General features: G+C 69.6%; 53 protein-coding genes and 1 pseudogene (2 of these 54 cut by a window edge). 33 read left to right on the forward strand and 21 right to left on the reverse strand.

What is annotated here, in order from left to right:
• A protein-coding gene (locus ACIBGM_RS20515) for an SCO7613 C-terminal domain-containing membrane protein (protein ID WP_396386442.1) crosses the window boundary here: on the reverse strand, positions 1 to 1014 show its 5' portion. 810 nt of this gene lie to the left of the window's left edge; only the first 1014 of its 1824 coding nucleotides appear in the window; its start codon is at positions 1012 to 1014; its stop codon lies off the left edge, out of view.
• Positions 1015 to 1419: 405 nt separating this feature from the next.
• Between ACIBGM_RS20515 and ACIBGM_RS20520 the strand changes: the two genes are divergently transcribed.
• Positions 1420 to 2088, forward strand: a complete 669-nt coding sequence (locus ACIBGM_RS20520; RefSeq protein WP_396386443.1) for a class I SAM-dependent methyltransferase — start codon at positions 1420 to 1422, stop codon at positions 2086 to 2088.
• Positions 2089 to 2276: 188 nt separating this feature from the next.
• Positions 2277 to 2693, forward strand: a complete 417-nt coding sequence (locus tag ACIBGM_RS20525) for a DUF805 domain-containing protein (RefSeq protein WP_396386444.1) — start codon at positions 2277 to 2279, stop codon at positions 2691 to 2693.
• A gap of 90 nt (positions 2694 to 2783) precedes the next feature.
• Here ACIBGM_RS20525 and ACIBGM_RS20530 read toward each other — a convergent pair whose 3' ends face one another.
• Together ACIBGM_RS20530 and ACIBGM_RS20535 are read right to left on the reverse strand one after the other, a co-directional pair.
• The gene (locus tag ACIBGM_RS20530) at positions 2784 to 4193 is read right to left on the reverse strand and encodes a metallopeptidase TldD-related protein (RefSeq protein ID WP_396386445.1); all 1410 of its coding nucleotides are present in this window, start codon (positions 4191 to 4193) and stop codon (positions 2784 to 2786) included.
• Positions 4190 to 5707 (reverse strand): TldD/PmbA family protein, encoded by a 1518-nt coding sequence (locus ACIBGM_RS20535; RefSeq protein WP_396386446.1) that lies wholly within the window; start codon positions 5705 to 5707, stop codon positions 4190 to 4192. The genes ACIBGM_RS20530 and ACIBGM_RS20535 overlap by 4 nt, the downstream gene beginning before the upstream one ends.
• A gap of 112 nt (positions 5708 to 5819) precedes the next feature.
• On the opposite strand from ACIBGM_RS20535, the gene ACIBGM_RS20540 reads away from it, so the two are divergent.
• Genes ACIBGM_RS20540 through ACIBGM_RS20550 form a run of 3 tightly spaced genes read left to right on the forward strand, consistent with a single transcriptional unit; the run spans position 5820 to position 7685 of the window.
• Positions 5820 to 6329, forward strand: coding sequence for an RNA polymerase sigma factor (locus tag ACIBGM_RS20540; RefSeq protein ID WP_396386447.1), 510 nt, complete (start codon positions 5820 to 5822; stop codon positions 6327 to 6329).
• Positions 6326 to 6997, forward strand: coding sequence for a hypothetical protein (locus ACIBGM_RS20545; RefSeq protein ID WP_360529215.1), 672 nt, complete (start codon positions 6326 to 6328; stop codon positions 6995 to 6997). Before ACIBGM_RS20540 ends, ACIBGM_RS20545 begins: the two co-directional genes overlap by 4 nt.
• Before the next feature lie 49 nt (positions 6998 to 7046).
• The gene (locus ACIBGM_RS20550) at positions 7047 to 7685 is read left to right on the forward strand and encodes a hypothetical protein (protein ID WP_396386448.1); all 639 of its coding nucleotides are present in this window, start codon (positions 7047 to 7049) and stop codon (positions 7683 to 7685) included.
• A 4-nt stretch (positions 7686 to 7689) separates the two neighbouring features.
• On the opposite strand, the gene ACIBGM_RS20555 is transcribed toward ACIBGM_RS20550, so the two are convergent.
• From ACIBGM_RS20555 to ACIBGM_RS20565, 3 genes are read right to left on the reverse strand one after another with little or no spacing between them, the layout of a single operon-like run.
• Positions 7690 to 8400: a nucleotidyltransferase domain-containing protein gene (locus tag ACIBGM_RS20555; protein WP_396386449.1), complete on the reverse strand. Its 711-nt coding sequence runs from the start codon at positions 8398 to 8400 to the stop codon at positions 7690 to 7692.
• A 42-nt stretch (positions 8401 to 8442) separates the two neighbouring features.
• Positions 8443 to 9000: an XRE family transcriptional regulator gene (locus ACIBGM_RS20560; protein ID WP_360529206.1), complete on the reverse strand. Its 558-nt coding sequence runs from the start codon at positions 8998 to 9000 to the stop codon at positions 8443 to 8445.
• Positions 8997 to 9665, reverse strand: coding sequence for a hypothetical protein (locus ACIBGM_RS20565; protein WP_396386450.1), 669 nt, complete (start codon positions 9663 to 9665; stop codon positions 8997 to 8999). The genes ACIBGM_RS20560 and ACIBGM_RS20565 overlap by 4 nt, the downstream gene beginning before the upstream one ends.
• Before the next feature lie 36 nt (positions 9666 to 9701).
• On the opposite strand from ACIBGM_RS20565, the gene ACIBGM_RS20570 reads away from it, so the two are divergent.
• The 6 genes from ACIBGM_RS20570 to ACIBGM_RS20595 all read left to right on the forward strand — a co-directional run bounded on the left by ACIBGM_RS20570 (position 9702) and on the right by ACIBGM_RS20595 (position 15868).
• The gene (locus ACIBGM_RS20570; protein WP_360529200.1) at positions 9702 to 10187 is read left to right on the forward strand and encodes a GNAT family N-acetyltransferase; all 486 of its coding nucleotides are present in this window, start codon (positions 9702 to 9704) and stop codon (positions 10185 to 10187) included.
• Positions 10188 to 10306: 119 nt separating this feature from the next.
• Positions 10307 to 11236 (forward strand): ABC transporter permease, encoded by a 930-nt coding sequence (locus tag ACIBGM_RS20575; RefSeq protein WP_396386451.1) that lies wholly within the window; start codon positions 10307 to 10309, stop codon positions 11234 to 11236.
• Positions 11236 to 12234, forward strand: a complete 999-nt coding sequence (locus ACIBGM_RS20580; RefSeq protein ID WP_396386452.1) for an ABC transporter permease — start codon at positions 11236 to 11238, stop codon at positions 12232 to 12234. Before ACIBGM_RS20575 ends, ACIBGM_RS20580 begins: the two co-directional genes overlap by 1 nt.
• Entirely contained in the window at positions 12227 to 13225 is a 999-nt protein-coding gene (locus ACIBGM_RS20585) for an ABC transporter ATP-binding protein (protein WP_396386453.1), read from the forward strand. The genes ACIBGM_RS20580 and ACIBGM_RS20585 overlap by 8 nt, the downstream gene beginning before the upstream one ends.
• Positions 13218 to 14231 carry an ABC transporter ATP-binding protein gene (locus ACIBGM_RS20590; protein ID WP_396386454.1) on the forward strand — a complete coding sequence of 338 codons (1014 nt, stop codon included), beginning with the start codon at positions 13218 to 13220 and terminating at the stop codon, positions 14229 to 14231. Before ACIBGM_RS20585 ends, ACIBGM_RS20590 begins: the two co-directional genes overlap by 8 nt.
• Positions 14201 to 15868, forward strand: a complete 1668-nt coding sequence (locus tag ACIBGM_RS20595; RefSeq protein WP_396386455.1) for an ABC transporter substrate-binding protein — start codon at positions 14201 to 14203, stop codon at positions 15866 to 15868. Before ACIBGM_RS20590 ends, ACIBGM_RS20595 begins: the two co-directional genes overlap by 31 nt.
• A 4-nt stretch (positions 15869 to 15872) precedes the next feature.
• Here the strand turns inward: ACIBGM_RS20595 and ACIBGM_RS20600 are convergent, their stop codons facing one another.
• Positions 15873 to 16370, reverse strand: a complete 498-nt coding sequence (locus tag ACIBGM_RS20600) for an HAD family acid phosphatase (RefSeq protein ID WP_396386456.1) — start codon at positions 16368 to 16370, stop codon at positions 15873 to 15875.
• Positions 16363 to 16920, reverse strand: coding sequence for a GNAT family N-acetyltransferase (locus ACIBGM_RS20605; protein ID WP_396386457.1), 558 nt, complete (start codon positions 16918 to 16920; stop codon positions 16363 to 16365). The genes ACIBGM_RS20600 and ACIBGM_RS20605 overlap by 8 nt, the downstream gene beginning before the upstream one ends.
• 204 nt (positions 16921 to 17124) lie before the next feature.
• Here ACIBGM_RS20605 and ACIBGM_RS20610 point away from each other — a divergent pair, with 204 nt between their 5' ends.
• Together ACIBGM_RS20610 and ACIBGM_RS20615 are read left to right on the forward strand one after the other, a co-directional pair.
• Positions 17125 to 18255 carry an exonuclease SbcCD subunit D gene (locus tag ACIBGM_RS20610; protein ID WP_396386458.1) on the forward strand — a complete coding sequence of 377 codons (1131 nt, stop codon included), beginning with the start codon at positions 17125 to 17127 and terminating at the stop codon, positions 18253 to 18255.
• Entirely contained in the window at positions 18252 to 21008 is a 2757-nt protein-coding gene (locus tag ACIBGM_RS20615; protein WP_396386459.1) for an AAA family ATPase, read from the forward strand. The genes ACIBGM_RS20610 and ACIBGM_RS20615 overlap by 4 nt, the downstream gene beginning before the upstream one ends.
• On the opposite strand, the gene fdhD is transcribed toward ACIBGM_RS20615, so the two are convergent.
• The gene (gene fdhD, locus ACIBGM_RS20620) at positions 20992 to 21825 is read right to left on the reverse strand and encodes a formate dehydrogenase accessory sulfurtransferase FdhD (RefSeq protein WP_396386460.1); all 834 of its coding nucleotides are present in this window, start codon (positions 21823 to 21825) and stop codon (positions 20992 to 20994) included. The two genes, ACIBGM_RS20615 and fdhD, sit on opposite strands and share 17 nt — an antisense overlap.
• 4 nt (positions 21826 to 21829) lie before the next feature.
• Positions 21830 to 22822 (reverse strand): phosphotransferase, encoded by a 993-nt coding sequence (locus tag ACIBGM_RS20625; protein WP_360529171.1) that lies wholly within the window; start codon positions 22820 to 22822, stop codon positions 21830 to 21832.
• Between the two features lie 56 nt (positions 22823 to 22878).
• Between ACIBGM_RS20625 and ACIBGM_RS20630 the strand changes: the two genes are divergently transcribed.
• Positions 22879 to 23484: a trimeric intracellular cation channel family protein gene (locus tag ACIBGM_RS20630; RefSeq protein WP_360529168.1), complete on the forward strand. Its 606-nt coding sequence runs from the start codon at positions 22879 to 22881 to the stop codon at positions 23482 to 23484.
• Here ACIBGM_RS20630 and ACIBGM_RS20635 read toward each other — a convergent pair.
• Positions 23467 to 24186 carry a MerR family transcriptional regulator gene (locus tag ACIBGM_RS20635; protein WP_360529165.1) on the reverse strand — a complete coding sequence of 240 codons (720 nt, stop codon included), beginning with the start codon at positions 24184 to 24186 and terminating at the stop codon, positions 23467 to 23469. The two genes, ACIBGM_RS20630 and ACIBGM_RS20635, sit on opposite strands and share 18 nt — an antisense overlap.
• Positions 24187 to 24225: 39 nt before the next feature.
• Positions 24226 to 25425 (reverse strand): MFS transporter, encoded by a 1200-nt coding sequence (locus tag ACIBGM_RS20640; protein ID WP_360529162.1) that lies wholly within the window; start codon positions 25423 to 25425, stop codon positions 24226 to 24228.
• Between the two features lie 148 nt (positions 25426 to 25573).
• Between ACIBGM_RS20640 and ACIBGM_RS20645 the strand changes: the two genes are divergently transcribed.
• From ACIBGM_RS20645 to ACIBGM_RS20655, 3 genes are all read left to right on the forward strand, one after another.
• On the forward strand, positions 25574 to 26641 hold the full coding sequence (locus tag ACIBGM_RS20645) for a ferrochelatase (protein WP_360529159.1): 1068 nt from the start codon (positions 25574 to 25576) through the stop codon (positions 26639 to 26641).
• Positions 26638 to 27432, forward strand: coding sequence for an inositol monophosphatase family protein (locus ACIBGM_RS20650; protein ID WP_360529156.1), 795 nt, complete (start codon positions 26638 to 26640; stop codon positions 27430 to 27432). Before ACIBGM_RS20645 ends, ACIBGM_RS20650 begins: the two co-directional genes overlap by 4 nt.
• Positions 27433 to 27728: 296 nt before the next feature.
• Complete coding sequence (locus tag ACIBGM_RS20655; protein ID WP_130379292.1) at positions 27729 to 28028, forward strand: DUF4193 domain-containing protein; 300 nt, start codon at positions 27729 to 27731, stop codon at positions 28026 to 28028.
• A 123-nt stretch (positions 28029 to 28151) separates the two neighbouring features.
• Here the strand turns inward: ACIBGM_RS20655 and ACIBGM_RS20660 are convergent, their stop codons facing one another.
• Both ACIBGM_RS20660 and ACIBGM_RS20665 read right to left on the reverse strand, forming a co-directional pair.
• On the reverse strand, positions 28152 to 28484 hold the full coding sequence (locus ACIBGM_RS20660) for a DUF4235 domain-containing protein (RefSeq protein WP_360529153.1): 333 nt from the start codon (positions 28482 to 28484) through the stop codon (positions 28152 to 28154).
• Between the two features lie 29 nt (positions 28485 to 28513).
• Positions 28514 to 28969, reverse strand: coding sequence for a DUF3093 domain-containing protein (locus ACIBGM_RS20665; RefSeq protein ID WP_396386461.1), 456 nt, complete (start codon positions 28967 to 28969; stop codon positions 28514 to 28516).
• A gap of 53 nt (positions 28970 to 29022) precedes the next feature.
• Between ACIBGM_RS20665 and dut the strand changes: the two genes are divergently transcribed.
• The 4 genes from dut (at position 29023) to ACIBGM_RS20685 (ending at position 31423) form a co-directional block, all read left to right on the forward strand.
• On the forward strand, positions 29023 to 29475 hold the full coding sequence (gene dut, locus ACIBGM_RS20670; protein ID WP_396386462.1) for a dUTP diphosphatase: 453 nt from the start codon (positions 29023 to 29025) through the stop codon (positions 29473 to 29475).
• 82 nt (positions 29476 to 29557) lie between these two features.
• Positions 29558 to 30205, forward strand: a complete 648-nt coding sequence (locus ACIBGM_RS20675; protein ID WP_360529144.1) for a DUF3710 domain-containing protein — start codon at positions 29558 to 29560, stop codon at positions 30203 to 30205.
• Between the two features lie 17 nt (positions 30206 to 30222).
• Positions 30223 to 30612 carry an OB-fold nucleic acid binding domain-containing protein gene (locus ACIBGM_RS20680; RefSeq protein WP_360529141.1) on the forward strand — a complete coding sequence of 130 codons (390 nt, stop codon included), beginning with the start codon at positions 30223 to 30225 and terminating at the stop codon, positions 30610 to 30612.
• Positions 30605 to 31423: a DUF3159 domain-containing protein gene (locus ACIBGM_RS20685; protein ID WP_360529138.1), complete on the forward strand. Its 819-nt coding sequence runs from the start codon at positions 30605 to 30607 to the stop codon at positions 31421 to 31423. Before ACIBGM_RS20680 ends, ACIBGM_RS20685 begins: the two co-directional genes overlap by 8 nt.
• Before the next feature lie 31 nt (positions 31424 to 31454).
• Here ACIBGM_RS20685 and ACIBGM_RS20690 read toward each other — a convergent pair whose 3' ends face one another.
• Together ACIBGM_RS20690 and ACIBGM_RS20695 are read right to left on the reverse strand one after the other, a co-directional pair.
• Entirely contained in the window at positions 31455 to 32129 is a 675-nt protein-coding gene (locus ACIBGM_RS20690) for a TrkA family potassium uptake protein (protein WP_360529135.1), read from the reverse strand.
• A complete protein-coding gene (locus tag ACIBGM_RS20695; RefSeq protein ID WP_360529132.1) occupies positions 32129 to 32791 on the reverse strand; it encodes a TrkA family potassium uptake protein in 663 nt (220 codons plus the stop codon). The genes ACIBGM_RS20690 and ACIBGM_RS20695 overlap by 1 nt, the downstream gene beginning before the upstream one ends.
• Before the next feature lie 119 nt (positions 32792 to 32910).
• Between ACIBGM_RS20695 and ACIBGM_RS20700 the strand changes: the two genes are divergently transcribed.
• From ACIBGM_RS20700 to ACIBGM_RS20740, 9 genes are all read left to right on the forward strand, one after another.
• Positions 32911 to 34941, forward strand: a complete 2031-nt coding sequence (locus ACIBGM_RS20700; protein WP_360529129.1) for an APC family permease — start codon at positions 32911 to 32913, stop codon at positions 34939 to 34941.
• Complete coding sequence (locus tag ACIBGM_RS20705) at positions 34938 to 36107, forward strand: TRAM domain-containing protein (RefSeq protein ID WP_360529126.1); 1170 nt, start codon at positions 34938 to 34940, stop codon at positions 36105 to 36107. The genes ACIBGM_RS20700 and ACIBGM_RS20705 overlap by 4 nt, the downstream gene beginning before the upstream one ends.
• A 64-nt stretch (positions 36108 to 36171) precedes the next feature.
• Positions 36172 to 41019, forward strand: coding sequence for a hypothetical protein (locus ACIBGM_RS20710; RefSeq protein ID WP_396386463.1), 4848 nt, complete (start codon positions 36172 to 36174; stop codon positions 41017 to 41019).
• Between the two features lie 10 nt (positions 41020 to 41029).
• The gene (locus ACIBGM_RS20715) at positions 41030 to 41962 is read left to right on the forward strand and encodes an LLM class F420-dependent oxidoreductase (RefSeq protein WP_396386464.1); all 933 of its coding nucleotides are present in this window, start codon (positions 41030 to 41032) and stop codon (positions 41960 to 41962) included.
• A gap of 89 nt (positions 41963 to 42051) precedes the next feature.
• Complete coding sequence (locus ACIBGM_RS20720; protein WP_396386465.1) at positions 42052 to 43287, forward strand: Fic family protein; 1236 nt, start codon at positions 42052 to 42054, stop codon at positions 43285 to 43287.
• A 181-nt stretch (positions 43288 to 43468) separates the two neighbouring features.
• Positions 43469 to 46246, forward strand: coding sequence for an aconitate hydratase AcnA (acnA, locus tag ACIBGM_RS20725; protein ID WP_396386466.1), 2778 nt, complete (start codon positions 43469 to 43471; stop codon positions 46244 to 46246).
• Positions 46247 to 46327: 81 nt separating this feature from the next.
• Positions 46328 to 46879, forward strand: coding sequence for a HEAT repeat domain-containing protein (locus ACIBGM_RS20730; RefSeq protein ID WP_360529111.1), 552 nt, complete (start codon positions 46328 to 46330; stop codon positions 46877 to 46879).
• Positions 46880 to 46913: 34 nt separating this feature from the next.
• Entirely contained in the window at positions 46914 to 47162 is a 249-nt protein-coding gene (locus ACIBGM_RS20735; protein ID WP_360529108.1) for a hypothetical protein, read from the forward strand.
• Between the two features lie 57 nt (positions 47163 to 47219).
• Positions 47220 to 48866: an alkaline phosphatase D family protein gene (locus tag ACIBGM_RS20740; protein WP_360529105.1), complete on the forward strand. Its 1647-nt coding sequence runs from the start codon at positions 47220 to 47222 to the stop codon at positions 48864 to 48866.
• A 57-nt stretch (positions 48867 to 48923) separates the two neighbouring features.
• On the opposite strand, the gene ACIBGM_RS20745 is transcribed toward ACIBGM_RS20740, so the two are convergent.
• Positions 48924 to 49340 carry an HIT family protein gene (locus tag ACIBGM_RS20745; RefSeq protein WP_360536153.1) on the reverse strand — a complete coding sequence of 139 codons (417 nt, stop codon included), beginning with the start codon at positions 49338 to 49340 and terminating at the stop codon, positions 48924 to 48926.
• A complete protein-coding gene (locus tag ACIBGM_RS20750) occupies positions 49340 to 51241 on the reverse strand; it encodes a Na+/H+ antiporter (protein WP_360536151.1) in 1902 nt (633 codons plus the stop codon). Before ACIBGM_RS20750 ends, ACIBGM_RS20745 begins: the two co-directional genes overlap by 1 nt.
• Before the next feature lie 120 nt (positions 51242 to 51361).
• Here ACIBGM_RS20750 and ACIBGM_RS20755 point away from each other — a divergent pair, with 120 nt between their 5' ends.
• Together ACIBGM_RS20755 and ACIBGM_RS20760 are read left to right on the forward strand one after the other, a co-directional pair.
• Positions 51362 to 52519 (forward strand): CocE/NonD family hydrolase, encoded by a 1158-nt coding sequence (locus ACIBGM_RS20755; RefSeq protein WP_396386467.1) that lies wholly within the window; start codon positions 51362 to 51364, stop codon positions 52517 to 52519.
• Positions 52516 to 52875: a hypothetical protein gene (locus ACIBGM_RS20760; protein ID WP_396386468.1), complete on the forward strand. Its 360-nt coding sequence runs from the start codon at positions 52516 to 52518 to the stop codon at positions 52873 to 52875. The genes ACIBGM_RS20755 and ACIBGM_RS20760 overlap by 4 nt, the downstream gene beginning before the upstream one ends.
• On the opposite strand, the gene ACIBGM_RS20765 is transcribed toward ACIBGM_RS20760, so the two are convergent.
• A complete protein-coding gene (locus ACIBGM_RS20765; RefSeq protein WP_360536148.1) occupies positions 52854 to 53348 on the reverse strand; it encodes a DUF402 domain-containing protein in 495 nt (164 codons plus the stop codon). The genes ACIBGM_RS20760 and ACIBGM_RS20765 overlap by 22 nt on opposite strands.
• 174 nt (positions 53349 to 53522) lie before the next feature.
• Here ACIBGM_RS20765 and ACIBGM_RS20770 point away from each other — a divergent pair.
• Positions 53523 to 55086 (forward strand): annotated as a pseudogene (locus ACIBGM_RS20770) (IS1634 family transposase).
• Positions 55087 to 55330: 244 nt separating this feature from the next.
• Here the strand turns inward: ACIBGM_RS20770 and ACIBGM_RS20775 are convergent.
• Together ACIBGM_RS20775 and ACIBGM_RS20780 are read right to left on the reverse strand one after the other, a co-directional pair.
• The gene (locus ACIBGM_RS20775) at positions 55331 to 55822 is read right to left on the reverse strand and encodes a hypothetical protein (protein WP_396386469.1); all 492 of its coding nucleotides are present in this window, start codon (positions 55820 to 55822) and stop codon (positions 55331 to 55333) included.
• A gap of 102 nt (positions 55823 to 55924) precedes the next feature.
• Positions 55925 to 56357 carry the 3' portion of a polymorphic toxin-type HINT domain-containing protein gene (locus ACIBGM_RS20780; protein ID WP_396386470.1) on the reverse strand. Its footprint extends 107 nt past the window's final position, so 433 of the gene's 540 nt are visible here — the last part of the coding sequence; the start codon falls outside the window, past its right edge; it ends in the stop codon at positions 55925 to 55927.

Genomic DNA, 56357 nt, shown 5'->3' on the forward strand with positions numbered 1-56357 from the left:
CGCGGCGAAGACGGCCAGTACGGCGACGATACCGGCGATGAACCCGAGTTGCCGGACGTCCGCCTGCCACAGGCAGAACATGAGGTTGGCCGAGGCAACGGTGATGGCCGCCGTGTGCAGGACCAACGAGATCGTTCCGGTACGGCGACCTCGCAGGACCACCGCGATCCCGAGCGCCGCGAAGAGGCCGGTGGTCAGCCAGCGACCCGGCCCGGGGACCTGCGGTAGGCACGTCGCGACGACGAACCCGGCGGCCACAGCGCAGACTGCCTCGCCGAGCCCCTGGGTGATGGATGCCGGGAGCGGCCGCTTCCGCAGGATGAGAACGCCGGTGGCTGCGGCGACGCAAACCACCACGGTGGTGGCGACGACTGTCGCGAGCCCCGTCGTGAACCAGGTGGTGTCGAAGGTGACGGAGTAGGTGACCATCAGGCCAAGGAAGGTCCGGGCCATCCCGGTGACCAGGATGCCGCAGAAGACGACGGCCGAGGTGATCTCCCCGGTACGCCGGACGATCGCCGTACCCTTCGAAGACAGGACCAGTGTGGCGACCACCTGGGCGAGCAGAGCGGCGAGCAGCCACGGCAGGCTGACCCGGTCGGCGAGGACCAGCGGAAGTGGGAGCTGGCCGGCAATAACCGTGGTGACGCCGAAGGTGACGACCTTCGGCGCGAACCGAGTCATCAGCAGGTTGACCAGGGCAACGGCCGCGAAGACGATCGCGCTGTAGGTCAGGTCGTCGACGGTCTCGGCGGCGAACAGTCCGAGGGCGCGGGCGCCGTACAGGTCGAGGATGAGGAGGCCGGAGCCGAGGATGCCGAGGGCTTCGGCGGACGAGGCCAGGGAGGTGCGGCTCGCGGGGACGGCGCCGACGAAGGCGAGAGCGGCGAGGGTGCCGATGATGCCGGCTTGCGCGGCGACGGGGAGGCTGTCCCAGTTGACGGCGAGGAAGGTGACGCCTGCCGCGAGAAGCAGGAGTACGCCGAGGCTGAGCAGGGTGGCCTGTGGACTCAACCGGCGGCGCGGAGGTGCGGGACGCCGTGCCGGCTCAGGTGGTGGTGGGAGCGGCTGCTGGAAGCTGGTCGCCGGCCGTCGGATCGGGGGAGGGGACTGAACCGGCGCCGAGACTCCACGCGGCGGAGGCGGTGGGTAGTAAGGAGCAGGTGGGTAGGCAGGAGCCGGGGGCGGGACGGACGGCGCGGGGCGTGGGGGCGCTTCCACCGTGAGGTGTAGCAGTGTGTGACAAGCCGGGCACTCCAGCGGGGCGGAAACCTGCGTGTTCATGGCATTCCTCCTGAGTCTCACCTCACTATGTCGACGCGGAACGGGTGGCCGCGTGAGTACGTCTACTCAATTCGTGACGTAGGCTGCTGCGGTCTGCCGGTCGTCCAGATTGGCGTGACGAACACGGGGAGCACCATGAACACTGGACATGTCGAGCTCGCAAGGGCTCAGCAGGAACGCTGGCAGACGGCGTACGAGCAGCAGCCGCACCTGCACGGGACGGAACCGTCCGCGGCCGCGCGCTGGGCCGCCGGGGCATTCGGTGCCGCAGGCATCGATGACGTCCTGGAGCTGGGCGCCGGGCAGGGGCGCGACGCGCTCTTCCTGGCGCGGCAGGGATTCAGCGTGCACGCCACGGACTTCTCCGAGTCCGCGCTCGACCAGCTCCGGCTGGACGCGCAGCGTGAGGGACTCGACGACCGCGTCACGGCGGCGCTGCACGACGTCCGCGACCCGCTGCCGCCGGCCGACGCGACCGTCAACGCGGTGTTCGCGAACATCTTGCTCAACATGGCGTTCTCGCGCGCCGAGCTGCGCTCACTGGTCGGCGAGATCCACCGCGTCCTGCGGCCGGGCGGGATCTTCGTGTACGCCGTCTGGTCGGCCGACGACCCGGGCTCGGGCCACTGGCAGGAGCTCGAGGACGGGTTGTCGGAGCACGACGGGTTCGCGGGCCGGTTCTTCGACGCGACGTTGATCCACGAGCTGGCCGAGCGCTGGCGGGTCGACGACATCACGACGTACGCCGAGAGCGCCCGCCGGCTCTGGCGCGTCGCACTCGCGAAACCCAACCCAGCAAGCTGATTCGGCACTCTCCAGCAGGAAGCTGAAGCCGGCTCTAGCAGTACCCGGTTCCGAAAAGGTGAAGTTCACTCTAGCTGCGGCGCACCAGGTTGCGGTGTGGTCACCAAAGCGAAAAGTTGCATTGACGAACCCGACCGGTTCCGACAAGCTCTGTCCGCGTCTCACATTCGACCATCGGAGAATCAGCAATGCAGTGGTACATCGACGTCATCAAGAAGTACGCCGTGTTCGACGGGCGGGCCCGGCGCAAAGAGTTCTGGATGTTCACGCTGTTCAGCTTCATCGTCTCCCTGATCCTGGTCATCATCGACCGGATCATCGGGACGACGTACGGCCCCGGGAACAACGGCGTCCTCCAGTCGATCTACAGCCTGGCCGTGCTGCTGCCGACGATCGGCGTCTCCATCCGTCGGCTGCACGACACGAACCGCAGCGGTTGGTGGCTCCTGCTGTGGCTGACCTGCATCGGCTTGATCGTGCTGATCATCTTCTGGGCGTTGGAGGGCAACGCCGGGGACAACAAGCACGGCCCTGACCCGAAGGCCGCCGAGCGCTTCGGCCAGCCGGGCGCGGGTCCGGCCGAGCCGGGCTACCCGACGGTCTGAGCTGCCCGTTCAGAGCTGACAGAACGCCCCGCGAACTCGTCGAGTTCGCGGGGCGTTGTGCTGTCTGTGGATTTCCCTGTGGAGAAGATGTCAGCTGGCCTGGCTGACCGTCGACATGTTGAAGTCCGGCACGAGCAGCGGCGGGGTCGCGGTCCGGGAGAAGTAGTCGCCCCACTCGCGCGAGAACGACGGCACGGTGGCGCCGGCCTGGGTGAAACGAGCCAGCAGGTCGACCGGGCTCTCGTTGAACCGGAAGTTGTTCACGGCACCGGTCACCTCGCCGTTCTCGACCAGGTAGACGCCGTCCCGGGTCAGCCCGGTGAGCAGCAGGGTCTGCGGATCCACCATTCGGATGTACCAGAGGCAGGTCAGCAGCAGCCCGTGGTCGAGCCCGGCGACCAGGTCGTCGGTGGACCCGCTCGCGCCGTCGACGGTCAGCACGTAGTTGTCGATGTCCGGTGTCGCGGTCTGCGCACCGATCAGGTCGGCCGTGTGCCGGCTGGTCATCAGGGTCTCGAGCTTGCCGCTGCGAATCCAGTCCGTCGCGCTCAGTGTCAGCCCGTTGTCGAACACGCTGGACGAGCCGCCGGACGACCGTGCCACCGCGAACGGAAACGTCTCCAACCCGGGGAACTGCGGGTCCGACCGCAGGTGTACCGGCTGCGGCGACAGCACGTCGCCGACCCGCGTTCCACCTGACGGTTTGGCGAACACGCTGCGCCCCTCGAACGCTTCCCGCCCGTCCAGGCACCAGTAGAGGTACGTCGTGAGGTCCGCAACGGCAGCCGGTGGCAGCACGGTCGCGTGCCGGCCGGCGTCCACCGACACGGTCCGGCGGGCCCAGCCGAGGCGGCGAGTCAGCTCGGTGTCGATCGCATGCGCGTCGATGTCGGTGAAGTCGCGGGTGGCGGCGCCGACCCAGGCGGACTGGCTGAGGTCGCCCGACTTGCCGGTCGCGGTGACGAACCCGCGGGGGAGTGCCTGCCGCAACCGCAGTCCGGCGGACGAGCCGACGTACAGGGTGATGACCTGGTGGTCGGCGAAGCCGTAGAGCCAGCGGTTCTCGTGGCCGGCCCGCTTGAGCGTGTCGCCGAGGGCGGGCGCGAACTTCTCGTAGACGCTGACCGAGGTCTCCTCGGGCTCGGCGTCCCAGTCCGTGCCGGCCGTGCCGTCGATCAGCGGACGGGCGTCGTCGGCCGGGCTCGACGACCGTGCGGTCGCCACCGCGGCCGACACGATGTCCCGCAACGACGCGTCGGTGACCGAGGAGCGGCCGACCACTCCGGCCGCCGTACCCTCGCCGGCTCCGACGGTCGCGATCACGGTCACGCTGGAGCCGCGCATGGCGCCGTTGGTGGTCAGGGTGTTGTTGGCCCAGCGCAGGTTCGTGCTCGAGGTCTCGGTGACGATGACGACGCAACCGTCGGCGCCCTCGGCCGCAGCCAGGGCGAGGCCCCGCTCGATCGTGTCCTGCGGGGTGAGCTGAATGGCGGTCGTCACCGGCCGGCCTCCTGCGTGGTGTTGAGGATGTTGACGCCGCGGAACAGGGCGGACGGGCAGCCGTGGCTGACGGCGCCGCTCTGGCCGGGCTGGGCCTTGCCGCAGTTCAGCGCGCCGCCGAGGACGTACGTCTGCGGGCCGCCGATCGCCTCCATCGAGCCCCAGAAGTCGGTCGTGGTGGCCTGGTACGCGACGTCGCGGACCTGGCCGTCCAGCTTGCCGTCCGTGATCTTGTAGAACCGCTGGCCGGTGAACTGGAAGTTGTACCGCTGCATGTCGATCGACCAGGACTTGTCGCCGACGATGTAGATGCCGTTCTGCACCCGGGAGATGAGCTCCTCGGTGGACGGGCCGTCGGGCGCGGGTTGCAGCGAGACGTTGGCCATCCGCTGGATCGGGATGTGGCCGGACGAGTCGGCGTACGCGCAGCCGTTGGAGCGCGGGGTGCCGAGCAGGTCCTCGTTGACCTTCGCCATCCGGCGGTCGACCTGGTAGCCGACCAGGACGCCGTCCTTGACCAGGTCCCACTGCTGGCCGGCCACGCCCTCGTCGTCGTACCCGACGGTGGACAGGCCGTGCTCGGCGGTGCGGTCGCCGATGACCTGCATGATCGGCGAGCCGTACTGCAGCGTGCCGAGCTTGTCGGTGGTGGCGAAGCTGGTGCCGGCGTAGTTGGCCTCGTAGCCGAGCGCGCGGTCGAGCTCGGTGGCGTGGCCGATCGACTCGTGGATGGTGAGCCAGAGGTTGGTCGGGTCGACCACGAGGTCGTAGGTGCCGGCCTCGACGGTCGGCGCGGCCATCTTCTCGGCCAGCCAGCCGGGCAGCTGGGCCAGCTCCTCGTCCCAGTTCCAGCCGGTGCCGGTGAGGTACTCCCAGCCGCGGCCGGCCGGCGGCGCGCAGGTGCTCATCGAGTCGAACCGGCCACTCTCCGCGTCGACGGCGAACGCGGTGATCTTCGGGCCGATCCGGACCCGCTGCTGCGTGTACGACGTACCCGCGGAGTTCGCGTAGTACTTGCACTCGTGGACCGAGGCGACGCCGACGGTCACGTGGGCGACGCCGTCGGCATTGAGCAACCGGTCGCTGTAGTCGGTCAGCAGCGCGACCTTCTCGGCACGCGGCAGGCTGAGCGGGTCGATCTCGTACGACGACACCCAGCTGACGTCGGTGTAGACGGGCTCGTCGGCCAGCTCGATCGTCTCGGCGTTGATCGGCCGGGACACCTGGGCCATGTTCACCGCCTGCTCGGCGACCTGGACGGCCTCGTCCTTGGTCAGCGCGACCCCGGCGGCGAAACCCCAGGTGCCGTCGTGGATCACCCGGACCGCGAGGCCGAGGTCCTCGTCGTCCTGGGCGTTCTCCAGCTGGCTGTCGCGCAGGGAGATCGACTCCGACCGGATCCGCTCCAGCCGGAACTCGGCGAACGTTGCGCCGAGGTCCTTGGCCCGTTGCAGGGCGGCCTCGGCAAGCTCATGACGGGGAAGGGCGAGAAAACTCGCATCGACTTCTGGCACATCACGACCCTATACACGGAACCTGGCCTGCGGCTGCGGTGTACTCACATTGTCAACAGGTTGACCAGGAGGGGCGATCAGCGGAGGCGGCGAGGCGGAGATCGTTGCTCGGGTGCGGGGCGGGGAGTCTGCCGCGTACGGCGAGCTGGTGGTGCTGCACGCCCAGGTGGCGAAGCGTACGGCGGTGTTCCTCGGAGCCGGTGCGGATGCGGACGACGTCGTGCAGGAGGCGTTCGTCAAGGCGTACCGGGCGCTCGGGAGCTTCCGGACCGGCGCCGCCTTCCGGCCCTGGTTGCTGCGGATCGTGGCCAACGAGACGCGGAACGTACTGCGGTCGCGCAGCCGCCGGTCCCACCGCGAGGAGCTGGCCGCGCCGCTGGACGTCGTACTGGACCCTGCCGAGGAGGCGGTGTCGCTGGAGCGGCGGCGCGAGCTGCAGGCTGCAGTGCGGTCGCTGCCCGAGCCGTTCCGCCTGGTGGTGACCTGCCGCTACCTGCTGGACCTGGACGAGCAGGAGACGGCAGTGGTGCTCGGCTGGCCGCGCGGGACGGTCAAGTCCCGCCTGCACCGAGCACTGGGACGCCTACGGGACTCACTACCTGACAAGGAGGTGCAGCGATGAACATGGACGACGAGCTGAGGGCTCTCGGCCGTTCCACCGTCGTACCTCCGGTGGACGAGGGCTTGACGGCTGCCGTGCTGACACGTGTGGCCGACGTACCGATCCGGCGCTCGCTGCGGGACCGGTGGCGCACGTTCCTGGCCCTCTTCCTCGTGCTGGTCGCAGGTGCGGTCGCGACGCCACCAGTCCGGGCGACCGTGGCGGAGTGGCTCAATATCGGGGGAGTGCAGGCCCAGCCCGTCGCGAGTGCACCGACCAGTCCGCCGACCCTGCCCGCGGTCACCGGTGAGCTGTCGCTGGCGGAAGCGCAACGCATCGCGGGGTTCAAGCCCGGCGTGCCTGCTGAGCTGGGCGTACCTGCGGGGGTCGAGGCCTCACCGGGCTTCGTAGCGGTCGGCTGGGCCGGCGTACGGCTGGAGCAGTTCCGGGCCGAGGTGTCGCCGCTGTACGTGAAGAAGTACTACAGCAGCCTGCAGCATGTGCCGGAGCTCAACGGCTACTGGTTCGACGGTCCGCACGAGCTGGTGCTGGAAGAGGCAACCGGAACCGAGCGGCGCGTCCGCGTGGCCGGTCCGACGCTGGTCTGGGTGGACAGCGGCGTCACATTCCGCCTGGAAGGGGTCGCGGACAAGGCACGCGCGATCCGGCTCGCCCAGGGAACCTCGTAGCCGTCGGCGGTGTACCAGAGGTAGTCATCGTTCCCAGGGGAGGGCTGCCATGGTCCGCCGTACTCTTGCGTTCTGCATCGCGCTGTTAGCTGTCGCCGCCTTCGGAGCCGCGCCCGCCCAGGCCGGCGGGCCGACCAGCGTGGTGCTCAGCAGCCCGCCCAAGGTGGTTGCCATCGGCTACGAGGACAGCCAGTACGACGAGCTCCAGCGACTGACCGACGTCAGCGGATCACGCGACCCGGTCGGCAAGGAGCAGCACGAGGTCGGCCGGTTCGTCCGTGCCACCTGGCTGATCCACGACATGTCGGTCTGGCGGATCGACATCATCTACCCGGACGCGCCCGGCGGCCCCTGGATCGCGACCAGGGCGTCGCTGGACGGCAGCACGCTGCCGGAGAAGCCCGCCTGGCACACCGCCACCGACCGCGTGGCCCTGCTGAAGCTCCTGGGCTCCATGAAGCTGCTCGACGGCAACGCCTGGGGCGGTCCGACCGAGTCCTACGGGCAGGTCGACTCGGCTCCCGCTGCCGAGGAGCCGCCGGCTGCGGCGGCTGCAGCCGAGACCACGGGCTTCTTCACCGGCTGGCGCTGGACCATCCCGGGCTTCCTGCTCGGTGCAGTGGCGGCGGTGGTCGCCGTACGGATGTTGCCCAAGCGCCGCGACTGGCAGCTGGTCGACGCCGAGTGACCGCTCAGACCGGCTGAGCGGCGAGCGAGAACCCCGCGAACAGCCTCCCACCGTGCTGGTCGAGGATGCGGTCCACGTCCTCGACCAGCGCAGCGTTGTCTCGTACGCCGGCCAGCAACAGACGAGCGTGGTCCGTCCCGTGTGCTTCGTCGTACGACTTGAGCTCCCGCAGCAGACCCTTGCCAGTGCCCGACCAATGCTGCGAGCCGGTGAGCAGCAGTCGAGCCGCGTCCTGCCACAGCACCGACGCAATGGCCGTGCGTACGTCGTCGGTCGCAGCATCCGTCAGGTCGTCCAGGAGACAAGTGATCCCGTAGCGGAGCAGCTCGAGCTCGGCGGTCGTCAGCGGCCGCGGACCGGCCGCGACCTCGTCGAGACAGGCCTGCTGCAGCCGTGCTCCGGACCCGTCGGTGTCGAGCAGCACAATCGACTCGCCGACGAGCCGCATCATGGTCGGCTGCCGCCGCTGCCGGTCCTTCTCGCTGAAGTGTTCGAGCGAGGCCTCCGTGTGCACGAACAGCTCAACCGGCCAGTCGCCGTACTCGAGCGACCGCCGCATCGGCGCCGGCGGACCGCTCAGCAGCACGGTGATGTCCAGGTCGGACGTCGAGGAGGCATCGCCGCGTACGACGCTGCCGCCGAGCCACGCTGCCCGCGCGTCCGGATACTCCTCGTCCACCAGTTGCCGTGCGACCTCCGCCGCGTCGATTGCCATTGCACCAGTGTCCGCTCGCCCGCTGCGCTGCTCCACCGAGTTTCAGGCCTGCACAGGGGAGGCGATGACGACGGTGACGTCGGCTGAGCTGTCGTTGGTGTGGTAGCCGTGCGGAGCGTCGCCTGCGAAGGCCAGCAGGTCGCCCTGGGCGAGCTGGCGGAGGTCTCCGGACGGTCCGGCTGCCAGGTGACCCGAGGCGACCAGCAGGTGCTCGTTGGTGCCCGGAGCGTGCGGTACGCCTTCCACTGAGGTGTTCGGCGGCAGGCGGAGTCGCCAGATCTCCAAGCTGTTGCCTCCACTGATCCGCCTGAGCAGTTCTCTGGTCGGTCCGTCGGCATCGGCCTTGGTCGCATGCAGGTGCAGCGTCCCGGTGTCGGTCGGACGCGTCAGCAGGTCAGTGAGGGGGAGTGCCAAGGCGACAGCGATCGCGTCGAGCGTGTCGATCGTCGGATTGCTGGCACCGGCCTCGAGCTGGGACAGCGTCGCCTTGCTGAGACCGGTCCGCCGCGCCAGCTCTGCCTGACTCATCCCGCGCTGCTGGCGCCGCCGCAGTACCTGCAGACCGGCCGCCGCGGCCGCACTGCTGACCGACCGCGTCACCGCAGCGGCCGATGCGTCGCCGTATAGGAGACGCGGATGCGCCCCTTCTTCACCTTCACACCGGAGACGGTGACTGCCGCCAGGTCCGCAAGGCTGCGTACGTGCGTCCCACCACACGGCGCCTCGTGCAGCTCTCCGATCCGGACAACCCGCAGCCCGTCTCGCTCGGTCGCACTGACGGCGAGGTCCGCAGCAATCGCCGTGTCCACACCTGCCTGGATCCGCTCGGCCGAGTCGGTCAGGTCGACACCGTCCTGCGCCGTGAACTCGATGCGTGCCTGCCCGGGGAAGTGGTTGTTGCCCGCCCACGTCCAGCCCAGACCACGAGCAACTCCGTCCACCACATGCCCCGCAGTGTGCAGAGCCGCATGCAGCAGCCGAGCCTCGGCATCCACCCGCGCCCGTACGACGTCGCCCGCGCCCAACCCGGTCGGCGCAGCAGTCGCCAGGTACACCAGCCCGTCCGCACCCCGCACAGGCACACCTTCGAAATCGCCGACCCAGCCGCGGTCCGCCGGCTGCCCGCCACCCTGCGGATGGAACAGGTTCTCCCGCACGGCAACTCCGGTGTCCCCGGCGGCGAAAACCCGCGTCACCACCTCGGTCAGGTAGCTGTCCTCGAGGTAGATCGGATGCTGGACGACCGGGGCAATCTGCTGAACCATACGTTCACTATATCAAACGCGGTTATGCTGGCGTTCGTGCAGAAGAAGCTGACCCTTCAACCCGCGGCGCCGGATGAGCTCGTCGACGTGCTCGCCGTACTGGACGAAGCCGCCGCCTGGTTGCGGGAGTCGGGGATCGAGCAGTGGCCCGACAGCTTCAAGGCCCGGTGGGTCGAGCCGGCCATCGAACGCGGCGAGACCTGGCTGGCGCGGATCGACGGCGAGGTCGCCGGGACGATCACGCTCGACTGGGACGATCCGCTGTGGGAAGACGCTCCCGGGTTGTCGGGCTACGTGCACCGGATGGCGGTCCGGCGCTCGGCGAGCGGCTTGGGCGCCGCGCTGCTCGACTGGGCGGCGGCGACCAGCAGCTCACTCGGCTGTCGCTATCTGCGGCTCGACTGCGTCCGGTCGAACAGCCGGCTCAGGTCGTACTACGAGGCCCGCGGCTTCCAGCACCACGGCGACGCCGAGGTCGGCGTCCCGCTGACCTGGGTGAGCCGGTACCAGCTCGCGCTCTGAAGCGAGCACAAACTCGAGTTGTCGAGTCGACATTCTCGCAATTCGAGATGGCACTCGGCTGGTGCAAGGATGCGGCCTAACGTTTGTCGGCTGCATGCATCGATCTGTCGGGAGTGCTTGTGAGTTCGTCGGTCGCGGGGACCGTTTCGCCGACCCGGCAGGCGTTGCGCCGGCTACGGCGTGATCGCAGCGCGCGCCTCGGGGTGGTGCTCGTCGCGGTGCTGATCCTGGTCGCGGCCGCGGCGCCGTTGCTGGTCAAGCTGGCCGGGCAGGACCCGTACACGTACCACATCGATCTGCTCGACCCGGCCCGCGGCAACGCGCCGAAGGGCCCGATGGGTGGCGTGAGCAACGAGCATTGGTTCGGTGTGGAGCCGTTGACCGGTCGCGACCTGTTCTCGATTGTGATGCTCGGCCTGCGCACCTCGCTGGCCATCGCGATCGTGGTCACCGTCGTCACCACCGTGATCGGCACTCTGGTCGGCATCAGCGCGGCGTACTTCGGCGGCTGGTACGACGCGATCGTCTCGCGCCTGCTCGACTTCCTGTTCGGCTTCCCGCAACTGGTCTTCATGATTTCCCTGGGCATCGTTGTGCCGGCCGGCGTGCCGCGGGCGCTGCTGCTGTGCGGGGTGCTCAGCGTCTTCGGCTGGGCGACCCTGGCCCGGTTGATCCGCAACCAGGCGCGGTCGCTGGTGAACCGCGAGTTCGTCGAAGCCGCCCGCAGTGTGGGTTCGAGCGGCTGGCACGTGATCGCCCGCGAGTTGCTGCCGAACCTGCTCGGCCCGGTCCTGGTCATCGCGACGCTGGCGATCCCGGGCTACATCGGCGCCGAGGCCGCGCTGTCCTTCCTGGGCGTCGGCGTGCCACCACCGACACCAAGCCTCGGCCGGTCCATCTCCGACTCGATCGCCTGGGTCTACACCGGCGCGGATCCGTGGTTCCTGGTCTTCCCGGGGGCCGCGCTGTTCGTCGCCGTCCTCGGGTTCACCTTGCTCGGTGACGGCGTCCGGGACGCCTTCGACGTCCGGCTGAGGAGGACGCACTGATGCCCGACCTCGGCTGGTTCGTCGTACGGCGGCTCGCTGCCACCGTCCTGGTGATGCTCGTGCTGAGCCTCGCCGTCTACCTGATCTTCTACGCGATCCCGGCCGACCCGGCGCACCTGGCCTGCGGCAAGCCGTGTACGCCGGAGCGGCTCGAGCAGGCGCGGCACTTCATGCAGCTGGACCAGAGCATCATCCAGCAGTACCTGAACTTCCTCAGAGGCATCTTCGCCGGCCGCACCTTCGGCGAGGGCGCGGCGGCGGTGCACTGCGAAGCGCCCTGCTTCGGCTACTCGTTCCCACTCGCCCGTCCGGTCACCACGCTGATCCTCGAACGGCTGCCCGTGACCGCCTCGATCGCGATCGGCGCCGCCGTACTCTGGCTGCTCGCCGGTGTCTCGCTCGGTGTCGTCGCCGCGCTGAAGCGAGGGAAGCTCGCCGACCGGCTGGCCGTCGGGTTCGCGCTGATCGGGGTCGCGTCACCCTCGTTCCTGGTCGGGCTGCTGGCCATCCTGGTGTTCGGGTTCTGGCTCAACATGGTCCCGGTCAACGGCTACGTCCCGTTCACCGAGAGCCCGGTCGACTGGGCCTGGCACCTGATCACGCCCTGGCTGGTGCTCGCGTTGCTGCAGGCGGCGTCGTACATCAGGCTGACCCGGGCGCAGATGCTCGAGGAGCTGAACCTCGACCACATCACCACCGCTCGGGCCAAGGGCGCGGGGGAGGCGCGGGTCGTCCTGACCCATGGGCTGCGCGGTGCGCTGGTTCCGATCGTGACGCTGTTCGGCCTCGACCTCGGCGGTCTACTCGGCGGCGCCATCCTGACCGAGAAGGTGTTCTCCATGCAGGGCCTGGGCGAGTTGCTGATAAGCGCGGTCGGCCAGCTGGACGTCGCCGTGGTGGTAGGTACGACGCTGTTCTCGGCCTTCCTGATCATCCTCGCGAACCTGGTGGTGGACATCGTGCACGGTGCGCTCGACCCGAGGGTCAGCCATGCCTGACCGGCCGGCGCTGGAGGTCCACGACCTGCACGTGACGTTCCGGACCGAGGGCGGCCTGGTCCCTGCCGTTGACGGCATCGACTTCGCGGTCGCGCCCGGCAAGACGCTGGCCATCGTCGGCGAGTCCGGCTCGGGCAAGAGCGTCAGCTCGGCCGCCGTGATGGGTCTGCTGCCGGCGAACGCCGACGTCAAGGGCGAAGTGCTGCTCGACGGCCGTGAGCTCGTCGGCCTGTCCAACGAGGAGCTTCGCAGCGTCCGCGGCAACGACATCGCCGTGGTCTTCCAGGACGCGCTGTCCGCGCTCAACCCGTACTACAGCGTCGGCTGGCAGGTCGCTGAGGCGTACCGCCTGCACCACGACGTGCCGAAGAAGGAGGCTCGCCGGCGGGCGGTCGAGATGCTCGACCAGGTCGGCATCCCGGACGCGGCCCGGCGGGCGAACAACTACCCGCACGAGTTCTCCGGGGGAATGCGGCAGCGGGTCGTGATTGCTATGGCTCTGGTGAACAGCCCGAAGGTGCTGATCGCGGACGAGCCGACCACCGCGCTCGACGTCACCGTGCAGGCGCAGATCATGCGGCTGCTGGAGGACGTGCAGGCGGAGTTCGGTACGGCGCTGGTCCTGATCTCGCACGATCTCGGGGTGGTCGCGGAGGCGGCCGACGACGTCCTGGTGATGTACGCCGGACGCGCGGCCGAGCGCGGAACGGTCCGCGACCTGTTCCAGCGCGCGGCGCATCCGTACAGCCTCGGGCTGCTCGGTGCGATGCCGCGGGTCGACGTACCGCCGAAGCCGCGGCTGACCACGATCCAGGGCAGTCCGCCGTCGCCCGGATCCATCACGACCGGTTGCCCGTTCCAGCCGCGGTGCGCTTACACGACGCAGGTGGGTGAGCGCTGCATCACCGAGCGACCCGAGCTGACGCCGCGACCGGGCGAAGGCGATCACGAGGCCGCCTGCCATCTGGGGCGGAGGCCGGCCGTTGTCTGACGAACTGCTTCGCCTCGACGGAGTCCGCAAGCACTTCGGGGTGCGCGGCGCACCGTGGCGGTCGGGCAAGTCGGTGAAGGCTGTCGACGGAGTGGACTTCGTCGTCCGCAAGGGCGAGACGGTCGGCCTGGTCGGCGAGTCCGGCTCCGGCAAGTCGACGCTCGCCCGGGTCGCCACGCGACTGCTCGACCCGACCGCCGGCCGGGTCGCGATCGCCGGCGACGACGTCACGAAGGTGAACGGACGCAAGCTGCGGCCGGTGCGCCGCAAGGTCCAGATGGTGTTCCAGGATCCGCAGGCATCCCTGAACCCGCGGCAGTCGGTCGGCGCGATCCTGACCACGCCGTTCCTCGCGCAGGGCATCCGGCCGACCCGAGCACAGCTCGCTGAGCTGCTCCAGCAGGTGGGGCTGTCCGAGGAACACCTTGAGCGCTACCCGCACGAGTTCTCCGGCGGCCAACGCCAGCGCATCGGCATCGCGCGGGCCCTGTCGGTGAAGCCCGAGCTGCTCATCTGCGACGAGCCGGTCTCCGCGCTCGACGTGTCGGTGCAGGCGCAGGTGCTGAATCTGCTCGCCGACCTCCGCGACGAGCTCGGCCTGTCGTACGTGCTGGTCGCTCACGACCTGGCCGTCGTACGGCAGGTGGCGAGCCGGGTGGCCGTCATGTACCTCGGCACGATCGTGGAGGAGGGACCGGCTGCCCAGGTGTACTCGGCGCCGGCGCACCCGTACACGAAGGCCCTGCTGTCCGCCGTACCCGTGCCTGTGCCCGGGATCGAGCGGGATCGGATCGTGCTGTCCGGCGACGTGCCGACGCCGATCGACCCGCCGTCCGGCTGTCCGTTCCGGACCCGCTGCTACAAGGCCGAGGACGTCTGCGCGACGCAACGGCCGGTGCTCGAGCCCGTCGAGGACAGCACCGAGCACCGGGCCGCCTGCTACTTCCCTGAGCCCCCCACCTCTGAGAGGACACTATGGAGCGCACCACCCGAGCGGTCGCGGTAGCGGCCGCACTGGCGTTGGCTGTCGCCGCCTGCAACGCCAATAATCAGTCGACGAGCGGCGGCGCCGTCAGTACGGCGGCGGCCGAGGCAGGCGGCACGTTCCACGCCCTCAGCACCAGCAAGGAGATCAGCCTCGACCCGGCCAAGAGCCAGAACCTGGGCACGAGCACGATCCACCTGGTGCTGCGCGGCCTGACCTCGTGGAAGACCGCGCCGGACAAGGCGGCCGAACTGGTCCCGGACCTGGCCACCGACACCGGCAAGGTCAGCGACGGCGGCAAGACCTGGACCTACAAGCTGAAGCCGGGTCTCAAGTACGCCGACGGGTCGCCGATCGTTGCCGCCGACATCAAGTACGGCATCGAGCGGTCGTTCGCGCCGGAGCTGTCCGGCGGCCTCGGCTACCACAAGTCACTGCTGGTCGGCGGCGACAAGTACACCGGCCCGTACAAGGGCGCCCAGCTGGCGTCGGTCGAGACGCCGGACGACTCCACGATCGTGTTCAAGCTGAACAAGCCGTTCGGCGACTGGCCGTGGGTGGTCAGCATGCCGGCCTTCTCGCCGGTGCCGAAAGCGGCCGACAAGGACCCGGCGCACTACGGCGAGGACCCGGTCGCGAGCGGCCCGTACCAGGTGAAGGCGTACACGCCCGGCTCGAAGCTGGAGCTGGAGCGGAACCCGAACTGGGACAAGACGACCGACCAGGCCCGGACCGGCCTGCCGGACGCGATCGTGATCGACATGGGCCTGCAGGCCGACGTGGTCAACCAGCGGCTGATCGCGGACGCGGGTGACGACAAGTTCGCCGCCGCCACCGGTGTCTCGGTGCCGGCCGCGCTGATCCCGACCGTCTCGGGCAACCCGGCGGTCAAGTCCCGGGTCGCGACGTCGCCGTCCGGCGCGCTGCAGTACCTGGCGATGAACACAAAGCGCCCGGCGCTGGCCAACCCCGAGGTCCGCAAGGCGATCCAGTACGCCGTCGACAAGCAGGCCGTCCAGGTCGCCGAGGGTGGACCGGAGTACGGCGGTGAGATCGCCACCACCCTGATCACGCCGGGCATCGAGGGCTACCAGAAGTACGACCTGTACCAGGCGCCGCCGCAGGGCGACCCGGAGAAGGCCAAGTCGATGCTCGCGGCAGCCGGGGTGAGCAACCTCAACCTGGTCCTGGCGGCCGACAACGCGTCCGGCCTCGGCGTCGCGCAGGCGATCCAGCAGGGTCTGAAGCGGGCCGGGATCACCGTCACCATCAAGCCGCTGGAGAGCGAGCCGCTGACCGACCTGATCACCGGCAACAAGCCCGACTTCGACCTGACCGTGTCGAGCTGGCTGCCCGACTACCCGAGCGCGCTCGGCAACATCCAGCCGCTGTTCGCGTCCTCGGAGGCCGGCAACGGCGGGTACAACATCTCGCGCTACTCCAACCCGGCGGTGGACACCGCGATCAACGCGGCGACGGCCGAGTCCGACCCGGCCAAGGCGGCCTCGGCATGGAGCGCAGTGGACCAGCAGATCATGAAGGACGCCCCGATCGTCCCGCTGATCTACGCCCGCAACGCGTTCCTGCACGGCTCCAAGGTGCAGAACTTCTACCTGCCGCCGTACCCGAACGTGCTGATCGTCGGGCTGAGCAAGTAGTGGCTCAGGTCCGTCCTTCGGTCTCCTGAGCTTCGAAGAGGGTCGGCTGGGTCTCGGCGTCGAGTCCCCAGTCGGCCCTCAGCACTGTGTAGCCGGCCTTCTCGGCGGCCGCGCACACCTTGACGTCGTCGTCGACCAGGACGGCGACCGGCCGCTCGCCGGCCAGCCGCTGCAGCCGGCCGAGCTTCATCGTCACCGACGGGCGGCGGTCGGTGTTGCCGCGCATGTAGACCTTGCCGTCCGGGAACCCGTTGTCCTTCAGCCACTTGAGCGTGTCCCGGCGCAGCCGCTCGGGCCGGCCGGTCAGGTAGACGATCTCGTGGTCGGCGGCCAGTGTGGTCGCGACCGCGAGACCTTCGTCGAGGACGGCGTCCTCCTTCGCGTGCGCGAAGAACGAGTCCCAGTCCTTCGGCCGCTTCTCGATGAAGTGGATCCGCCGGCTGGTGTCGGACAACGTGGCGTCGATGTCCAGTACGGCGTACGGGCGTTGATGGTCAGGCACGTCGTCCAGCTTCCCAGGTACGGCGGTCGACGGCGTACTCGACCTCGCCGAACTCGGTGCCGGGCAGTGGGTCGTCGAAGTGCTCGTGGAAGATCCGCACGAACCGCAGCCCGGACCGCCGCATCACCGCCCGGGACCGGTGGTTGACCGCCATCGTGTCGGCGACCACCAGCTCCATCCCGAGCTCGCCGAGCGCCTTGTCGATCAGCGCCTTGGTGCCTTCGGTCGCGAACCCCTTGCCCCAGGCGACCCGGTTCAGCCGGTAACCGACGTCCACCGTCTGCGGTTCCTTGGTCGGCTGCAGCCCGAACCACCCGACGAACGCGCCGTCCGACTTCTGCTGCGCCGCGAACGTGCCGAGCTGCGGGTGCTCGTCGTACAGCTTCAGGATTCCCGGCAGCACGACGCGCTCGATCTCCGCACGCGGGGTCGGCTGCCCGGTCAGGAACCGCATCACCTCCGGATCCGAGTCCAACTCGACCAGCAGGTCGGCGTCCGCACTGGTGAACCGACGTAGTCTCAGCCGCCCGGTTTCGAGGTACACATCCACGCCGCCCATCATCCACCGCGCCCCCCACCCCGCCGCGCCGCCCGACGCCGTCGCACCTTGAGAAGCCACCGACCATCGCGGGCCCGCGAAAGTGGTTGGTGGCTTCTCAAGGTCGGTCGGAGCGTCCGGAGTGTGGGCGGTGTGAGGGTTGGGGTGTGTTGGGTTGGGTGGTTGTCGGTGGGTCGGGTTAGCGTTCTCAGCGCGATGGAAGAGTCGATCACGTTTCTGCACAGCTCGGACTGGCAGCTGGGGATGATGCGCCGGTTCCTGGGGCCGGACGGTCAGGCCCGGTGGGGTCAGGCCCGGCTGGATGCTGTCGCGCGGATCGGTGACGTCGCAACCAGTACCGGGGCGGCCTTCGTGGTCGTGACAGGCGACGTTTTCGAGCACAACCAGGTCGAGCGGCAGACCATCCTGCGAGCCTGTGAGGCGCTCAAGCGGATCCCGGTCCCGGTCGTCCTGCTGCCCGGCAACCACGACGCCCTCGAGCCGGGCTCGCTGTGGACGTCGGCACAGTGGCAGGCGCACGCGCCCGAGCACGTGACGGTCCTGACCGACACCAAGCCGCTGGAGATCCTGCCCGGTGTCGAAATCGTCGGCGCGCCTTGGCGTTCCCGCCGCCCGCTGTCGGACCCGGCAGTTCCCGGGTACGGCGACCTGAAGCCCACTCCGGCCGGGACGGCGCGGATCCTCCTCGCGCACGGCCAGCTGACCAGTCTCAGCGGCGGCATGTCCGACGTACCGACCATCGACCAGGCGGCCCTCGAAGCGGCCGTCGCGGACGGCCGGGTGCAGTACGTCGGTCTGGGCGACCGGCACTCCACGACCCAGGTGACCGACCGGATCTGGTTCTCCGGGACGCAGGAAGTGACGACTCCGGAGGAGACCGATCCGGGCAACGTGCTCAAGGTGACGATCGGCAAGGGTGCGATCGATGTCGAGCCGGTTCGCGTCGGTGCGTGGCACATGGTCGACCACCGGGTCGAGCTGTTCGACGAGGAGTCGCTGGACGCGCTCGAGGACTGGTTCGCCGAGCTTCCGGACAAGGAGCGCACCTACGTGCGGCTCGCCGGTGACGGGTCGCTGCCGCTGCCCTTGCACAGCCGGCTCGACATGCTCATCGACGCGCAGGGCGAGGTGTTCGCCAGCGTGGAGCGGTGGGCGAAGTTCTGGACCGTCCGGCCGGCGCCGGACGCGGCCGACCTGGACGTGTTGCAGTTGAGCGGACCGGCGCGGGCCGCGATGGAAGAGCTCCGGCAGGCGCTGGCCGCCGGTGACGAGAGCGCCGGTGCGGCGCTGTCGCTGATGCACCGCCTGGCCCGGGACGCGGGATGAGGCTGCACGCTCTGACGCTGCGGGACTTCCGCGGCGTCAAGGACCGTACCGTTCGGCTGCCCGCGCTCGGCACCACCGTCGTGGTCGGCGACAACGAGGTCGGCAAGTCCAGCCTGGTCGAGGCGTTCGCGCTGATCTTCGACCTCCCCGACGACTCGAAGTCGACCCGGATCCGCGACATCCAGCCGGTCGGCCAGGACGTCGGCCCGGAGGTGACGGCCGAGCTCACGCTGGGCGGGCGCGAGCTGACCTACACCAAGCGCTGGCTGAAGAACCGCGCCACCGAGCTCACGATCGTCGACAGCGATGGCCGCCGTACCTCATGGACCGGGCGCGAGGCGCACAACGAGGCCGAGCGGCTGTTCCACGAGCATGTCGACCCGGTCCTGTGGCAGACGTTGATGGTCAGCCAGGGGCAGTCGCTGGTGCTGCCGACGCCGGCCGATGCGGAGCCGTTGATCACCGCGGTGACCGCGGAGTCCGGGACGCCGATCGACGGTGCGTCGATGCCTCTGGTCTCGGCGGTCGAGCACGAGTACCTGCGCTACTGGACGCCGCGCGGCCGGCCGACCGGCGACCTCGCGCGGTCCGAGAAGGCCGTGGCCGCTGCCGAGCTGACCGCGGCGCAGGCGTTGAAGGCGATGGAAGAGGTCCTGCAGGACATTCGCCGGGCCGAACGGCTCGCTCTCGACCTCGAGGACGTGACGGCTCGCCGTACCGATCACCTCACGTCGGTCGAGGAGTTGCGCGAACGCAAGAAGGCGACCGATGAGATCCTGCTCCGTCGCGACTCGGTGCGGGCGCGCGCCGAGACGGCCCGGGCGCGGTTGGAGAACCACACCCGGACCAGGGTCGAGCGGGAGCGGCTGCTCGACGAGGTCGAGCGGTTCACCAAGGCCGACTCCGAGCTGACCGAACGCCGTACCGATGCCGAGACGGTCGCCAGGACCGCGGCCGAGACCGTGCACGCGGCCGAGGCGGCGCTGGCCGAGGTGGTCGAGCTCAAGGACGCCCGCCGTACCGACGTCCAGGAGGCCGAGCGGCGGGTCGCGGAGTTGATGGATCGCGCGGAGCTGGACCGGCTGCTCGGGCAGGAGGCCGAGCTCGTCGACGTACGGGCCCGGATCGCCGCGGCCGGGACGATCCTGGACCGGATCAAGGTCGACGACGCGAAGGTCGCCGCGCTCGAGGACGCGCACGCCGCGGTCGTCGAGGCCCGCGCCGCGCTCGCCGCCGGCGTCCCGGAAGTCTCGGTACGGCGACTTGGCGCCGAGCCGGTCGAGTTGTCGGGGACCGGACTGGACGTGACCGCCGGCGCGCTGCCGTCCGAGTTGGGCTTCGACGAGTCGGCCGAGGTGCTCGTCTCGGGTGAGCTGGTGGTCGGCGTACCGGGGCAGGTCGAGGTGACCGTCCGGGCCGGTGGCGAAGCGGCGACGCTGCGGTCGCGCGTGGACGAGGCGGTCCGGCGCGAGAAGGACCTCCTGAAGAAGGCCGGGGTGAAGGACGTCGCCGCCGCGCGGGAGCTGTTGCGGAAGGCGGACACGGCCGCGGCCGAGCTGAACGAGGCGCGGCGGACCGAGCGATCGTTGACCGCCGGCGGCGATCCGGGGGAGCGGATCGCGGTGCTGACCGCGCGGCTCGGGACGGACGAACCCGAGGAGGCCGCGGACAAGCAGGCTGCGGTCGAGGGCGTCCCGGGACAGATGTCGCTGTTCGAGGAGTTCGCCTCGCCACTCGACACGTTGTTCGAGGGTTTCGAGCCGCCGGCCGCCGAGCCTGGCGATCTGGCCGGTGCGCAGGCCTTCCTCGAGGAGGCCCGGGCCGGGCTGGCCGAGGCGGAGCGGTTGCTGGGCGACGCGGAGTTCGCGGCGGCGCAGGCCCGGAAGGCGGCGGACGAGGATCGGTCCGAGGCACAGAACGCGCGGGCCCGGTCGGAGATCGCGGCCGAGCGACTGGCCGCGGCGGTGGACGCGTTGGAGTCGGCTCGGGGTGTCCTCGATGACGACGCCGTGGCCTTGGCTGAGACCGAGGCGACTGCTGAGGTCGAGGCGGTGCTCGAGGAGCTGACCGCCGTACAGGAGCAGGCCGACGCGGCCGGGGCCGACGAAGTCGCCGGTGAGCTGGCGGACGCGTTGTCTGTCGCTGAGCGGTTGCAGGGGGAGCGGGACACGCTGCGCGATGCGTTGCGTACGACGGAGGGCCGGCTGGAGCAGTCGGGTCGGGACGGGCTGGCAACGCGGCGCGATGTGGCCGAGTTGGAGCTGGCCGCCGTGCGGGCCGAGCACGAGAGCCTGCGGCGGCGAGCCGAGGCGGCTCGCCGGGTGCACGAGACGTTGAGCCGGCATCGAGCCGAGGCGCAGACGAAGTACTCCGAGCCGTTGCAGAGCCGGATCGAGTCGCTCGGGCGGAGTGTGTACGGGCCGTCGTTCCGGGTCTGGCTGGACGACGACCTCGCCGTGTCGGAGCGCGAGCTGGACGGCACGCGGCTGCCGGTCGAGGCGCTCTCGACTGGTGCTCAGGAGCAGTTGGCGATCATCACCCGGCTGGCGATCAGCCACCTCGTCAGCACCGGCGAGGGAAGCGTGCCGGTGATCTTCGACGACGCGCTCGGCTGGTCGGACAAGGCCCGGCTCCGCGACATGGGCGCGCTGCTCGGCCGGGCCGGCGACCACGGGCAGATCATCATCCTGACCTGCATGCCGGACCGCTACGAGTACGTCCCCCGGGCGACCTTCATCAAGCTGGACGCTTGATCCGTTCCGGCGCGCTGTAGACGACGCAGCGGTCGCCGCGGGTGAAGCCGGCCACCGTCACGTTGAAGCGGCGGGCGAGGTCGACGGCCAGGCTGGACGGTGCGCCGACGGCCACGATCATCCCGATCCCGGCGGCGACCGCCTTCTGGACGATCTCGTAGCCGGCGCGGCCGCTGACCGCGAGGATCAGGCCCTGGCGGCTGTGGCTGTTGAGGACGGTCCAGCCGACAACCTTGTCGACGGCGTTGTGGCGGCCGACGTCCTCCTTCACCACGACCTGCCGGCCGTCGGTGGTGAACAGGCCGGCGGCGTGCAGCCCGCCGGTCCGGGAGAACATCGGCTGGCCCTCGCGCAGGAGGTCGGGCAGCCGCCGTACGACGTCGATATCCGCCTCGACCGGGTCGACTGGGGCGTAGTCGCGCTCGGCCAACTCGTCCAGGCTCTGCTGGCCGCAGACACCGCAGGCTGCCGACGTCACGCCGTACCGCTGGGGTGGCTCCCGGTCGGGCGGGCCGTCGAACGTGACGGTGACCGTGTTGAACTGCTGGTCCGGCGTCAGTTGCTGATCGGTGCAGTAGGCAACGGTCTTGATCGCGTCCGGGCGGACCGCGAACCCCTCGCCGAGGCAGAACCCGGCCGCGAGCTCGAAGTCCGAGCCCGGCGTCCGCATCGTCACCATCAGCGGCTCGGGCGGGTGCCCGGGCCATTCCAGCCGGAGCTCGAGCGGCTCTTCGGTGACGACGACGTCCTCCCGCCGGGACGTCCGGTCGCCGTCCAGCACCTCGACCTTGAACCTGGTGGTCGGACGTTTCGTCATACCCTCACCGTAGCCACTCCCGTCGTACGGCGAGCCAGTCGAGGAATGTCCAGGCGTAGAACCGCTGGTGCTCGCGCAGTGCCGGAGTGCAGCCGAACGGTGGCGGTTCGTCCGCCCTCGTCATCATGTACGCCGCGACGGCCGCGATGAAGCAGTCGAGGTACTCAGCTGGTACGTCGGCCGTGAGCGGGCTGCTCCGGATCGCGGCGGCCGTGTCGACCCCGTGGTGCTGCGCGACCGGGAGCAGGCCGACCCAGTCCATCCACCGCGGGCCCAGCGCCAGCCAGTTCCAGTCGACCGTCCAGCAGGTGCCGTCGCCGTCGATCAGCAGGTTGTCCGGCCGCAGGTCGCTGTGCGTCGCAGTCTCGCCGGCGAAGGCCTCCGGCGCCAGCTGCACCAGCTCGACCAACTCGGGCAGCACCTTCGGCACCCACGGCTGCAGGCCCGTCGGCAACGGCGCCTCGCCATCCAGAATCCGAGCCGGCGTCAGCAACGGCGAGCCGCTCTCTTCCAAGTCCACCAGGAAACTCCGCAAACCTTCGAGCGGACTCGGCTCCATCACTTCCGCGATCGCCTCACACGTCGCAGTCACAGCGTCGAAGTCCGCGATGCTCCAGGGAGTCCCCGGCATCCGCCCGTCGACCCACTCCGAAACCACCGCAAACCACTTCTGTCCAGCTGCTGTCGTGTGGGCGGTCGCGAGGATGGCCGGCACCCGGATCTCCGGCGGCAGTTGCGGGACGACCTTGGCTTCGCGTTGGTAGGCGCGGTAGGAGTGGAGGGTGTCGTCGGAGGCCTTCACGAAGACCCGGCGGCCGTCGGCCAGGCGGACCGGGGCCGCGAAGCCGCCAGTGAAGCCTGAGCTCACGGATGGGCCGGCCCCAACAACCTCGCTGCCCAGGGCAACGGTCAGGCTCTCGCGGAGGGCGAGCGGGAGTGCAGGCCAATCAGGTCGCAGCGAGGTTGCGGTGTAGTCGACGTCGGGCGCTCCGGTCATGTCCACAGACGATAGAGCGGCAAGGGAGCCGGCGCCTGTGGATTAGCGTGCGGAGCATGACTCTGCAGGTGCTCGACCTGATCGGGATCTTCGTGTTCGGCATCACCGGCGCGCTGGTCGGCGTACGCAAGCAGCTGGACGTGTTCGGCATCCTGGTGCTCGCGCTCGTCACCGGGCTCGGCGGCGGCTTCCTCCGGGACGTGCTGATCGGCGCCACCCCGCCGGCCGCGCTGCAGGACTGGCGCTACCTCGTCGTCCCGGTCGTGGCCGGGCTGGTCACGTTCTTCCTGCACCCCGGGATCGGCCGGGTCGAGCGGCTGGTGAACATCTTCGACGCGGCCGGCCTCGCGCTGTTCTGCGTGATCGGCGCCCGGAAGGCGATCGAGGCCGGCCTGTCGCCGCTGTCGGCCGCCCTGCTCGGCACCATCTCCGGCATCGGCGGCGGTGTGATCCGCGACCTGCTCAGCGGCCGCGTCCCCGTCGTACTGCGCTCCGAGATCTATGCCACACCGGCGTTCCTCGGCGCGGGCATCGTGGTGATCGCCGCGGCTCTCGACTACCACGTTCTGTGGGTGCCGATCGTGGCCGCGCTGACCTGTTTCGGCATCCGCCTGCTCGCGATCCTCCGCGGCTGGAACGCGCCGCTACCCCGCCACTCGTGACGGCGGCGCCCACCCGTTGACCACGGCGAGCAGCTCGAGGTACCGGTCCCACCGCGGATCAGCCTCGGTACGACGGAGCTCGATCAGCCGCCCGCGGAACTCGGGATCACGCCAGTCGTCGCCTAGCGCGCGGTAGCCGACGGCCATCCGCCGTACCGATGATCGGAAGGCGTCATCCTGGACCAGCGCCGCCAGCTCCAGCCACGCCTCGACCTGGTCAGCGTCGGCGTCCTCCGAGAGCACCGGCGTGAGGTTCTGCCGGACCGCGGCGAGGCCGGGGTCGTCGCCGAGCGTCGAGGTCAGGAAGTCCGCGATCAGGGCGTGGCGCTGCTGCTCGGACTGGGTGGTCAGTTCATGCATGAGTTCGAGGTCCTCCGGGGTCGAGTGCCGGCGAGCGACGACCGACAGCACCGCGTGCTGCAGCTGCAGCGTCCGGATCTGTACGGCGACCGCGTCGGCGTGTGCGGTGAGTACGTCGGCGAGCGTGCGCTCCTGGTCCAGCACGGCACGGACCGTCGCCAGATCGATGCCCAGGGCACGCAACGTCCGGATCAACTCGAGGCGGGCCGGCGCGCTGCCGTCGTACCGGCGATGGCCGGCGGCCGTACGGCGAGCCGTCAGGAGGCCCTGGTCCGAGTAGTAGCGAACTGTCTTCACCGAGACCCCGGCCCGCCGCGCCAACTCACCGATCGAGTAATCCACAGGACGACCCTCACATCTCCCCTCGGAGGAGATACAAGTCTAGTTGTGCGCGAACCTCGTCTTCGGCCGTGCGAAGGTGATCGACACGGCGGCGACGAGGGCACAGGCGATGCCGATGGCGAACGGGACCCAGTAGGCGGTGGACGCGCCCCACAGGTCGACCGCATGGCCGGCGGCGGCGTTGCCGGGGGCGACGCCAAGCAGGATGCCGGTGACGGTCCAGGTGATCGCCTCGGTCAGGCGCTGCGGCGGGACCCACTCCTCGACGCAGGCAGTGACCGCGACCATCGTCGGCGCGATCGTCATACCGCAGCCGAACAGCACCACGCCGAGCTGCCACACGCTGTTGACCCAGGGGAGTGGAGCGAGCGTGATCGCGAGCAGGATCGTGCCGATCAGCAGCCGCCGCTCGACCGGTGCGCGCCAATGCACCGAGCCGTACCAGAGACCGGCCAGCAAGCTCCCGAACGCCCAGACGGCCAGTACGACGCCGGACATGCCCGCCTGGCCTCGCTCGGTGGTGAACGCGACTGTGATGACCTCCGTGCCACCGAGAGTCGCGCCGAGACCGAGCCCGATCAGGCTGAGCAGCATGATCGACACCCAGGGGAGTGGTGCCTGCTCGGTCCCATCGGACTTGCCACGACCCGGCGGATCGGACGCCCGCAGCAGCGCCAGCCAGATGCCGCCGGCGAGTCCAAGCACTCCAGCTGCGGACAGAGCGGCGTACGGGCTGACCTGGGTCGCGAGCAGTGTGACCAGCACCGGGCCGACGATGAAGACGACCTCGTCACCGACCGCTTCGAGCGCGAACGCGGTCTGCAACGCCCGACCCCGGCCGAGCAGATGCGTCCAGCGCGCGCGGACGAACGACCCGACCTGCGGACGGGTGCCACCGGCAACGAACGACAGCACGTACAGCACCCAGGTAGCGGCGTCGGCACGGACGGCGACCAGCAGCGCGGCCAGCGCGATCGTGCAGACCACCGAGCCGATGATCAGCAGCAGGCGCTGCCCGAACCGGTCCACCATGCGGCCCTGGATCGGGCCGGTCAGCGCGCCCGCGATCACGGCGACACCGGACACCGCGCCGGCCAGGCCGTACGAACCGCTCTCCTGCGCGATCAGGATGACGATGCCGAGCCCGATCATCGAGATCGGCATACGCCCGAGGATCCCGGCGGCGAAGAACGCGCTGGCGCCGGGACGGCGCATGAGGTGGACGTAAGGCTTGAGCATGGGGGACCGGGAACACCCTAACGGGTGCGGACCGCCAGGCCATCCCAATTCCCGGCGCACGCACCGGCCCGCGCTCAACCCGGCCGCGCCGGGGCGATTGTGATGGCCTGGCGGTCCGCCCTCACACCCCGGCTGCGAAACTTGGGGTATGCCTGTCGATGCTTCGCCGTACGACGCGGTGCTGTTGCTGTCCTTCGGGGGCCCGGAGAAGCCGGACGACGTGCTGCCGTTCCTGCAGAACGTGACCCGGGGCCGGGGGATCCCGGACGAGCGGCTGAAGGAGGTCGGCGAGCACTACTACTCGTTCGGCGGGAAGAGCCCGATCAACGACCAGAACCGGGCCCTCCTCCACGCGCTGCGGGAGTCGTTCGACGAGGTCGGCCTGGACCTGCCGATCTACTGGGGCAACCGCAACTGGGCGCCGTACCTGACCGACACGATGCGCCAGATGGCCGCCGACGGCATCCGCCGGGCCGTGGTGATCGTGACCGCCGCCTACCCGTCGTACTCGGGCTGCCGGCAGTACCGCGAGAACCTCGAGGACGCCGCCCAGCAGGTCCCGGACGCGCCCCGGATCGACAAGCTCCGGCACTACGCGAACCATCCCGGCTTCGTCGGCTCGTTCGTCGAATCGACCGCGAAGGCGCTCAGCGAGCTGCCCGACGGCTCGGCGATCGCGTATGTGACGCACTCCATTCCGAACGCGATGAATGCCACCAGCGGACCGGACGGCAACGGGTATCTCGACTGGCACCTGGACGTCGCCGCGGAGATCACCGCCGAGATCGAGCGCCGTACCGGCCAGACCCGGCGGACCGACCTGGTCTACTGCTCGCGCTCCGGACCGCCGCAGGTGCCGTGGCTCGAGCCGGACGTGAACGACCACCTCGAGGCGCTCGCGGCGGACGGCGTACCGGGTGTGGCCGTTGTGCCGATCGGGTTCGTCAGCGACCACATGGAGGTCATCTACGACCTCGACACCGAGGCCGCCCAGACCGCCGAGAAGCTGCGGCTGCCGATGGCCCGGGCCGCGACGCCCGGCACCGACAAGCCGTTCGTCACCATGCTGCGCGACCTCGTCGTCGAGCGGGCCGCGGCCGAGCGCGGCGAGCAGCCGGCCCGGCCGTGCGTCGGCAAGCTCGGCCCGGCCTGGGACGACTGCCGCCACGACTGCTGCCCACCGCTTCGCCGTCCTACCCCTAAGGAAGCCGTATGACCGACCCCCAGGACCTGCTCAAGTTGGCCGTGGAGGTGGCGGAGGAGGCAGCGAGGCTGATCGTCGAACGCCGCCGCGGCACGATCACGGTCGCCGACACCAAGAGCACCGTCACCGACGTGGTCACCGCGGTCGACCGGGAGTCCGAGGAGCTGATCCGGGCCCGGATCCTGCAGGCTCGCCCGGACGACTCGTTCCTCGGCGAGGAGGGTGACGACGTGGTCGGTACCAGCGGTGTCCGATGGGTCGTCGACCCGATCGACGGCACCGTGAACTACCTGTACGACATCCCGACGTACGCCGTCTCGATCGCGGTGGAGTACGACGGCCGGACCGTCGCCGGCGTGGTCGTCGACGCGCCCAAGGGGGAGGTGTTCACGGCGACCCTGGGCGGCGGCGCGTTCCTGGACGGGAAGCCGATCCAGGTGTCGGGGTGCACGGACCTGAGCACGGCGCTGGTCGGCACCGGGTTCGGGTACGACCCGGAGCGGCGGCAGGTGCAGGCCGAGGTGATCCAGCAGCTGATCACCAAGGTGCGCGACATCCGGCGGATCGGGGTCGGCGCGCTCGACCTCTGCTACGTCGCCTGCGGCCGGCTGGACGCGGTCTTCGAACGCGGACTGAATCCGTGGGACTACGGAGCGGGTGCGCTGATCGCGGCCGAGGCCGGCGCGGCCGTCGGCGGGCTGAACGGGGCCGCGGTGTCGCCGGAGATGTCGATCGCGGCCAGTCCGGCGCTGTTCGAGCCGTTCCACGAGCTGCTGGCCGCGACGGACCCGTTGCGGGCCTAGACGCCGCTGGGTGCTCGTTAGTGCGCGTACTGAGCATTAACGAGCATTTTCGTGTTCGGTCCTGACATTTGTTGCGACACGCTGGCCGGAAGGTGGACCCTGACGCGCGCGTAGGGCCCTTCATAGGGCACAATCCCGTCCTCGGGAACGGTACTTGCCGGTCCCGGCCTGGCTGTCAAGGGTTTCGGGGGACGAAAGATTCAGCGTGCGGTCCCGGCGCGGAATTTCTCGGCCGCTCTACCCGTTCAAGGGCTCAGCAGGCAACACCACGGGTACGAAGAGGGCAGGGAAACACCATGGCGACTGACTACGACGCCCCGCGCAAGACGGACGAGGATGCTTCCGAAGAGTCGATCGAGGAGCTGAAGACTCGCCGTCACGACAAGAACTCCGGCAAGGTCGACGAGGACGAGGCCGAGGCCGCCGAGAGCTTCGAGCTGCCCGGCGCCGACCTGAGCCACGAAGAGCTTGCGGTGCGGGTGCTCCCGCGCCAGGCCGACGAGTTCACCTGTTCGAGCTGCTTCCTGGTTCACCACCGTAGCCAGCTCGCAGAGACGAAGAACGGGCAACTGATCTGCCGCGACTGCGCAGCCTGACACCAGCGCCCTACTTCGCCTCAGCCAACGAGCGGGACCACCCCAGCCCATGGGGAGGCCCCGCTCGCTGCGCAGAAACCACACAACCCACCGTCGCCCCGCCGAGCGGAGCGAGGTGGGTTATCAGTCTTCTTGTTTCTTGGTCAAGGCTGTGTCTGTTGCCTTGACGAGGACGCCGTTGACGGCGTCTTGTTCGTAGCCTGGGGGTGCGTACCCGGTGGACTTCAGCCAGTACGCCGCGGCGCGGCGCTCGGCGAACAGTTTGGCGGCGGCCGCCGCGGCTCCGCTCGCGACCGCCCACGTCACCACCTCTGCGTAGCCGCCCTGGCCGCCCTTCGGCGGCTTCCCGCCCGAGCCGAGCTTCCAGGCCGTACTGACCGCCTTGTTCGCGACCAGGCCCACGACCAGCGTGAACGCGGCCAGCACCAGCTTCCAGCCGATCTTCGCTCCGACCACAACAGCCTCCTAACGGCAAGTCCCCGACATCAGGATCTTGCCACGCTGTGCCCCGTCAGGGCTGCTGCCAACCGGTCCGGGTGCCGCGTGGCGATCACCCAGTACGGCGCCGGGTCGCGCGGATCGGTGATCTCGACCCGGACCGCGCCCCGCACGTAGCTGCGCAGCAGCAGGTAGGCCTTCGGGTCGCAGTCCCGCCCGAACGCGTGCCGGGCGTCGTCCCCGGTCAGCGCCTCGACCTTGCCGAGGTGGACCCGGTCGATCACGGCCCGGCCGGCCCGGAGCCGCTCATCGTCCACCTCGACCACGGCAGCGCCGTACTGCAGGAAGAAGAGGACCAGCAGGAGCGCGGACAGGCCGCCGACGAAGGCGCCGCCGAAGCGCCCGACCGGCACGTAGGTGATGACGAACAGCGTGACGACCAACGCGGTGGCGATGATCCACCAGGACACCGGCACGCTCAGGCGTTCGCGATAGCTACCCACGAGGACCAGCCTGGCACGTGGCCGGCGCGACAGTGTCGGTAGGGTCGCCTCCCGTGACCGAGGTTTTGATCCAGCGACTCGACCCCGACCTGCCGCTCCCGTCGTACGCGCATCCCGGCGACGCCGGCGCGGACCTGGTGGCGGCGAGCGACATCACTCTGAAGCCCGGTGAGCGCGGCCTGGTCGGCACCGGGATCGCGATCGCGCTGCAGGACGGTTTCGCCGCCTTCGTGCACCCGCGCTCCGGACTGGCCGCCAAGCACGGCCTCTCGATCGTCAACGCTCCCGGCACCGTGGACGCCGGCTACCGGGGCGAGATCAAGGTCTGCCTGGTCAACCTCGACCCGCACGCCGAGGTCACCCTGCGGCGCGGCGACCGGATCGCCCAGCTGGTGATCCAGCGGGTGGAGAAGGCCCGCTTCGTCGAGGTCGCCACGCTGCCCGGGTCGGCCCGTGGCGACGGGGGGTACGGCTCGACCGGTGGTTTCGGTGGTGTGACACGCTGATCAGGTGCCTCCGTTGACCTGACGGATGCGCGAGACTACGGCGGCTGTACGAACTCAAGAACCAGGAAGTAGGCAAAAAGCTGTGATCTTCCGCCGCAAGGCAAAGAACGAGGAGCCCGGCACCGCCGAGGAGGCGGTCGAGGAGACGGCGCCGGAACCCCGCGCGGAGGGCCCGTTCGACTCCTCCGAGGTCGACGCGGAGGTCCTGGAGGCCGAGGACCGGATCGACCTCGGCGCCCTCGTGATCAGCGGTCAGCCCGGCATGGAGCTGCGGCTGCAGGTCGACGAGCAGTCCGGCCAGGTGCAGGCGATCCTGCTGGTGCTGGAGGACTCGGCTCTCGAGCTGCGCGCGTTCGCGGCGCCGAAGACCAGCGGCATCTGGACCGAGGTACGGCGCGAGATCGCCGCCGAGGCGAGCCGGATGGGCGGGACGGCGACCGAGACCGAGGGCCCGTTCGGCACCGAGCTGGTGCTGGTCGTGCCGGTCGAGGACCCGGACGGCCAGATCTTCAGCCAGACCTCGCGGGTGATCGGTGTGGACGGCCCGCGCTGGCTGCTCCGGGCCACGGTGCTCGGCCGGGCCGCTGTCGAGCCGGACGCGGCGCCGCCGATGGAGGAGACGCTGCGTAGCACCATCGTGGTCCGCGGCACCGAGCCGATGGCGGTGCGGGAGTCGCTGCCGTTGCGGCTGCCGCCGGGCGCTCAGCCAGCTCCCGAAGCCGGAGCCTGACGGACTACACTCGAAGCATGGGTAGCGACAAACCCGCGGGGCTGTTGCGGCGCGCCTTCCGGGGCCTGGCCGGCGACCGCGAGCAGCATGACGCCGAGGTTCTCCAGGACTTCGCGCAGGACTGTGGCGCGCGGTCGATCACCGGCTGCCACGACCGGGAGCTGGTCACCTTGTTCGGCACGCTGCGCACGATCACGTTCAGCCCGCGCGGCGGCGTCCCAGCCTTGGAGGGCGAGTTGTACGACGGAACCGGCACGGTCAAGCTGATCTGGCTCGGCCGCCGCAAGATCGCCGGGATCCACCCGGGGTCCGAGCTGATCGTCTCCGGGCGGATCGGCGTGGTGGACGGCGACCGGGTGATGTTCAACCCGCGCTACGAGCTGCGTCCGCAGGCCGCGCATGGCTGAGCCGCGGCGCGACCAGGTCGATAACGACCAGCAGCCCGAGTCGGGCCTGCGCAAGCAACTGGATGACCATCTCGACGAGCAGCTCGTCGAGATGCTGCGTCCGGAGGTCGAGGCGGCCGAGGCGGAGCTGACCAGCGACGAGACCAAGGCGAAATCGCCGTCGAGTGACAAGGACTTCTTCCACGCCCTCGGCGGCTGGGGCGCGCTGCTCGACATCGGGCTGCCCTGGATCGCGTTCCTGGTCGTCTACGCGGCCACCGACCACAACCTGCAGGTCGCGCTGATCGTGGCGATCGGCGGTGCGGCGGCAATCGCCGTACTGCGCCTGCTTCGTCGGCAGCCGCTGCGGAACGTGTTCGGCGGCTTCGTCGGCGTGCTGATCTCGGCCTGGGTCGCGAACCGCACCGGCAACGCCAAGGACTTCTACGTCCCCGGCCTGCTCACCAACCTCGGGTACGGCGCGCTCTACCTGATCACCGTGCTGATCCGCTGGCCGCTGTTCGGCGTCCTGTACGGCGTGATCACCCAGACCGGCACCGCCTGGCGCAAGGACCCGGCCATGCTGCGCGGGTTCTCGCGGGCCACGATGGTGTTCGTCGGCCTGTTCGCGATCCGGCTGATCGTGCAGGTGCCGCTGTACTTCACCGGCAGCCTGAACGCGCTCGGCATCGCGAAGATCGGCCTCGGGCTCCCGTTCTACGCGCTCGCGCTCTGGCTCGCCTACGCCGTACTGCGTGGATCGCTGCCGCAGGACAAGTGGGACGAGGCCCGCGACCACGTCACGCACCTGCTGCGCGGGAACAAGAAGTAAAGGAAGCGCCCGGGATCCCCGAGCGCTGCGGTCATTCCGCCTTGCGGTGGTGCGGCGAGAGCATGTCCTCGAGCTGTTCCTCGGTCTCGTCGGCCGCGACGAACAGCAGCTCGTCGTTGAGCTCGAGGGTGCCTTCGGGGTCCGGGCGCAGGACCCGGCCTTCGCGCAGGATGACGACCAGCGCGGTGTCCAGCGGCCAGTCGATGTCGCCGACCCGCTTGCCGATCATCGGGGAGTCCTCGGGCAGGGTCAGCTCGACCAGGTTCGCGTCGCCCTGGCGGAAGGTGAACAGCCGGACCAGGTCGCCGACCGAGACCGCCTCCTCGACCAGCGCGGACATGATCCGCGGGGTGGACACCGACACGTCCACGCCCCAGGCCTCGTTGAACATCCACTCGTTGCGCGGGTGGTTGACCCGGGCAACGGTCCGCGGGACGCCGAACTCGGTCTTGGCCAGCAGCGAGACGACCAGGTTGACCTTGTCGTCGCCGGTGCTGGCGATCGCGACCTGGCAGCGCTGCAGCGCGGCCTCCTCCAGCGAGGACAGCTCGCAGGCGTCGGCCAGCAGCCACTCGGCCCGCGGCACCGACTCGGCCTTGATCGCCCGCGGGTCCTTGTCGATCAGCAGCACCTCGTGGCCGTTCTCCAGCAGCTCGGCGGCGATCGAACGGCCGACGTTGCCGGCGCCGGCGATGGCTACCCGCATCACAGCTCCTCAGGCTTGTTGCCGAGTTGGGACTCGACGGCTGCGGCGTCCCGTTCGAGCATCACGACGTGGACCAGGTCACCCTCCTGGATGACCGTGTCGGCCTTGGGCAGGAGTCCTTCGCCGAGCCGGGTCAGGAACGCGACCCGGGCGCCGGTGGCCTTCTCGATGTCGAACGCGGCCCGGCCGACCCAGCCGGAGTGCACGTGCACCTCGGCCAGCCGGACCGTGCCGGACGGGTCGCGCCACTCCGGCTCGGAGCCCTCGGGGAGCAGCCGGCGCATCATCTGGTCGACGGTCCACCGCACGGTGCCGACGGTGGGGATGCCGAGCCGCTGGTAGACCTCGGCGCGGCCCGGGTCGTAGATCCGGGCCACCACGTTGTTCACGCCGAACGTCTCCCGGGCCACCCGGGCGGCCAGGATGTTGGAGTTGTCGCCGTTGGACACCGCGGCGAACGCCTCGGCCTCCTCGATCCCGGCTTCGACCAGGATCTCGCGGTCGAACCCCATGCCGGTGATGGTCCGGCCGGTGAAGTTCGGGCTCAGCCGGCGGAACGAGTCGGCGGACTGGTCGATGATCGCGACCGTGTGGCCCCGCTTCTCCAGGGTCCGCGCGAGCGTCGACCCGACGCGGCCGCAGCCCATGATGACGACGTGCACTCGGTTTCACTCCTTGCCCCGCTCGCGGGGCCACTGGCTCGGTTCGGCGGGATAGACGCTACACCGCACTGGGGCTCCCGCTGACATCACGGACCCGCCTCGCCCTCTAACATCACGGTGTGACTCCCGCTCTCGGCGATATCGGCAAACGGCTGCTGCTCGGCCGCAAGCTGCGCAGCACCCAGTTGGGTGAGACGCTGCTGCCCAAGCGCATCGCGCTGCCCGTGTTCGCCAGCGACGCCCTGTCGTCGGTCGCCTACGCGCCCGACGAGATCTTCCTGACCCTGTCGCTGGCCGGTCTGACCGCGCTGACGATCTCGTGGAAGGTCGCCATCGTCGTCGCCCTGGTGATGCTCGTGGTGGTGGCGTCGTACCGGCAGAACGTGCACGCCTACCCGTCGGGCGGTGGCGACTACGAGGTGGCGAACGTCAACCTCGGGCCGACCGCCGGCCTGACCGTGGCCAGCGCGCTGCTGGTCGACTACGTGCTGACGGTGGCGGTGTCGATCTCGTCCGCCGCGCAGTACGCCGCGTCCGCGATCCCGTCGCTGGAAGGGCACCAGGCGACCGCGGCGGTGATCGCGGTGCTGTTCCTGACCACGATGAACCTGCGCGGTATCCGTGAGTCCGGTGCGGCGTTCGCGATCCCGACGTACATCTTCATGGTCACGATCCTGGGGATGGCCGCGTTCGGGTTCGGCCGGATGGTGTTCGGGACGCTGCCGCAGGCGGAGACCGCCGGCCTGGACCTGGTCGCGGAGGACCCGTTCGTGCAGGGCGCGGGTGGCCTTGCCATGGGGTTCCTGGTGCTGCGGGCGTTCTCGTCCGGCTGTGCGGCGCTGACGGGTGTCGAGGCGATCAGCAACGGTGTGCCGGCGTTCCGGAAGCCGAAGAGCAAGAACGCGGCGACCACGCTGCTGCTGCTCGGCTGCATCTCGATCGCGATGATGCTCAGCGTCGTGGCGCTGGCCAACGTGATGAACGTGCGCTTCGCGGAGGACCCCGCGCACCAGTTGCTCCGCGACGGCGTCCCGGTCGGGGACAGCTACCACCAGGACCCGGTCATCGGGCAGCTGGCCCAGGGAATCTTCGACCACTTCTCGCTCGGCTTCTACCTGGTCGCCGCCGCTACCGGCGTCATCCTGGTGCTGGCCGCGAACACCGCGTTCAACGGCTTCCCGGTGCTCGGCTCGATCCTGGCCCGCGACGGCTACCTGCCGCGCCAGCTGCACACCCGCGGCGACCGGCTCGCGTTCAGCAACGGCATCATCATCCTGGCCGCGTTCGCGATCTTCCTGATCGTCGCCTTCGACGCCGAGGTGACCCGGCTGATCCAGCTCTACATCGTCGGCGTGTTCGTCTCGTTCACGATCAGCCAGATCGGCATGGTCCGGCACTGGACCCGGCTGCTGAAGACCGAGACCGACACCTCCCGGCGACGGCAGATGCACCGGTCCCGGACGATCAACACGATCGGCCTGACCATGACCGGCGTCGTCCTGGTGATCGTGCTGCTGACCAAGTTCACCCACGGCGCGTACATCGCGATCATCGCGATGGCGGTGCTGTTCCTGATGATGAAGGGCATCCGCCGGCACTACACCGCGGTCAGTAAGCAGATGGCGGCCGAAGGCGACGAGCAGCTCATGCTGCCGTCGCGGGTGCACTCGATCGTGCTGGTGTCGAAGCTGCACAAGCCGACCCTGCGGGCGCTGGCCTTCGCCAAGGCGGCCCGGCCGTACATGCTCGAGGCGGTCACGGTCGACGTCGACCGGGACGAGTCGGAGGCGTTGCAGGCCGAGTGGGACCGCCGGGGCATCCCGGTCCCGCTGAAGCGGCTGGCCTCGCCGTACCGGGAGATCACCCGGCCGATCCTGCAGTACGTGCGCGACATCCGGCGGCAGTCGCCGCGGGACGTGGTCATGGTCTACATCCCGGAGTACGTCGTCGGCCACTGGTGGGAGCACCTCCTGCACAACCAGAGCGCACTCCGGCTCAAGGGGCGCCTCTTGTTCACACCTGGTGTCATGGTTACGTCCGTTCCTTACCAGCTGATCTCGTCGCAGGCAGCCGAGGAGCGGCACGACCGGGAGGAACGGGTGGCAGGCCAGGTACGGCGTGGAGCCCGCAAGGCGTCAGGAGATCGGTGACAGACGAGAACATCGTCGGGACGGTAGTCGAGCTGGAGGTAGGGCCAGTAGCGCACGGGGGACACTGTGTAGCCCGGCACGAGGGGCAGGTGGTCTTCGTCCGGCACGCGTTGCCGGGTGAACTGGTCCACGCCCGCGTCACCGAGCAGAACGCGAAGTACCTGCGTGCCGACGCCGTACAGGTTCTGACACCGTCGCCGCAGCGGATCGATCCGCCATGCCCGTACGCGGGGCCGGGGCGGTGCGGTGGCTGTGACTTCCAGCATGCCAACATCGTCGAGCAGCGGCGGCTGAAGGCGACCGTGGTATCGGACACGCTGCGGCGGATCGGTGGGATCGAGCGCACCATCGTGATGGAGTCGCCGGGAGACGACGGCCTCGGCTGGCGGACCCGGATGCGGTACGCCGTGGTCGACGGGCGGCCCGGGATGTACGCGCACCGGTCGCACGACCTGATCCAGATCGACAAGTGCCTGATCGCGCACCCGGACAGCCCTGACGTGCTGGGGGAGCGGTGGCCGGACGTGACGTCGGTGCAGTCTGTGGTGTCGTCGGAGGGCAAGACCGCCGTACTGACCGACGAGGCGCCTGGTGGACGTGTCGTCGAGGTTGTGCGGGGCCGGCGGTTCCGGGTGGAGGCCGGTGGGTTCTGGCAGGTGCATCCGGCGGCTCCGGAGACGCTGGTGGACGCCGTACTGAGTGGACTGGAGCCAGCGGCGGGGGAGACGGCGCTGGACCTCTACTCGGGTGTCGGGCTGTTTGCTGCGTTCCTGGCCGAGGCTGGGTGCCCGGTGCTGGCGATCGAGGGGGACAAGGACGCAGTCCGAAACGCGCGGCGGAACCTGCACGACCTGACGGACGTGACGCTGGAGACCGGTGACGTGGACCGCGTGCTGAACGCGGCAGCGGGGCAGGGGCTCGAGCACGTGGACCTGGTCGTGCTGGACCCACCGCGGACGGGTGCGGGGAAGGACGTCGTACGGCGGATTGCGGCGCTGACCCCGCGTCGGGTCGCCTACGTCGCCTGCGACCCGGCGGCGCTGGCCCGCGACCTGAAGTCCTTCGCCGGCCTCGGCTACGGGATCGCGTCGCTGCGGGCGTTCGACCTGTTCGGGATGACCCACCACATCGAGTGCGTGGCCATTTTGGAGCCTGTGGACGGCTGAGTCGCGAGTGTCGGGGGGCTCGGGTAGCGTTCTGGCCCTGGATTCCAAATGCGCTGGAGACCTGATGCCGCTCGTTGACCTGGACGACCCAGACGAGTTGCGTGCCCGCTGGGCCGCGCTCGCCGCGGTCGCCCATGCCACCGGGTTCGACCGGCGCTGGTACGCCGACGAGGCGGGCTACCACCATCAGGACGAGACGGCGTCTTTCCTGAACCTGGTCCGGCTGGACGGTGGGCGGGCGGTGCTGTTCGGGTTCCACACGCAGCACAGCCAGACCACCGGGGCGGATCTGCTCGCGGGCTCGCCGGACTGGATCGGCCAGCCCGAGGTCCGGCAGCTGATCGCGGCGGGCGAGCTCGGATTCGTGTACGGCGCGTTCAACGGGACGTGGGCGCGGGCGTCGTACCCGGGCGACCCGTGGCAGCCGGCCGAGGACGGGTTCGCGCCGATCGGGCACTGGATCACCTCCGACGAGGACACCGCCGGCGAGATGATCGAGTGGGTCGCGGAGTGGTGCGACTACCTCGGCGGGCTCGACGAGCTGGTGCCGTTCGGGGTGCAGCTGATCCGGGCCGGGGTCACGCTGGATTCCTTGGCGGAGTTCTTCAGCATCTTCGGGATCGATCCGCGCTCGCCGGTGCAGCCGGACCTGCCCGCCGGGGTGGCCGCGGCCGGCGACTTCAACCTTGCAGTCGCAGAACAGTTGGCCGACGAGCCTGACACAGCCGAGGTCTCGGTCGTTGAAGATGCCGTGACTGGAGCACCCGAGGACCTGGAGGACGAGGAGTCGTACGTCGTTCCTCCCGGCATCAGCCCGTTCACCGGCCAGCCGATCGACGAATCGGCGCAGGCCGGTCCTGCTTATGCCGAACCGGAGCCCTACTACGACCAGACGCCGTACCGGGAACCCGCACGGGACGACGACTACGGCATCGTCTCCAGGAAACAAGGCTGGCTCCGCCGCCGGAAACACGACGACGCCCCCGGCGATGACGGCAGTCCCGCTGACCGCGGCGGTCCCGCTGACCGCGGCGGTCCTGCCGACCGCGGCGGCTCCGCTCCGGGCGGCTTTGAGCCGGGCGGTTCCGCCGCGGCCTACCAGTCCGGCGGCCCTGCCGCGGCCTACCAGTCCGACGGTCCCGCGCCCGGCACCTTCGTCCCGGACGGCATCATCGGCTCCGGCCTCCCGTACGGCGCCCTGCCCTCCTCGGAGCCACCCCGAGTAGGCGGCGGAGTCCACGAAGGCGAAGACTTCTACGCCAGCCTCTTCGCCGACGCCCCCGCAGCCGCCTACCAACAGCCCGCTGCCCCCGCCGACGAACAAGACTGGGAAACCACCGAACAACCCTCCTGGTCCGACGAAGACGCCACCAGCGAGTACAACCCCTTCCCCGAAGACCCCACCCCCACCAACGACTGGGTAGGCGGCGCCTGGATCAACGGCAAATGGGTAGAACACCCCGCGTCCCCCCACGCCTCCACCCCACCCACCCCCGCCCCCCACCCCACGCCCGCAGCCCCCCACCCCTCCAGCACCCCCACCCCCGCAGGCGCCCAGCCCTCCAGCAACCACGCGCCCGCAAGCAGCCAGCCCTCCAGCACCCACGCGCCCGCGCCGCACCCGTCAACCACCCACCAGCCCGCCCCTCAACCGCCCACTCCACACCAGCCGGCCGCCCACCCATCGGCCCTGCACCAGCCGAGCGCCCATCCGTCCGCCTTGCGTGAGCCGGATGCCCAGCCCTCTGCCCTGCACGAGTCAGGCGCCCAGCCGTCTGCCCTGCATCAGCCGGGCGCCCAGCCGTCTGCCCTGCATCAGCCGGGCGCCCAGCCGTCTGGCCTGCGAGAGCCGGGCCCCCCGCACCAGCCGTCTGCCTCGCACGAGCCAGGTGCGCAGCCGCCTGCACCGCACGAGTCGGGCGCCCATCAGTCTGGCCAGCTCCAGTCGGGTGCCCAGCAGTCCGCCACCCACCCGCCGGGCTCGCACCCGTCGGCCGCGAACGCCCCGGCCTCGCAGCCGTTCGCACCCTCACATTCCGAGGACTCGACCGCGTTCCCACCGGCCCCGGAGTCCGCACGGCAAAACCCATTCCTCCCCACCACGTCCGCGGCACCCTCGGACCTCGAAGACGACGACGCCCCCACCGCCGAAATCGCCGCCGTCCTAGACCCCACCGACGACGAGGAAGACCTGGCCTCCTTCACCGGCCCGTCCCCCTTCGCCCCGGTAACCCCAGAACCAACCGAGGACCACCCCACCCCCCTCATCGGCCTACCCTCACCCGCCGGCAGCCCCAACACCTCCGCCGACAGCCAGCCCGCGCCCATCGACTCCCGCGCGGCCTCCGCTGGCCTGTCATCTCCCGAAGCCCGCTCCAGCACCCCCACGGACGGCGAGCCGACCGTCCACCCCAACCAAACCGTCAGCCACCCGGCGGAGCCCACTGACCAGGGCCCCGCCAACCGCGTCGACACCTCACACGACCACCTCGACGACACCAGGTCACGCCCCGGTGCCCCCATGGCTGGAGCGCCCGGGCACGCAACAGCTGACGAGGCTGCTCCCGAGCGAGCTGACGAGGCGGCGCAGTACGGCGATGGGTTGGACGACACCGGCGTACCTAGCGCGCAGTACGGCGAGGGGGCGGACGACGCCGTACCTGGTGCGCAGTTTGATGAGTCCGAGGACGATCTCACGGCAGAGATCCCGGTTGTGTCAGACGAGCCGCCGGCGGACGAGCAGTCCGCGGCGGAGGCCGCTGCTGGGCAGATTGTGTCGGCTGAGCCTGCGTTGCGGTTCAGCGTGCGGGTGGATCCGGATGCTGAAGAGGATGAGGTCTTCGGTACGGCACCGGCCGCTACAGCTCAGGTTGAGCCTCACCCTCAACCGCAGCCCTGGCCCCAACCCCACCCCGAGCCGTGGCCACAACCCGACCCCCACCCGGCCCCCTGGCCCCAGCCCGGCCCGCACCCCGAGCCCACGCCAGGTCCTGGCCCAACACCCGGCCCGCAGCCGACCCCCGAGCCCCAGCCGACTCCGGGCCCCGAGCCGACGCGCCCCGAGCCGACGCCTCAGCCTGAGCCGACGCCCGGGCCGATCCCGGGTCCCGGTCCGGAGCCCGAGCCATGGCCCGAACCCGAGCCCCAACCCACGCCGGAACCAACTCCGGAGCCCACCCCACAACCGGAGCCCGAGCCTGAGCCTGGCCCCTGGCCAGAACCCGAGCCACAGCCCGAGCCCACTCCCGAGCCGATGCCGTGGCCGGAGCCCGAGCCGTCCCCGCAGCCGGACCCCATGCCCCGCCCCGAGCCCACCACCCACGTGGCGCCGGCAGCTCACCACGACCCGCTGAACACCCACCCAGCCGACAACCGCCCGCCTGCCCAGGCGGCCCGCACCGAGTCGCCGTACGACGCGAGGCAGGCGGTCGCACCGTACGACGACGCACCACAGACGACCCACCGCGAGTCGGCGTACGGCGACGCGAGGGCTGACGCAGGGCACGACGACGCGGCGCAGACGACCCATCGCGAGTCGGCTTACCGCGACGCGATGACGGACGCGCCGTACGACGACGCGGCGCAGGCGACCCGGCGCGAGTCGGACTACGGCGACGCGAGGCAACTGGGCGCGCCGCAGGACGGCCGGGCAGGGGCCTCGTACGACGAAGCGAGGCAGGGGTCTCGGCAGGAGCCGCCATTCGGCGACGCGATGCAGGCCAACTCGCCATACGACGAGCGAGCACGGGCAGAGGCGCCGTACGAGGGCGAGGCGCGCCCGGAGGCTCCATACGACGGTGCGACGCAGGCGGGTGACCCGTACGGCGACGTGCAGGCGGACGTGTCGTACGGCGACGCGCGGGCGGACGCGGCATACGACGAGACGCAGGCAGGCGCGCCAAGCGGCGCCGCGGCGCCGGAGTTTTACGACGACGTCGCGCGGGCGGGGCGGCAGGAGTCTGCGTACGACGACGGCGCGCAGGCGGGTCGGCAAGAGACCGCGTACGAGGACGGCGCGCGGGCGGGTCGGCAGGAGACCGCGTACGAGGATGCGGCTCGTCCGGGTCGGCAGGAGTCGGCGTACGAGGATGCGGCGCAGGCGGGTCGGCAGGAGTCCGCTTACGACGACGGCGCGCGGGCGGGTCGGCAGGAGGCGTACGAGGACGCGGCGCGGGCGGGTCGGCAGGAAGCGGAATACGGGGGCGAGGCGGACGAGTTCGGGGCGCCGTATGACGGTGCCGCTGCTCGGCGCGAGGCGGCGTACGGGGCGGCGGAGTTCGCGGGGGCTGGCTTCGGCGCCGATGCGGATGATGACGAGCCGACCAGTTTCATTCCTGTCATAGGGGATGAGCCGGTCGCCGACGTGGCTGCTGCCGTGCGGATGTCTATTCCGGGCCTGGGGCTGGTGGGGGCCGATGGGCCGCGGATTCAGCCGGAGCCGGGGTCGATCGAGGAGGCGATGCGGGCCGAGGTGGAGCGGCCGCGGCCGCGGCCTCGGGCGACGGAGGCGTTCGAGGCGCTGCACGCGTGGTGCCGGGCGCGGACTGCGGTCGTGCCGTCCGGGTTCACGATTCAGGTCCAGGTGCTTGACCCGGCGGCGCCGTCGTACCGGTTCGACCTGGAGCCGCCGGAGGTGGACGATCCGGAGTTCGCTGCCGACAAGCTCAGCGGTCTGCTCGGCGACCTGTGGATCACCGAGGCGGTCGGCGACCAGGGCGGCTGGTTGTTCGCGCGGATCGACGCGGCCGGGCGGACGCTGCGGATCGACCGGTGGTACGACCAGGTGCCCGACTGGTGGGACAACCCGGTGGAGCCGCGGCTCGACGTACACGGCTTGGTACGGCGGCTGTACGACCGCGGTCCCGAGTGGCAGCCGTCGTACCTGGAAAGGCTGTACACGACCGCGAGATAGCGTTGTCCGCATGCTTCTCAGGATCTTCACCGAACCCCAGCAAGGTGCCTCGTACGACGATCTGCTCGCGGTGGCACGCAAAACCGAGGAGAACGGGTTCGACGCGTTCTTCCGTTCGGACCACTACCTGGTGATGGGCGACCACGACGGCCTGCCCGGACCCACCGACTCGTGGATCACGCTCGCCGGCCTGGCCCGGGAGACGAGCCGGATCAAGCTCGGCACGCTGGTCAGCTCGGCCACGTTCCGCAACCCTGGCGTGCTGGCGATCTCGGTGGCGCAGGTCGACCAGATGAGCGGCGGCCGCGCCGAGCTCGGGCTGGGCGCCGGCTGGTTCGAGGCGGAGCACAAGGCGTACGGGCTGGACTTCCCGGACACGCCCGGCCGGTTCGACCTGCTGACCGAGCAACTGGAGCTCATCACTGGCCTGTGGGACACGCCGGTGGGGGAGAAGTACGACTACGCGGGCAAGCACTACCAGCTGACCGACTCGCCGGCGCTGCCGAAGCCGGTCCAGCAGCCGCACCCGCCGATCATCATCGGCGGCGCGGGCAAGAAGCGTACGCCGTCGCTCGCCGCGCAGCACGCGGCCGAGTTCAACGCCGGGTTCCGCTCGGTCGAGGAGACCGAGACGCTGTTCAAGCGCGTCCGCGCCTCCTGTGACGCGATCGGCCGCGACCCGCAGACGCTGGCCCTGTCCACCGCCCACACCGTCGTGGTCGGCAAGGACGACGCCCAGGTCAAGCAACGCGCCGCCGCCATCGGCCGCGACGTCGAAGACCTCAAGCAGAACGCCATCGCCGGCACCCCCGCCGAGGTCGTCGACCGCCTCGGCCAGTTCGCCGCCGCCGGCTCCCAACGCCAGTACGTCCAGATCATGGACCTCCAGGACCTCACCCACCTCGACCTCATCGCCGCCGAGGTCCTCCCGCAGGTGTCCTGAGCACAAGTCGGAATAGCGCGAACGTTATTCCGAGTTAGACTGGCTAAGTCGGAATAACGCCGACGCAGTTCCGACTTGGAGGCAGTCCGGTGACGCCCGCGCGAATCGACAGCCCGGATCCGAAGAGAAGTGGTTCGGATCCGGGCTGGCCGGCGCACGTGCCCGACGTCCGGCCGTGGCGCCAGCGCAGCCGAGGCGGTACGGCGGCCGACCGCAGGCTCACCGAAGTCGTGGCGATGCGACCGCCGTTGATCGGGGATCGCGACGTACGGCTGAGTCCGGAGTTGGCAGCCGTCATGGAAGCGTGTGTGATCGAGATTGCCGCGCTCGACCACTCGCACGGTGCCGAGCTCGGCGTACTCGAGACGCTGCTGCTGCGCACCGAGTCGGTCGCCTCGTCGAAGATCGAGCACATCCACGCCTCGGTCGACGACTTCGCCCGGGCGCTGCACGGCATCAAGTCGAACCCGTCGGCGACGTCGATGGTCGCGTCGACAGCGGCGCTGGCCGCCCTGGTCGGTTCGGTCGACGACGGCAAGGACATCGAGGTCGCGATGATCCTGATGGCTCACCTGGCCCTGATGGTCGACGATCCGCACGAGCATGCGCACGCCGGCCGGTTCCGCGACATGCAGAACTGGATCGGCGGCAGCGACCACTCACCGCGGAACGCGGTCTACGTGCCACCGCCGCCGGAGACGGTCGACGAGTACGTGGCCGACCTGGTGAAGTTCGGCAACCGCACCGACCTGCCGGTGCTCGCCCAAGCCGCGATCCTGCACGCGCAGTTCGAGTCCGTCCATCCGTTCACCGAAGGCAACTGCCGGATCGGCCGCGCGCTCATCAACACGGTGCTGCGTCGCCGCGGAGCCACCCGGCGCGTGGTCGTCCCGCTGGCCTCCGCGCTCGTGGCGCGGCGCGACGACTACTTCGACGTCCTGAGTGCCTATCGCGAGGGTCGGGTCGAGCCGATCATCCGGTCGTTCACCGCGGCATCGGCCGTGGCCGCGCGAGAGTCGCGGGTGAGTGCTGCCCGGATCGCCGAGCTGCCGTCGGTCTGGCGGGAGAAGGTCGCCGGCCGGCGTGGCAGTGCGGCGTCCCGCCTGCTCGACGGCCTGATCGCGGCGCCGATCTTCTCGGCGAGTGAGGCCGAGGAGGCCATCGGTGGCGCGACAAGCAGTGTGTACGCCGGGATCGAGCGGCTGCATGAGGCAGGGATCATCCGTCCGCTGACGGATCGCACGCGAAACCAGGTCTGGGGAGCGGCGGATCTGCTGGACGAACTGGACGACCTGGCGGCCCGGATCGAAGCGGAGATGCGCTGACCGCGTCTTCAGCCCGCGGGTTGTCCACAGGAGGGATGTTGGGGTGCTGGGGTGGCTCGATGTCGTGTATCTTGATGTCGAGAGAGTTTGTCGGGTGAGGTTAGGGGAGCCTGATCTCGCGGCCGGGTGCAGGGCTCGGCAGGATGGGCACAGGAACTGGACCGGATAGAGGAGCAGGTTGATGGCGAGCGTCGACAGCTTCGGTGCCAAGGGGGCACTCGAGGTCAACGGACAGTCGTACGAGATCTTCAGGTTGGCGGGTATCGAGGGCGCGGACACGCTGCCGTACTCGCTCAAGGTGCTGCTGGAGAACCTGCTGCGCACCGAGGACGGTGCGAACATCACCGCCGAGCACATCTCCAAGCTCGGCAACTGGGACCAGAACGCGGCGCCCGACACCGAGATCCAGTTCACCCCGGCCCGGGTGATCATGCAGGACTTCACCGGTGTCCCGTGCGTGGTCGACCTGGCCACGATGCGCGAGGCGGTCGCCGAGCTCGGGGGCGACCCGACCAAGATCAACCCGCTGGCTCCGGCCGAGCTGGTCATCGACCACTCGGTCATCATCGACGTGTTCGGCCGGCAGGACGCGTTCGAGCGCAACGTCGAGCTCGAGTACGAGCGCAACCGTGAGCGCTACCAGTTCCTTCGCTGGGGCCAGACCGCCTTCGACGAGTTCAAGGTGGTCCCGCCCGGCACCGGCATCGTGCACCAGGTGAACATCGAGCACCTGGCCCGGACCGTCATGGTCCGCAACGGCCAGGCGTACCCGGACACCTGTGTCGGCACCGACAGCCACACCACCATGGTCAACGGCCTCGGCGTACTGGGCTGGGGCGTCGGCGGGATCGAGGCCGAGGCGGCCATGCTCGGCCAGCCGGTGTCGATGCTGATCCCGAAGGTGGTCGGCTTCAAGCTGACCGGCGCGGTCCCGGCCGGCGCGACCGCGACCGACGTCGTGCTGACCATCACCCAGATGCTGCGCAAGCACGGTGTGGTCGGCAAGTTCGTCGAGTTCTACGGCGACGGCGTGGCCGCGGTGCCGCTGGCGAACCGGGCCACCATCGGCAACATGAGCCCGGAGTTCGGCTCCACCTGCGCGATCTTCCCGATCGACGACGTGACGCTGGACTACCTGCGGCTGACCGGCCGCTCCGACGCCGACGTCGCGCTGGTCGAGGCGTACAGCAAGGAGCAAGGCCTCTGGCACAACCCGGCGGTCGAGCCGCGCTTCTCGGAGTACCTCGAACTCGACCTGTCGACCGTCGTCCCGTCGATCGCGGGCCCGAAGCGGCCGCAGGACCGGGTCGAGCTGAGCGAGGCCAAGGAGGCCTTCCGCGGTGCGCTGACCGACTACGCGACCGAGGAGCTGGACGTCGACCCGTCGGAGACCGGGAGCTTCCCGGCCAGCGACGCGCCGAACGGCCACGGCGCCAACGTCAACGACGAGCCGCACGTGCCGCACGGCAGCGACGGGCGCCCGTCGATGAAGACCACGGTCAGCCTGGACGGCCAGGAGATCGAGCTCGACCACGGCCACGTCGTGATCGCCAGCATCACCTCCTGCACCAACACCTCGAACCCGTCGGTCATGCTGGCCGCCGCGCTGCTGGCCAAGAACGCGGTCGACAAGGGCCTGGCGTCGAAGCCGTGGGTGAAGACGTCGCTCGCGCCCGGGTCGAAGGTCGTCACCGACTACTACGAGAAGGCCGGCGTCACGCCGTACCTGGAGAAGCTCGGGTTCCACCTGGTCGGGTACGGGTGCACCACCTGCATCGGCAACTCCGGCCCGCTGCCGGAGGCGATCTCGGCCGGGGTCCAGGAGGCCGACCTGGCGGTCGTCTCGGTGCTGTCCGGCAACCGCAACTTCGAGGGCCGGATCAACCCGGACGTCAAGATGAACTACCTGGCCAGCCCGCCGCTGGTGATCGCCTACGCGCTGGCCGGGACGATGGACTTCGACTTCGAGACCGATGCCCTGGGCAAGGACACCGACGGCAACGACGTGTTCCTGCGCGACATCTGGCCGAGCGCGGACGAGGTGGAGCAGACGATCGCCACCTCGATCAACAAGGAGATGTTCACCAAGGACTACGCCGACGTGTTCGCCGGTGACGAGCGCTGGCAGTCGCTGCCGACGCCGGAGGGCAAGACCTTCGCCTGGGACCCGGAGTCGACGTACGTGCGCAAGCCTCCGTACTTCGAGGGCATGGCGAACGAGCCGGCCCCGGTCACCGACATCGCCGGCGCCCGGGTGCTGGCCAAGCTGGGCGACTCGGTCACCACCGACCACATCTCCCCGGCCGGCTCGATCAAGGCCGACAGCCCGGCCGGCACGTACCTGGCCGAGCACGGTGTCGAGCGCAAGGACTTCAACTCGTACGGGTCGCGGCGCGGCAACCACGAGGTGATGATCCGCGGCACGTTCGCGAACATCCGGCTGCGCAACCAGATCGCGCCGGGCACCGAGGGCGGGTTCACCCGCGACTTCACCCAGGCCGACGCGCCGGTCACCACGATCTACGACGCCGCGCAGGCGTACGCCGAGGCCGGCACGCCGCTCGTGATCCTGGCCGGCAAGGAGTACGGCTCGGGATCGTCGCGCGACTGGGCCGCCAAGGGTACGGCGCTGCTCGGCGCGAAGGCCGTGATCACCGAGTCGTTCGAGCGGATCCACCGGTCGAACCTGATCGGCATGGGCGTGCTCCCGCTGCAGTACCCGGAGGGGGAGACCGCGGAGTCGCTCGGCCTGACCGGCGAGGAGACGTTCGACATCTCCGGCGTGACCGAGCTGAACGACGGCTCGATCCCGCGCACCGTGCACGTCAAGGCGACCTCGCCCGACGGCTCGGAGAAGGAGTTCGACGCGGTGGTCCGGATCGACACCCCAGGTGAGGCCGACTACTACCGCAACGGCGGCATCCTGCAGTACGTCCTGCGGTCCCTGATCGCGGGCTGACGCACCACCTGAGGAGCCGGCCGGGGCGAGCCCGGCCGGCTCTTCGGCATTCTGTCGGCGGTCGCCGCTTTACTGGTGTGCATGACCGACCGGCAGCCACCGCGGGAGATCGTGCTCGAGGCGTGCGCGCAGTACGGCGAGGACGCGGTGATCGACTTCGCGATCGCCGTACTGACCGGTGCGGTGAGCGCGGACGAGGCGTTCACGACCGAGGTCGACAAGCTGAAGTGGTTGGTCGGTCCGACCGTCGGCGGCTGGGCGAAGCTCGATCCGGTCAACTTCTACTGGGCGCGCGTCTGGGCTGCCCGGGTCTTTCTGTACGCCTGGCGTGACGACGCGGTCGACGTCCTGCTGATCGCCGCCGCCGACCCGGCGTGGCGGGTGCGGGAACACGTCGCCCGGGTCACGGCCCAACGGGAGCTCGGCCAGCTGGTCGATGCGCTGCTCCCTGGTCTGACCTACGAGCTGCCCCGAGTGCGCTCGGCCACTGCTCGGGCGGTGGGCGCGGCCGGCGAGGCCGAGCACGCCGAGGCGTTGCAGGGGCTTCTCGACGACCCCGACCACGCCGTCCGCGCCGCCGCCGAGAAGGCTCTCGACCGGCTGGAGTCCCGGCTGGAACGGAATCTCCGCTAGCCGGCAGGCAGAATCGAGTCGCCGAGGAGGCGGCATGAAGTACCTGATGCTGATCTACGGCAACGAGGACGTCTGGAACAGCCTGGCGCCAGAGGACCTGGATCTGCACATTGCCCCGGTCGTTCTCGACGGTGGGATGCGCCTGCTCGACGATCTCGGCCTGGCCGGCAAGGAGGCGATCGAGCTCACGCCGATCCGGGTGATCCAAACGCCTGCGGCGACGCACCTCCGCTATCGGGTGCTCGGGCGAGCGCCGCTCGTCCCCGACGACCGGGGTATGTAACCCATTGGCCACCTGGAAGTCAGCCTCCGCACATCATTGACGGGAACGGTCGGGCGCATGGAGACCTCCCGTAGATCCGTCCTGAAAGCCGGTCTGGCTTCCACTGCGGCCGTCGCCGGCCTGACCCCCGCCCTCGCCACCTCGACCACCGCCGCCGCGACGCCGGTCCGGCAGAACCCGTTCACCCTCGGCATCGCCAGCGGCGACCCGTGGCCGGACGGGTTCGTGCTGTGGACCCGCCTCGCCGTCGACCCGGTCGCGCCGGACGGCCTCGGCGGCATGCCGAGCCGCGCGTACGCGGTGCAGTGGCAGGTCGCCACCGACTCGCGCTTCCACCGCGTCGTCAAGGCCGGCGTCGCGGTCGCCCGGCCGGAGCACGCGCACGCGATCCATGTCACCGTGCAGGGCCTCGAGCCCGGTCGTGAGTACTACTACCGCTTCCGCGCCGAGGGCCACGTGTCTTCCACCGGGCGGACCCTGACCTCACCGGCTCGCGGTACGACGCCGCGCGAACTGTCGATGTCGTTCGTCTCGTGCTCCCAGTTCGAGCACGGCTGGTTCACGGCGTACCGGCGGCTCGCCCAGGACCACCCGGACCTCGTGCTCCACCTGGGCGACTACCAGTACGAGTACACCAAGGGCGCGTACGTCGCTCCCGGCGGCAACGTCCGTGATCACGACGGACCCGAGACCACCGACCTGGCGTCGTACCGGCAGCGGCACGCGCAGTACAAGACCGACCCCGACCTGCAGGCCGCGCACGCGGTCGCGCCGTGGCTGGTGGTGTGGGACGACCACGAGCTCGACAACAACTGGGCCGACGAGGTCCCGGAGCGGGCCGAGGACGGCTTCCTGGCTCGCCGCGCGGCCGCATTCCAGGCGTACTACGAGAACATGCCGCTGCGCGCCTCGTCGAAGCCGCGCGGGATCGACATGCAGCTCTTCCGCCGGGTGAAGTGGGGTGAGCTGGCAACGTTCCACATGCTCGACACCCGCCAGTACCGCGACGACCAGGGCTGCGGCGACGGCTACAAGGACTGCCCCGCCGCCGTCGACCCGAAGCGGTCGATCACCGGCGACCGGCAGGAGAAGTGGCTGATCGACGGCTTCCGCAGGTCCGAGGCGCGCTGGGACATCCTCGGCCAGCAGGTGTTCTTCGCGCAGCGCGACAACAACTCCGGCCCGCTGAAGGTGACCTCGATGGACTCCTGGGACGGGTACGTCGCCTCCCGCGACCGCATCACCCGCGGCTGGGTCGACGCCCGGGTGCGGAACCCCGTCGTACTCACCGGCGACGTGCACGCCCACTGGGCCTCGGACCTGAAGCTCGACTACGACGACCCGACGTCGCGCACCGTCGGCTCGGAGCTCGTCTGCTCGTCGATCACGAGCGGCGGCAACGGCGCCGACTCCGCGACGGGCTCACACCCGTGGTTCGCCTGGAACCCGCACCTCCGCTTCCAGAACAACCTCCGCGGCTACGTGAACACCACGATCACCCGTGAGTCGCTGGTCGCCGACTTCCGCACCGTCCGCGCGGTGCAGACGAAGGACGCCGAGGTCTTCACCCGAGCCCAGTTCACCATCGAAGACCGCAACCCCGGCCTCAACCTCACCGCCGACAACCCACCGGCCCCCGCCGCCGCCCGCACTCTTGCCGGCGCCGCCGAGGACACAGTCGCCTGGGAAACCGCCCGCCCGTAACACCCCAGCCAAACCCGTTGGTGAGCCCGGGAAAGCCGGGCTCACCAACGCGGGGGACTAACCCTCGAGGGCTGCTCGGAGTTTGCCGGCGTATTCGGAGGCTTCGGTTTCGTCGGTGTACTTGGTGCGGGGCCAGAAGAAGCCGCGTAGGCCGTCGCCCTTCGTCCGGGGTACGACGTGGACGTGGAGATGCGGCACGGACTGCGACACCACGTTGTTGACGGCAACGAACGACCCCTGCGCGCCGAACGCCGTACGCACCGCCGCGGCCACCGACCGCGCCGCACCGAACAGCGGCACAGTCAGCTCGTCAGGCAGTTCAACAAGCGTCGGCACATGCTGCCGCGGCACCAGCAGCGTGTGCCCCTTGAACACCGGACGTACGTCGAGGAACCCGACGACCTCCGGGGTGTCCAGCACGATCTGGGCCGGGGTGGACCCGGCGATGATGGAGCAGAACAGACAGTCGGCCATCAGCCAAGCTTCTCGTCCTCGAAGCACCAGCGCCAAGTCTCACCCGGCTCGAAGCTCCGCATCACCGGGTGCTTGCTCAGCGCGTAGTGCTTGCTGGCGTGCTTCATCGGCGACGAGTCGCAGCACCCGACGTGCCCGCAGCCGAGGCACAGCCGCAGATGCACCCACGTCCCGCCCATAGCCAGGCACTCCTCACACCCATCCGGCGTGTTCGGCGTCAGCACCAGTGGCGCGCTCTCCAGGTGCTCGCACGCACCAGCAGCAGACGGCGGCACCCGCAGGTCCTCGGACCGCCCACCAACGTCGTCGTCCTCCTCGCGGTCGAGCATGGACTCCTCGACGTCGAGCGCGATCTGCGCCCGCTGCAGCACCTCGTCGGCCACCAGCCCCGCGTCCCGCACCTTCAGGATGTGCGCACGCTCGGCCTCGAGCATCTCCATCCGCAACCGCCGGTACGCCTCACTCGGCGTCTCGTACTCGGTCTCCGGCCGCCCGAGCCGCTCCCAGGCCGCCTGCGCCCGCGACTCGCCCCGCTGCCGGAGCACCTTGAGCACGGTCGGCGGGTCCTCGGGCGAGGACACCTCCTCCAGCTTCTCCATCGCCGCCCGATGCGCACCTTGCAGTACGGCGGCCTCCTGCAACGCATCCTCCGCCGGATCAGGACCGGGCAAGCGCAGTCGCCGTACCAGCCAGGGAAGCGTCGAGCCCTGGACCAGCAGCGTGCCCGCTGTCACGGCCAGCGCGATGAAGACGAGCACCTCGCGATGCGGCGTGTCCTCGGGCAGCGTGAACACCGCCGCCAGCGTGACCACGCCGCGCATGCCCGCCCACGAGACGACGATCAGGCTCTGCCACGAGACCGGCCCGGGTCGCGATCGGCCGAGGATCTTCCGGGACAGGAAGGTGGTCGGGATGACCCAGATCGGCCGCAGCAGGACGACGGCCAGGAACACGGCGATCGTCGAGGCCGCGATCAGCCACCCGGGCAGCGGGCTTTCCGCGAGGTCGTCGAGGATCCACCGGGTCTGCAACCCGATCAGCAGGAAGACGGTGTTCTCCAGCAGGAACTGGAACGTCCGCCAGTTGGTCCGCTCCGACATCCGGGACTTGGCGGACTGGATGACCGGCGCCTTGTGGCCGAGGATCAGGCCCGCGACGACGACGGCGAGGACGCCCGAGGCGTGGATCTCCTCCGCGGCGATGTAGGCGATGAAGGGCGCGGTCAGGCTGAGCGTGGTGTCGAGGACCGGATCGGTGAACCGCTTGCGGATCTTCGCCAGCAGGATCGCCACGGCGAGGCCGACCGCCACGCCTCCGCCGGCCGCCAGGAGGAAGTCGAGGCTGACGTCCAGGACCGTCGGGGTGACGACCGCGGCCGCGATCGCGGTCCGCAGGCAGACCAGAGCGGTGGCGTCGTTGACCAGGCTCTCGCCCTCGAGGATCGTGACCACGCGGCGGGGGAGACCGACGCGCTTGGCGATCGCGGTCGCAGCGACTGCGTCCGGCGGCGCGACGACGGCGCCGATCGCGAACGCGGCCCAGAGCGGCAGCGGCTCCTGCCCCTGCGCCTCGGCGACGGAGCCGAGCAGCCAGTACGCGACCGCGCCGACGCCGAGCGCGGTGAACACGACGAGACCGACCGACAGCAGGCCGATCGAGCGGCGGTGCTTGGTGAAGTCGACCAGGCTGGTCCGGATCGCGGCGGCGTACAGCAGTGGTGGCAGGAAGCCGACCAGGACCACCTCGGGCTCGAGCTCGACCCGGGGGACGAACGGGAGGTACGACGCGGCGATCCCGAGGACGACGAGTAGGAGGGGAGCCGAGATCCCGAGCCGCCGGGCCAGCGCGGCCCCGGCCGCGACCACGGCGACGAGGGCCACGACCTCGATCGCTATATGCACGGGCACAGTCTCGCAGCTTCGGCCGCCTGGTTCGCCCAGAGCGGAGCCGGGATCTGGTCAGCGTCGCCGGGGTCGTCTAACGTGTGCGCAGCGGGATCCGTCGATCACGGGGAGTGACTGATGCATCGTCGTGTGGCTGCGCTGGTTGGTTCGCTCGGTTTGCTGGGTTCCACGCTGGTCGCGCTGCCCGCGGCAGCCGAAGCCAGCACCGGTTGCGTGGCCTCGGTGCCCGAGCCGGGTACGACGACACCAGTCAAGATCTGCTACTCGCTGTTCAAGCCCGTCGGCGCATCTGCGTCGCACACCGTCCCGATGATCATGCACAGCCACGGCTGGGGCGGCAGCCGGACGAAGGACCCGGCCGCATTCAAGGGCTGGCTCGATGCGGGGTTCGGCGTCCTCAGCTTCGACCAGCGCAGCTTCGGCGAGAGCACCGGCGTCGCGCACGTGATGAACCCCGACTACGAGGGCCGCGATGTGGTCACGCTCGTCGACCTGGTCGCCGGCCTGGACTGGGTGACTCGGGAGGCGCCCGGTGATCCGCTGCTCGGCGCGATCGGCGGGTCGTACGGCGGCGGGTTCCAGTTCGCCGGCGCGTTCACCGAGCTCCGCGACAGCGGGCGGACGCGGTTCGACGCGATGGCGCCCGAGGTGACCTGGTGGGACCTGAAGCAGAGCCTCGCGCCGGACGAGGCAGCCCGGACGATGTGGCTGTCGCTGCTGTACGCGGGTGGCGGCACGCACCTTCCACCGGCCGTGTCGGCGGCGTTCGTCGTACTGATCGCCACCGGAGCCTGGCCGCAGGGGAAGGCTGGGCGGGACCTTGACGCGTTCTTCGCCAAGAACGGGCCGGCTTGGCACGTGGCACAGGGGCGGAAGCTGGACATCCCGGTGCTGTTCGGTCAGGGGATCTCGGACAACCTGTTCAACCTCAACCAGGGGCTGGCCAACTTCGAGCGGGCGCTGACACCCAAGGCTCGGGCGCGGTCGATCTTCGTCGGGTACAACGGCGGTCACGCGCTGCCGAGCGTGCTGCCGCCGGGGTACGCCACCCCAGGCGACCCGTGCTCGATCGCGCTCGGCTCGTCGAGCTTCTCCGGCCTCGCGCTGCGGTTCATGGCGACCAAGTTGTTGGGCAAGGCGACAGATCTCTCCGGGCATGGCGCCTACCACCTGGCGACCGCGGACGGGCGTTGCCTGACGCAACAGAACCTGAAGGCCGACGCCCGCTACAAACTCGGCAAGATCGCGACGCCGACCGGGGCCGGCTGCCGGTGAACGTGAAGGTTGCCGCCGGCCCGTTGACGGTCGCAGGCGTACCGCGCGTGGACGCCCGCGTCTACACCGTCGTACCGGACTCGGGCGTGTTCCTCGCGTTGAGCGTCGGGACGAACCCGTTGACCGCGAAGGTCGTGCAGAACAACACGATGCCGCTGCGGGAGAAGCAGGTGGTGAAGGGGGAGCGCCGGTCGATCGAGCTGCCGGCCGTCGCGGTCGACGTGCCGGCCGCGAAGAACCTCTACCTCACCGTCACCCCGGTCGCCGACATGTTCGCCGGCCAGCGCGGACTCCTGCCCGGCGCCCTACTGCTGAAGGACACCTCGCTGAGTCTTCACCGCACCCGGTCGAGGTAGGTCTTGTAGACGCTGAGGAACGGCTCCTCGGTCCCGACCACGCCGGCCAGCCAGTCGCACGTCGTACGCGCGGTCTCGATCACGCCGGCCGGGTAGCCGTACCTCACCTGGTGCTCGGCGAACTCGTCCTCGTCGTCGATGATGATCGTGCCGTCGCGTTTCTTGATGACGTCCAGGTCGAGGTCGATCATCGTGAACACGTCCTCGCCGAACTCCACCGGCGTGGTGATGTCGCAGTAGATCTCCGTCGACCGCGGCTCGTCGTTGAACATCGCCGTGAACCACCGGTCCCGCGGAAACAGCTGCACGTGAGCCTGCTCCTGCACCACTTCCGGCTCGTCCCCCCGCTGCGACACCGACAACGCCGGCGCCCCGAGCCAAACGCCGTACTCGTCCTCACCCAAGTACCGCATCCACTGATGCCAATGCAGCCCCTCGTCGTACTTCCGGTAAACCACCCTGACATCACGCATAGCCCGAAACCTACCTCGCTGCGAGTGCAACGCCGTGCGCTCCGGCGTGACGCGACCTTCTCACCTGACTCGTGCCACTTGAGGGCTGGTTGTCGGTTCGGCGGGTATTCGTGCTGGTCAGGGGCTTGCGAGCGGTTGGCTTGACGTACCCCGGTCGTCGGTAAGGTCGGGGTCGTGGTGTTCATTCGCAAGTCCGCTGGCCGTTCGGGCGCCACGAAGGTTCAGATCGCGGAGCGGCGGGGCGGCCGCAACCACATCTTGGAGCATGTGGGGACGGCGCGGTCGGAGGCCGAGCTCGCGGTGTTGTTGGCCGAGGTTCGTCGGCGGTTGAGGCCGGGGCAGGATGCGTTCGATCTGAAGGTTGCTGGGATGCAGGACGAGGGCAGGCCGGGGGTGATCACCGGGAAGCGGTCCGCGGTGCTGTGGCGCGTACTGGCGTCGGTGTACGACCGGCTGGGTTTCAGTGCCTTCGACGATGAGGCTTTCAAGCAGCTGGTGCTGGCACGGATCGTGGAGCCGACGAGCAAGGCTGACTCGGCGAGGGTGCTGGACGAGCTCGGCATCGCTCATGCGTCGCTGCGCACCATGTTCCGGTCGCTGCAGCGAGCTGCGGATCGCGATTACCGGGCTCAGATCGCGACGGCGTGTTTCACACGTGCGGCGACAAGTGGTGATGTCTCGCTGTGCCTGTACGACGTGACCACCTTGTACTTCGAGGCCGAGACCGAAGACGAGCTGCGCAAGATCGGGTACTCCAAGGAACGCCGGGTCGACCCGCAAGTCGTCGTCGGGCTGCTGGTGGACCGGGGCGGGTTCCCGTTGGAGATCGGCTGCTGGGAGGGCAACAAGGCAGAGACCGCCACGATCGTCCCGATCATCAGGCAGTTGCAGGCCCGCCACGGCCTGGCGGACATGGTGATCGTTGCTGACGCCGGGATGCTCTCGGCCTCCAACCTCAAGGAGCTCGACGAGGCCGCGCTGAGGTTCATCGTCGGGTCCCGGGTGACCAAAGCCCCGGCCGACCTGGCCTCGCATTTCCGGTGGCACGGGGACGCGTTCGCCGACGGGCAGGTCATCGACACGATCACCCCGCGGGTGGCCACGACCGCCGCGCGGGACGACAACGACGTGAACAAGCGCGCCGAGCCGGTGTGGGACCCGGCAGCGCACACCCGGTCGTGGCGGGCGGTGTGGGCGTACTCGCGCAAACGCGCGGTCCGTGATGGCAAGACCCTCACGCTGCAGGAGAACCGGGCCAAGGCCGTGATCGCCGGCGAGAAGGCCACCCGCACACCACGATTCATCACCACCAGGAACGGCACCCAGTCCTTGGACGAGGCGTCCCTGGCCAGGGCGGCGCCGCCTCGTAGGCCTCAAGGGCTACGTGACCAACATCCCCGCCGCTTTGATGCCCGCCGGTGAGGTCATCGCCAGCTACCACGACCTGTGGCAGGTCGAGGCGTCGTTCGGGATGAGCAAGACCGACCTGCGCGCCAGACCGATGTTCCACCACACCCGCGAGGCGATCGAGGCTCACCTGACCATCGTGTTCGCCGCACTGGCCGTGGCCCGCCACCTGCAAGACGCGACCGGGATCAGCATCAAAAAGATCGTTCAGCCCCTACGACCGCTGCAGGAAATCAGCGTCCGCATCGCCGGCCACGAGCACCTCGCCGAAGACCCCCTCACCCCAGCCGCGACGTCCATCCTCGACGCCCTCGACCTCACCCCTCAATGACGTACCCCGGTGGCACGAGTCAGGGTAAACCACCCTGACATCACGCATACCCCGAAACCTACCTCGCTGCGAGTGCAACGCCGTGCGCTCCGGCGTGACGCGACCTTCTCACAGACGGAACCCGCAAGACACTTCGCTGCAGAGGCGGCGACATGCCTGGGAGCCGTCGAGCCACAAGCAGCTTCAAGGCTCACGGCTGGGGCATCGCATATCGCTGGTCTAGTGGCGGCAGGTTGCATATCCACTACCAATGAAGGTCGCGCCCCCATGCGGACTCAGTCGCACCCAGGACTTCGTAGTATCGCGCCATTTCCGGATCCGAAATCACCAGCAGGCTGTCTGGCTGGTAGCGAGGAGCCGCATCTTGCAGGTCCCCCAAGGCGACAACGACGCTTGCGCCACTCCCGAAATCCATACGAAGTGCCCACAGCAGCACGTCCCCTGCCTCGGATGGCTGTGTCGCGACACCGAATCCAGTGACTGCAGATCCAAGCAACTGGCTCCACGGCGGTCCTTGAGTCATTTCTACTGCATCATTGATCGCCGTGGTCGCAGCCCCGTCGGCCGAATCTGTCACGCTGAGGAACTCGACGAAATTGTCGATGCGCCATTCGACGGTCGTCGTTGTCGACTCAGTCGAGATGACGACTGCCTGATCGACTTCGTGGATGCTCGCGCATTGGCTTATTTCTGTCGAGCCCTTGTAGTAGACCTGTGTCACGTGTTGTCCGACCATTGCGTGAAGGTTAGTCAGGGACACGCCTACGATATCTCCGGTCTGGTGATGAGAAGAGTCCGTCATGAAAATAGCCCAAAATATCTGAATGCGCCGCCGGAATCAAAAACGGCGCCAACAAACTGATTTATTGACAATATTATTGCTGATTACACGCGTCCCGCCTTTGAATCCTCCCTGCGTGATCGATTGGAAATCAGAACGTGGATCCGTCAGAATATCATCGAGTAAGTTATGAGCAGCGGAGTTTAGTTCTTTTCCGCCCACTTTCGGCAACTGTCCCCTGGCCATATGTTTTTGGTAAGCGCGCCCGGCGACGGTCAGGCCGTTCTTGTCGAGCGCTCTTCCGGCGGCCGACATCGCGTCGAGGTTTGGTCCACATGTGTTGTGGACCAGGACGGGCTTGTTGCCGACGATCACATAATACGTGTGGGTGCCGTCGACGGTTAGGTTGTATGCCGTGGCAACCTGCTGGGATCCTGGCCGGATACCGACAACGCGTTCGGTTTCGTTTGTTGGAGTGAGGAGTCGGTCA

It is taken from the genome of Kribbella sp. NPDC050470, from assembly GCF_044458365.1.
Taxonomy (GTDB): domain Bacteria; phylum Actinomycetota; class Actinomycetes; order Propionibacteriales; family Kribbellaceae; genus Kribbella.

What these genes read in the sequence shown, in the direction of transcription:
- ACIBGM_RS20520 (WP_396386443.1), top strand. Translation starts at nt 1,420, where the DNA reads ATGAACACTGGACATGTCGAGCTCGCAAGGGCTCAGCAGGAACGCTGG.
- ACIBGM_RS20525 (WP_396386444.1), top strand. Translation starts at nt 2,277, where the DNA reads ATGCAGTGGTACATCGACGTCATCAAGAAGTACGCCGTGTTCGACGGG.
- ACIBGM_RS20545 (WP_360529215.1), top strand. Translation starts at nt 6,326, where the DNA reads ATGAACATGGACGACGAGCTGAGGGCTCTCGGCCGTTCCACCGTCGTA.
- ACIBGM_RS20550 (WP_396386448.1), top strand. Translation starts at nt 7,047, where the DNA reads ATGGTCCGCCGTACTCTTGCGTTCTGCATCGCGCTGTTAGCTGTCGCC.
- ACIBGM_RS20555 (WP_396386449.1), bottom strand. Translation starts at nt 8,400, where the DNA reads ATGGCAATCGACGCGGCGGAGGTCGCACGGCAACTGGTGGACGAGGAG.
- ACIBGM_RS20565 (WP_396386450.1), bottom strand. Translation starts at nt 9,665, where the DNA reads ATGGTTCAGCAGATTGCCCCGGTCGTCCAGCATCCGATCTACCTCGAG.
- ACIBGM_RS20580 (WP_396386452.1), top strand. Translation starts at nt 11,236, where the DNA reads ATGCCCGACCTCGGCTGGTTCGTCGTACGGCGGCTCGCTGCCACCGTC.
- ACIBGM_RS20585 (WP_396386453.1), top strand. Translation starts at nt 12,227, where the DNA reads ATGCCTGACCGGCCGGCGCTGGAGGTCCACGACCTGCACGTGACGTTC.
- ACIBGM_RS20595 (WP_396386455.1), top strand. Translation starts at nt 14,201, where the DNA reads ATGGAGCGCACCACCCGAGCGGTCGCGGTAGCGGCCGCACTGGCGTTG.
- ACIBGM_RS20610 (WP_396386458.1), top strand. Translation starts at nt 17,125, where the DNA reads ATGGAAGAGTCGATCACGTTTCTGCACAGCTCGGACTGGCAGCTGGGG.
- ACIBGM_RS20615 (WP_396386459.1), top strand. Translation starts at nt 18,252, where the DNA reads ATGAGGCTGCACGCTCTGACGCTGCGGGACTTCCGCGGCGTCAAGGAC.
- fdhD (WP_396386460.1), bottom strand. Translation starts at nt 21,825, where the DNA reads ATGACGAAACGTCCGACCACCAGGTTCAAGGTCGAGGTGCTGGACGGC.
- ACIBGM_RS20625 (WP_360529171.1), bottom strand. Translation starts at nt 22,822, where the DNA reads ATGACCGGAGCGCCCGACGTCGACTACACCGCAACCTCGCTGCGACCT.
- ACIBGM_RS20630 (WP_360529168.1), top strand. Translation starts at nt 22,879, where the DNA reads ATGACTCTGCAGGTGCTCGACCTGATCGGGATCTTCGTGTTCGGCATC.
- ACIBGM_RS20640 (WP_360529162.1), bottom strand. Translation starts at nt 25,425, where the DNA reads ATGCTCAAGCCTTACGTCCACCTCATGCGCCGTCCCGGCGCCAGCGCG.
- ACIBGM_RS20645 (WP_360529159.1), top strand. Translation starts at nt 25,574, where the DNA reads ATGCCTGTCGATGCTTCGCCGTACGACGCGGTGCTGTTGCTGTCCTTC.
- ACIBGM_RS20650 (WP_360529156.1), top strand. Translation starts at nt 26,638, where the DNA reads ATGACCGACCCCCAGGACCTGCTCAAGTTGGCCGTGGAGGTGGCGGAG.
- ACIBGM_RS20655 (WP_130379292.1), top strand. Translation starts at nt 27,729, where the DNA reads ATGGCGACTGACTACGACGCCCCGCGCAAGACGGACGAGGATGCTTCC.
- ACIBGM_RS20680 (WP_360529141.1), top strand. Translation starts at nt 30,223, where the DNA reads ATGGGTAGCGACAAACCCGCGGGGCTGTTGCGGCGCGCCTTCCGGGGC.
- ACIBGM_RS20685 (WP_360529138.1), top strand. Translation starts at nt 30,605, where the DNA reads ATGGCTGAGCCGCGGCGCGACCAGGTCGATAACGACCAGCAGCCCGAG.
- ACIBGM_RS20690 (WP_360529135.1), bottom strand. Translation starts at nt 32,129, where the DNA reads ATGCGGGTAGCCATCGCCGGCGCCGGCAACGTCGGCCGTTCGATCGCC.
- ACIBGM_RS20710 (WP_396386463.1), top strand. Translation starts at nt 36,172, where the DNA reads ATGCCGCTCGTTGACCTGGACGACCCAGACGAGTTGCGTGCCCGCTGG.
- ACIBGM_RS20715 (WP_396386464.1), top strand. Translation starts at nt 41,030, where the DNA reads ATGCTTCTCAGGATCTTCACCGAACCCCAGCAAGGTGCCTCGTACGAC.
- acnA (WP_396386466.1), top strand. Translation starts at nt 43,469, where the DNA reads ATGGCGAGCGTCGACAGCTTCGGTGCCAAGGGGGCACTCGAGGTCAAC.
- ACIBGM_RS20730 (WP_360529111.1), top strand. Translation starts at nt 46,328, where the DNA reads ATGACCGACCGGCAGCCACCGCGGGAGATCGTGCTCGAGGCGTGCGCG.
- ACIBGM_RS20735 (WP_360529108.1), top strand. Translation starts at nt 46,914, where the DNA reads ATGAAGTACCTGATGCTGATCTACGGCAACGAGGACGTCTGGAACAGC.
- ACIBGM_RS20740 (WP_360529105.1), top strand. Translation starts at nt 47,220, where the DNA reads ATGGAGACCTCCCGTAGATCCGTCCTGAAAGCCGGTCTGGCTTCCACT.
- ACIBGM_RS20745 (WP_360536153.1), bottom strand. Translation starts at nt 49,340, where the DNA reads ATGGCCGACTGTCTGTTCTGCTCCATCATCGCCGGGTCCACCCCGGCC.
- ACIBGM_RS20755 (WP_396386467.1), top strand. Translation starts at nt 51,362, where the DNA reads ATGCATCGTCGTGTGGCTGCGCTGGTTGGTTCGCTCGGTTTGCTGGGT.
- ACIBGM_RS20765 (WP_360536148.1), bottom strand. Translation starts at nt 53,348, where the DNA reads ATGCGTGATGTCAGGGTGGTTTACCGGAAGTACGACGAGGGGCTGCAT.
- ACIBGM_RS20775 (WP_396386469.1), bottom strand. Translation starts at nt 55,822, where the DNA reads ATGGTCGGACAACACGTGACACAGGTCTACTACAAGGGCTCGACAGAA.